The organism is Pseudomonas sp. HLMP, assembly GCF_046365545.1.
Classification (GTDB): domain Bacteria; phylum Pseudomonadota; class Gammaproteobacteria; order Pseudomonadales; family Pseudomonadaceae; genus Aquipseudomonas; species Aquipseudomonas guariconensis_B.
The window spans coordinates 2,578,866-2,635,382 of record NZ_JBDLLR010000001.1; the positions used below are offsets into that span (position 1 = coordinate 2,578,866).

At 66.1% G+C, this 56,517-nt stretch carries 48 protein-coding genes (1 of these 48 cut by a window edge); 20 read left to right on the top strand and 28 right to left on the bottom strand.

Annotated features, from left to right (window positions below):
• The first annotated feature begins 301 nt into the window (after positions 1 to 301).
• From ABFA30_RS12050 to ABFA30_RS12060, 3 genes are read left to right on the top strand one after another with little or no spacing between them, the layout of a single operon-like run.
• A complete protein-coding gene (locus tag ABFA30_RS12050) occupies positions 302 to 1,606 on the top strand; it encodes an MFS transporter (protein WP_225789145.1) in 1,305 nt (434 codons plus the stop codon).
• 30 nt (positions 1,607 to 1,636) lie between these two features.
• Positions 1,637 to 2,878, top strand: coding sequence for a Zn-dependent hydrolase (locus ABFA30_RS12055; RefSeq protein WP_253081741.1), 1,242 nt, complete (start codon positions 1,637 to 1,639; stop codon positions 2,876 to 2,878).
• Positions 2,878 to 3,900 (top strand): histone deacetylase family protein, encoded by a 1,023-nt coding sequence (locus ABFA30_RS12060; protein WP_253081740.1) that lies wholly within the window; start codon positions 2,878 to 2,880, stop codon positions 3,898 to 3,900. Before ABFA30_RS12055 ends, ABFA30_RS12060 begins: the two co-directional genes overlap by 1 nt.
• A gap of 197 nt (positions 3,901 to 4,097) precedes the next feature.
• Here ABFA30_RS12060 and ABFA30_RS12065 read toward each other — a convergent pair whose 3' ends face one another.
• Positions 4,098 to 5,522, bottom strand: coding sequence for a PLP-dependent aminotransferase family protein (locus tag ABFA30_RS12065; protein WP_253081739.1), 1,425 nt, complete (start codon positions 5,520 to 5,522; stop codon positions 4,098 to 4,100).
• Between the two features lie 384 nt (positions 5,523 to 5,906).
• Between ABFA30_RS12065 and ABFA30_RS12070 the strand changes: the two genes are divergently transcribed.
• Together ABFA30_RS12070 and tam are read left to right on the top strand one after the other, a co-directional pair.
• Positions 5,907 to 7,319: an amino acid permease gene (locus ABFA30_RS12070; RefSeq protein ID WP_225789149.1), complete on the top strand. Its 1,413-nt coding sequence runs from the start codon at positions 5,907 to 5,909 to the stop codon at positions 7,317 to 7,319.
• 157 nt (positions 7,320 to 7,476) lie between these two features.
• Positions 7,477 to 8,253: a trans-aconitate 2-methyltransferase gene (tam, locus tag ABFA30_RS12075; protein WP_253081738.1), complete on the top strand. Its 777-nt coding sequence runs from the start codon at positions 7,477 to 7,479 to the stop codon at positions 8,251 to 8,253.
• Here tam and ABFA30_RS12080 read toward each other — a convergent pair.
• The gene (locus tag ABFA30_RS12080; RefSeq protein WP_225789151.1) at positions 8,243 to 8,614 is read right to left on the bottom strand and encodes a DUF2784 domain-containing protein; all 372 of its coding nucleotides are present in this window, start codon (positions 8,612 to 8,614) and stop codon (positions 8,243 to 8,245) included. The two genes, tam and ABFA30_RS12080, sit on opposite strands and share 11 nt — an antisense overlap.
• A 121-nt stretch (positions 8,615 to 8,735) precedes the next feature.
• Positions 8,736 to 9,605, bottom strand: coding sequence for a LysR substrate-binding domain-containing protein (locus ABFA30_RS12085; protein WP_225789152.1), 870 nt, complete (start codon positions 9,603 to 9,605; stop codon positions 8,736 to 8,738).
• Positions 9,606 to 9,864: 259 nt separating this feature from the next.
• Between ABFA30_RS12085 and ABFA30_RS12090 the strand changes: the two genes are divergently transcribed.
• The 5 genes from ABFA30_RS12090 (at position 9,865) to ABFA30_RS12110 (ending at position 16,208) form a co-directional block, all read left to right on the top strand.
• Entirely contained in the window at positions 9,865 to 11,181 is a 1,317-nt protein-coding gene (locus ABFA30_RS12090; RefSeq protein WP_410045485.1) for an MFS transporter, read from the top strand.
• 14 nt (positions 11,182 to 11,195) lie between these two features.
• A complete protein-coding gene (locus ABFA30_RS12095; protein ID WP_225789154.1) occupies positions 11,196 to 12,587 on the top strand; it encodes an FAD-dependent oxidoreductase in 1,392 nt (463 codons plus the stop codon).
• Between the two features lie 163 nt (positions 12,588 to 12,750).
• Entirely contained in the window at positions 12,751 to 13,455 is a 705-nt protein-coding gene (locus ABFA30_RS12100; protein WP_225789155.1) for a YebC/PmpR family DNA-binding transcriptional regulator, read from the top strand.
• Positions 13,456 to 13,677: 222 nt separating this feature from the next.
• Entirely contained in the window at positions 13,678 to 14,622 is a 945-nt protein-coding gene (locus ABFA30_RS12105) for a LysR family transcriptional regulator (protein WP_225789156.1), read from the top strand.
• Between the two features lie 173 nt (positions 14,623 to 14,795).
• A complete protein-coding gene (locus tag ABFA30_RS12110; protein WP_225789157.1) occupies positions 14,796 to 16,208 on the top strand; it encodes a DOPA decarboxylase in 1,413 nt (470 codons plus the stop codon).
• 131 nt (positions 16,209 to 16,339) lie between these two features.
• On the opposite strand, the gene ABFA30_RS12115 is transcribed toward ABFA30_RS12110, so the two are convergent.
• Entirely contained in the window at positions 16,340 to 17,713 is a 1,374-nt protein-coding gene (locus tag ABFA30_RS12115; RefSeq protein WP_225789158.1) for an MFS transporter, read from the bottom strand.
• Positions 17,714 to 18,212: 499 nt separating this feature from the next.
• Here ABFA30_RS12115 and quiC point away from each other — a divergent pair, with 499 nt between their 5' ends.
• Positions 18,213 to 20,120, top strand: coding sequence for a 3-dehydroshikimate dehydratase QuiC (quiC, locus tag ABFA30_RS12120; RefSeq protein WP_410045486.1), 1,908 nt, complete (start codon positions 18,213 to 18,215; stop codon positions 20,118 to 20,120).
• Between the two features lie 189 nt (positions 20,121 to 20,309).
• On the opposite strand, the gene glpT is transcribed toward quiC, so the two are convergent.
• The 8 genes from glpT to ABFA30_RS12160 form a co-directional block, all read right to left on the bottom strand.
• Complete coding sequence (glpT, locus tag ABFA30_RS12125) at positions 20,310 to 21,662, bottom strand: glycerol-3-phosphate transporter (protein WP_410045487.1); 1,353 nt, start codon at positions 21,660 to 21,662, stop codon at positions 20,310 to 20,312.
• Positions 21,663 to 21,907: 245 nt separating this feature from the next.
• Complete coding sequence (locus ABFA30_RS12130) at positions 21,908 to 22,288, bottom strand: DUF2195 family protein (RefSeq protein WP_225789161.1); 381 nt, start codon at positions 22,286 to 22,288, stop codon at positions 21,908 to 21,910.
• Positions 22,289 to 22,489: 201 nt separating this feature from the next.
• Positions 22,490 to 22,873, bottom strand: coding sequence for a RidA family protein (locus ABFA30_RS12135; protein ID WP_225789162.1), 384 nt, complete (start codon positions 22,871 to 22,873; stop codon positions 22,490 to 22,492).
• 33 nt (positions 22,874 to 22,906) lie between these two features.
• Complete coding sequence (locus ABFA30_RS12140; RefSeq protein WP_253168078.1) at positions 22,907 to 23,596, bottom strand: DUF3726 domain-containing protein; 690 nt, start codon at positions 23,594 to 23,596, stop codon at positions 22,907 to 22,909.
• Positions 23,597 to 23,598: 2 nt separating this feature from the next.
• Entirely contained in the window at positions 23,599 to 25,293 is a 1,695-nt protein-coding gene (locus tag ABFA30_RS12145) for a hypothetical protein (protein WP_410045488.1), read from the bottom strand.
• Positions 25,294 to 25,319: 26 nt separating this feature from the next.
• Positions 25,320 to 26,870, bottom strand: a complete 1,551-nt coding sequence (locus tag ABFA30_RS12150) for a BCCT family transporter (protein WP_253091042.1) — start codon at positions 26,868 to 26,870, stop codon at positions 25,320 to 25,322.
• 55 nt (positions 26,871 to 26,925) lie between these two features.
• Complete coding sequence (locus ABFA30_RS12155; protein WP_253081539.1) at positions 26,926 to 27,912, bottom strand: dipeptidase; 987 nt, start codon at positions 27,910 to 27,912, stop codon at positions 26,926 to 26,928.
• 13 nt (positions 27,913 to 27,925) lie between these two features.
• On the bottom strand, positions 27,926 to 29,368 hold the full coding sequence (locus tag ABFA30_RS12160; protein WP_253101544.1) for an aldehyde dehydrogenase family protein: 1,443 nt from the start codon (positions 29,366 to 29,368) through the stop codon (positions 27,926 to 27,928).
• 93 nt (positions 29,369 to 29,461) lie between these two features.
• Between ABFA30_RS12160 and ABFA30_RS12165 the strand changes: the two genes are divergently transcribed.
• The 3 genes from ABFA30_RS12165 to nudC all read left to right on the top strand — a co-directional run bounded on the left by ABFA30_RS12165 (position 29,462) and on the right by nudC (position 32,140).
• Positions 29,462 to 30,355 carry a LysR family transcriptional regulator gene (locus ABFA30_RS12165; protein WP_225789168.1) on the top strand — a complete coding sequence of 298 codons (894 nt, stop codon included), beginning with the start codon at positions 29,462 to 29,464 and terminating at the stop codon, positions 30,353 to 30,355.
• 108 nt (positions 30,356 to 30,463) lie between these two features.
• Positions 30,464 to 31,276: a crotonase/enoyl-CoA hydratase family protein gene (locus ABFA30_RS12170; protein WP_225789169.1), complete on the top strand. Its 813-nt coding sequence runs from the start codon at positions 30,464 to 30,466 to the stop codon at positions 31,274 to 31,276.
• A gap of 33 nt (positions 31,277 to 31,309) precedes the next feature.
• The gene (nudC, locus tag ABFA30_RS12175) at positions 31,310 to 32,140 is read left to right on the top strand and encodes an NAD(+) diphosphatase (RefSeq protein ID WP_368815866.1); all 831 of its coding nucleotides are present in this window, start codon (positions 31,310 to 31,312) and stop codon (positions 32,138 to 32,140) included.
• Positions 32,141 to 32,188: 48 nt separating this feature from the next.
• Here the strand turns inward: nudC and ABFA30_RS12180 are convergent, their stop codons facing one another.
• The 4 genes from ABFA30_RS12180 to ABFA30_RS12195 form a co-directional block, all read right to left on the bottom strand.
• Entirely contained in the window at positions 32,189 to 32,962 is a 774-nt protein-coding gene (locus ABFA30_RS12180; RefSeq protein WP_225789171.1) for a TSUP family transporter, read from the bottom strand.
• A gap of 175 nt (positions 32,963 to 33,137) precedes the next feature.
• Positions 33,138 to 34,490: a glutamine synthetase family protein gene (locus ABFA30_RS12185; protein WP_410045489.1), complete on the bottom strand. Its 1,353-nt coding sequence runs from the start codon at positions 34,488 to 34,490 to the stop codon at positions 33,138 to 33,140.
• Between the two features lie 9 nt (positions 34,491 to 34,499).
• Positions 34,500 to 35,072, bottom strand: a complete 573-nt coding sequence (locus tag ABFA30_RS12190; protein WP_410045490.1) for a helix-turn-helix domain-containing protein — start codon at positions 35,070 to 35,072, stop codon at positions 34,500 to 34,502.
• The gene (locus ABFA30_RS12195; protein ID WP_410045491.1) at positions 35,065 to 36,354 is read right to left on the bottom strand and encodes an NAD(P)/FAD-dependent oxidoreductase; all 1,290 of its coding nucleotides are present in this window, start codon (positions 36,352 to 36,354) and stop codon (positions 35,065 to 35,067) included. The genes ABFA30_RS12190 and ABFA30_RS12195 overlap by 8 nt, the downstream gene beginning before the upstream one ends.
• Before the next feature lie 157 nt (positions 36,355 to 36,511).
• Here ABFA30_RS12195 and ABFA30_RS12200 point away from each other — a divergent pair, with 157 nt between their 5' ends.
• The 3 genes from ABFA30_RS12200 to ABFA30_RS12210 all read left to right on the top strand — a co-directional run bounded on the left by ABFA30_RS12200 (position 36,512) and on the right by ABFA30_RS12210 (position 39,700).
• Entirely contained in the window at positions 36,512 to 37,399 is an 888-nt protein-coding gene (locus tag ABFA30_RS12200; protein ID WP_410045492.1) for a LysR substrate-binding domain-containing protein, read from the top strand.
• Positions 37,400 to 37,493: 94 nt separating this feature from the next.
• A complete protein-coding gene (aguA, locus tag ABFA30_RS12205; RefSeq protein WP_225789175.1) occupies positions 37,494 to 38,606 on the top strand; it encodes an agmatine deiminase in 1,113 nt (370 codons plus the stop codon).
• Complete coding sequence (locus ABFA30_RS12210) at positions 38,603 to 39,700, top strand: extracellular solute-binding protein (RefSeq protein WP_410045493.1); 1,098 nt, start codon at positions 38,603 to 38,605, stop codon at positions 39,698 to 39,700. Before aguA ends, ABFA30_RS12210 begins: the two co-directional genes overlap by 4 nt.
• A gap of 138 nt (positions 39,701 to 39,838) precedes the next feature.
• Here ABFA30_RS12210 and ABFA30_RS12215 read toward each other — a convergent pair whose 3' ends face one another.
• The 8 genes from ABFA30_RS12215 to ABFA30_RS12250 all read right to left on the bottom strand — a co-directional run bounded on the left by ABFA30_RS12215 (position 39,839) and on the right by ABFA30_RS12250 (position 49,875).
• Positions 39,839 to 41,812: a DNA topoisomerase III gene (locus ABFA30_RS12215; protein ID WP_368815863.1), complete on the bottom strand. Its 1,974-nt coding sequence runs from the start codon at positions 41,810 to 41,812 to the stop codon at positions 39,839 to 39,841.
• Positions 41,813 to 42,079: 267 nt separating this feature from the next.
• The gene (locus tag ABFA30_RS12220; RefSeq protein WP_225789178.1) at positions 42,080 to 42,514 is read right to left on the bottom strand and encodes a GNAT family N-acetyltransferase; all 435 of its coding nucleotides are present in this window, start codon (positions 42,512 to 42,514) and stop codon (positions 42,080 to 42,082) included.
• Positions 42,507 to 43,673 carry a cupin domain-containing protein gene (locus ABFA30_RS12225; RefSeq protein WP_225789179.1) on the bottom strand — a complete coding sequence of 389 codons (1,167 nt, stop codon included), beginning with the start codon at positions 43,671 to 43,673 and terminating at the stop codon, positions 42,507 to 42,509. Before ABFA30_RS12225 ends, ABFA30_RS12220 begins: the two co-directional genes overlap by 8 nt.
• 81 nt (positions 43,674 to 43,754) lie before the next feature.
• Positions 43,755 to 45,125 carry an adenylosuccinate lyase gene (purB, locus tag ABFA30_RS12230; protein WP_225789180.1) on the bottom strand — a complete coding sequence of 457 codons (1,371 nt, stop codon included), beginning with the start codon at positions 45,123 to 45,125 and terminating at the stop codon, positions 43,755 to 43,757.
• A 128-nt stretch (positions 45,126 to 45,253) separates the two neighbouring features.
• On the bottom strand, positions 45,254 to 45,874 hold the full coding sequence (gene hflD, locus ABFA30_RS12235) for a high frequency lysogenization protein HflD (protein WP_225789181.1): 621 nt from the start codon (positions 45,872 to 45,874) through the stop codon (positions 45,254 to 45,256).
• The gene (gene mnmA / locus ABFA30_RS12240) at positions 45,871 to 46,995 is read right to left on the bottom strand and encodes a tRNA 2-thiouridine(34) synthase MnmA (RefSeq protein ID WP_225789182.1); all 1,125 of its coding nucleotides are present in this window, start codon (positions 46,993 to 46,995) and stop codon (positions 45,871 to 45,873) included. Before mnmA ends, hflD begins: the two co-directional genes overlap by 4 nt.
• 55 nt (positions 46,996 to 47,050) lie before the next feature.
• Positions 47,051 to 47,491: an NUDIX hydrolase gene (locus ABFA30_RS12245; RefSeq protein ID WP_225789183.1), complete on the bottom strand. Its 441-nt coding sequence runs from the start codon at positions 47,489 to 47,491 to the stop codon at positions 47,051 to 47,053.
• Positions 47,492 to 47,649: 158 nt separating this feature from the next.
• Positions 47,650 to 49,875 (bottom strand): NADP-dependent isocitrate dehydrogenase, encoded by a 2,226-nt coding sequence (locus ABFA30_RS12250; protein ID WP_225789184.1) that lies wholly within the window; start codon positions 49,873 to 49,875, stop codon positions 47,650 to 47,652.
• A gap of 560 nt (positions 49,876 to 50,435) precedes the next feature.
• Between ABFA30_RS12250 and icd the strand changes: the two genes are divergently transcribed.
• Positions 50,436 to 51,692: an NADP-dependent isocitrate dehydrogenase gene (gene icd / locus ABFA30_RS12255; protein WP_225789185.1), complete on the top strand. Its 1,257-nt coding sequence runs from the start codon at positions 50,436 to 50,438 to the stop codon at positions 51,690 to 51,692.
• Between the two features lie 174 nt (positions 51,693 to 51,866).
• Here icd and cspD read toward each other — a convergent pair whose 3' ends face one another.
• Positions 51,867 to 52,124 carry a cold shock domain-containing protein CspD gene (cspD, locus tag ABFA30_RS12260; protein ID WP_317235052.1) on the bottom strand — a complete coding sequence of 86 codons (258 nt, stop codon included), beginning with the start codon at positions 52,122 to 52,124 and terminating at the stop codon, positions 51,867 to 51,869.
• Positions 52,125 to 52,354: 230 nt separating this feature from the next.
• Between cspD and clpS the strand changes: the two genes are divergently transcribed.
• Complete coding sequence (gene clpS / locus ABFA30_RS12265; protein ID WP_225789186.1) at positions 52,355 to 52,717, top strand: ATP-dependent Clp protease adapter ClpS; 363 nt, start codon at positions 52,355 to 52,357, stop codon at positions 52,715 to 52,717.
• 30 nt (positions 52,718 to 52,747) lie between these two features.
• Positions 52,748 to 55,018, top strand: coding sequence for an ATP-dependent Clp protease ATP-binding subunit ClpA (gene clpA / locus ABFA30_RS12270; RefSeq protein ID WP_225789187.1), 2,271 nt, complete (start codon positions 52,748 to 52,750; stop codon positions 55,016 to 55,018).
• Between the two features lie 88 nt (positions 55,019 to 55,106).
• Here clpA and infA read toward each other — a convergent pair whose 3' ends face one another.
• The 3 genes from infA to aat form a co-directional block, all read right to left on the bottom strand.
• Positions 55,107 to 55,325 (bottom strand): translation initiation factor IF-1, encoded by a 219-nt coding sequence (infA, locus tag ABFA30_RS12275; RefSeq protein WP_002553999.1) that lies wholly within the window; start codon positions 55,323 to 55,325, stop codon positions 55,107 to 55,109.
• 103 nt (positions 55,326 to 55,428) lie between these two features.
• On the bottom strand, positions 55,429 to 56,136 hold the full coding sequence (locus ABFA30_RS12280) for an arginyltransferase (protein ID WP_225789188.1): 708 nt from the start codon (positions 56,134 to 56,136) through the stop codon (positions 55,429 to 55,431).
• Between the two features lie 55 nt (positions 56,137 to 56,191).
• A protein-coding gene (aat, locus tag ABFA30_RS12285; protein WP_253080564.1) for a leucyl/phenylalanyl-tRNA--protein transferase crosses the window boundary here: on the bottom strand, positions 56,192 to 56,517 show its 3' portion. Its footprint extends 355 nt past the window's final position; only the last 326 of its 681 coding nucleotides appear in the window; its start codon lies off the right edge, out of view; the stop codon is at positions 56,192 to 56,194.

The window sequence follows — 56,517 nt, forward strand, 5'->3', positions numbered from 1 at the left end:
CCTGAGCCGATAAATCGTAGCCAGGGCAAGGCTGTCGCAGGTTTGCCCTGATGCCAGTCAGTCCAGCCTTGCAAGCGCCCCTTCGCGGGCAAGCCCGCTCCCACAGGGGCCGAGTCGACCACGAAAGGGGCGGTTTGCAGGGGCCTTGTGGGAGCGGGCTTGCCCGCGAAGGGCGGTAAGCACCGCCTGGTTGACCGGCACAGTATTCGAGCACCACCCAACAGCTTGACCAGGCGCCGACAGAGCGCCGCCGTGAGCCCCTAATCACTCCTGCCAGAACAAAAGCAAAGGAGCCAGACCCATGAAGCCTTCCGCTTCGCCCCAGCCGCGCCGCGCCGCCGCCGCCGCGTTCATCGGCACCATGATCGAGTGGTACGACTTCTATATCTACGCCACCGCCGCCGCCCTGGTGTTCGGCGCCTTGTTCTTCCCCTCCGACAACAGCCTGTTCAGCACCATGGCCGCCTTCGGCACCTTCGCCGTGGGTTTCTTCGCCCGCCCCCTGGGAGGCCTGGTTTTCGGCCATGTCGGTGACCGCATCGGGCGCAAGAAGTCTCTGGTCATCACCTTGCTGATGATGGGCGTGGTCACCGTGGGCATCGGCCTGCTGCCGACCTATGCGCAGATCGGCGCCACCGCGCCGGTGCTGCTGGTCCTGCTGCGCATCGTCCAGGGCATCGCCGTGGGCGGTGAGTGGGGTGGGGCGGTGCTGATGGCCGGCGAGCATGCGCCCAAGGGCCGGCGCAACTTCTTCGCCTCGTTCGCCCAGCTTGGCAGCCCGGCCGGCCTGATTCTCTCGCTGCTGGCCTTCGGCGCGGTGACCCGCCTGCCCGAGGAAGAACTGATGAGCTGGGGCTGGCGTGTGCCGTTCCTGGCCAGTGCGCTGTTGCTGCTGGTGGGCCTGGCGATTCGCCTGGGGGTCAATGAGTCGCCGGAGTTCATCGCCAGCCGCGAGCAGGCCGAAAAGACCCGGCGCAAGGAACAGGCGCCAGTGCTGGAGGTGCTGCGCACGGCCTGGCGGCCATTGCTGCTGTGCATCGGTGCCAACACCCTGGGCATCGCCGGGGTCTACTTCACCAACACCTTCATGATCAGCTACACCACCCAGCAACTGCACCTGGAGCGTGCGCTGATCCTCGAGTGCCTGTTCTTCGTGGCGGTCATCCAGTTCTGCGTGCAGCCGCTGGCCGCCTGGGTGTCCGAGAAAGTGGGCGCCACCCGCTTCCTGTGCCTGGTGTCGTTGCTGGCCATGGCCTCGCCGTACCCGATGTTCGTGCTGGTGAGCTCCGGCCAGGGGCCGCTGATCGTGCTCGGCATCGCCCTGGCGGCGGCGTGCATGGCCTCGTTCTACGCGGTGATCGCCGGCTACGTCAGTGGCATGTTCGAAACCCGCGTGCGCTATACCGCGATCTCCATGGCCTACCAGGTCTGCGGCGCCATCGCCGGTGGCCTGACCCCGCTGATCGGCACCTGGCTGGCCCATACCTTCACCGGGCAGTGGTGGCCGATGGCGCTGTTCTACAGCCTGATCGCCACGATTTCCCTGATCTGCGTCCTGGCCCTGGCGCGCCAGTACGCCCGCAGCCAGCACCTCGAGCTGGCCTGATCCACACCGATTCGATTGGAGTACCCGTACATGTTGAAAAGCAATGGCGAGCGCCTTTGGGCGAGCCTGATGGCCATGGCCGAGGTCGGCGCCACCGCACGTGGTGGCAGCTGCCGTCTGGCGCTCAGCGATGAAGACAAGGCCGGCCGCGAGCTGTTCGCGGCCTGGTGCCGGGAGGCCGGGTTGAGCCTGTCGGTGGATGCCATCGGCAACCTGTTCGCCCGCCGCCCAGGCAGCGACCCGGATGCCGCGCCGGTGATGATGGGCAGCCACCTGGACACCCAGCCTGAAGGCGGCCGTTTCGATGGCGTCTACGGGGTGCTGGCAGGCCTGGAGGTGGTGCGTCGTCTCAACGACCTCGGCATCCAGACCCGCAAGCCCCTGGAGATTGCCGTGTGGACCAACGAGGAGGGCGCCCGCTTCACCCCGGCGATGTTCGGCTCGGCGGTGTTCACCGGCACCCTGGCGCTGGACGAGGCCCTGGCCATTCGCGATGCCGAGGGCGTCAGCGTGGCCGAGGCGTTGCAGCGCACCGGCTACGCGGGTTCGCGCCCATTGGGCGGTAAGGTCGATGCCTACTTCGAGGCGCACATCGAGCAGGGTCCGATCCTCGAGGACAACGCCAAGAGCATCGGCGTGGTCAGCGGCGGCCAGGCGATCCGCTGGCTGGACGTGACCGTCGAGGGCATGGCGGCCCACGCCGGCACCACGCCGATGAAGCTGCGCAAGGACGCCCTCTACGGCGCCGCGCGGATGATCCAGACGGTGGAGCAGTTGGCCGCCGACTTCGCCCCCGAGGGCCTGACCACCGTGGGCGAGCTGTCCATCGCCAAGTCCTCGCGCAACACCATCCCGGGGGTGGTGCGCTTCACCGTCGACCTGCGCCATCACCGTGACGAGGCCATCGAGGCCATGGAGCGCGACCTGGGCCGGCACCTGCAGGCCATCGCCGAGACACGCGGCTTGCAGGTGCGTATCGAGCGCCACTGGGTCAGCCCGGCCACGCCGTTCGATCCTGCATGCGTGGCGGCGGTGCAACAAGCGGTGGATGGCCTGGGCTATGCGCAGCAGCCGATCGTCAGCGGCGCCGGCCACGATGCCATCCTGCTGGCGCGCTACTGCCCGACGGCGATGGTGTTCATCCCCTGCGTCGGTGGCCTGAGCCACAACGAAGCTGAGGACGTGCTGCCCGAAGACGCCCGCCAGGGCGCGGATGTACTGCTCAACGCCGTGCTGGCCCGTGCCGGTCGTGTAGAACAAGGAGACGTCTGATGCGTTGCTACTTCCATCCCGAACAGCTGTTGCACCATCCACGCAGCTACTACTCCCGAGGCGCCATGCGCACGCCCCAGGAAGTCCCCGAGCGCGCCCAGCGCCTGCTGCAGGCGGCCAAGGACCTGGGCTTCGACATCCGCCAGCCCGACGATGCCGGCCTCGGCCCGCTCAAGGCAGTGCATGGCGAGGCCTACCTGGCCTTCCTCGAAGAGGCCCATGCACGCTGGAAGGAGGTGCCCGAGGACTGGGGCGACGAGGTCATGTCGAACATCTTCGTGCGCGAGCCCAACGCCCTGCGCGGCATCCTCGCCCAGGCCGGGCGCTACCTGGCCGACGGCAGTTGCCCGGTGGGCGAGCAGACCTGGCGTTCGGCGTACTGGTCGGCGCAGAGCGCGGTGGCGGGCGCCAAGGCCATCCTCGATGGCGAGCCCGCGGCCTATGCCCTGTGCCGCCCGCCAGGGCACCATGCGCGTTTCGATGCCGCCGGTGGCTTCTGCTACATCAACAACGCCGCCGTCGCCGCCCAGGCCCTGCGCAGCCGCTACGGCCGCGTGGCGATCCTCGATACCGACATGCACCACGGCCAGGGTATCCAGGAGATTTTCTACGAGCGCAATGACGTGCTGTATGTGTCGACCCATGGCGACCCGACCAACTTCTACCCGGGTGTCGCTGGGTTCGAGGATGAGCGTGGCAGTGGTGCGGGGGAGGGGTACAACCTCAACCTGCCGATGGCGCACGGGGCCAGTGAAGCCGACTTCATGGGGCAACTGGAGATCGCTCTGGATGCGGTGAAGGACTTCGGTGCCGAGGTGCTGGTGCTGTCGCTGGGCTTCGATATCTACGAGCTGGACCCACAGAGCAAGGTGGCGGTGACGACCGAAGGGTTTGCGGCGTTGGGTGAGCAGATTCGGGCGTTGCGTTTGCCGTGTCTGATCGTGCAGGAAGGGGGGTATCACCTGGAGAGCCTGGAGGCGAATGCGCAGGCGTTCTTTGCGGACAAGGGGGATTGGCGTTAAGCGGGCAAGGGCCGGCAGTTGCGTTGTCGCTGCTGGCCTTTTCGCGGGCAAGCCCGCTCCCACAGGGTGTCGAGTCGGTCACGAATGATGTGGTTTGCAGGGCCTTGTGGGAGGCCTTGGCGGGGCGCCGGACCGGTCGGGCAAGCGCCCCCCAAATGACAAAACGCTATCTTCCGCAAGCCCCTGCAGCACTACCCCTACAGGCCACCCCTACGTACATGCTTGACCAGCACCTTCTCGAGCAACTCCCACATCGCCGGATCGGTACTGAACGCCACATTGAAGCGCATCCACCCAGTCGCCTGGGCATCGACCATGAACAACTGCCCGGGCCCGAGCATGATCCCTTGCTCCAGTGCATCGTCGAGCAGCGCGGCGCTGTCGGGGATCGCGGGGTGCCGGGTCCAGATGTACATCCCTTCGTCCGACTCGGTGAACAACTCGAAGCCCAGCCGATGCAGGTGCCGGCCCACCTCCTGGTGCGCCTCGGCCAGGCGCTGGCGCAGGCGCTTGAGGTGCTTGCGCCAGCGGCCATCGATGATCGCCGCGTACACCACCCGCTCCATCACCTGCGAGGTGGTCAGGCCCGAGCGCATCTTCAGGTGCAGTAACTGCTGCATCAGCTCGGAGTTGGCCACCAGGTAGCCGACCCGCACGTTGGGCGAGATGCTCTTGGAGTAGCTGCCCACGTACACCACCTGCTGCAGGTGGTCGAGGCTGGCCAGGCATGGCTGGGGCTCGGCCACCATGTCGGCGTACAGGTTGTTCTCCACCAGACGAAAGCCATGCCGGGAGGCCAGTTGCAGCAGGCGGTGCAGCTGCGCCAGCGGTGTGCGCGAGCAGGTCGGGCTGTGCAGGTGCGGTTGGGTGAAGAAGGCTGTCGGACGCTGGTGGGCCAGCAGGCGCTCCAGGTGATCCAGGTCGTAGCCGGCCGGGGTGCGTGGCACGCCGACCAGGGTGGCGCCCTGGGTGCGCAGGATGCTCATCAGGTTGGGGTAGCCAGGGTCGTCCACCAGCACCACATCGCCGGGGCGCACCAGGGTGCGCACGGCCAGGTCCAGCGCCTGGCTGGCACCGTGGGTGAGCATCAGTTGCGCCGGGTTGGCGACGATCGACAGTTCCTGCTGCAGGTTCTGCGCGGTCAGCGCGCGCAGCTCCGGCAGGCCCATGGGGTCGCCGTAGCCGGAGAGTTCCAGCGGGCTGCCAGCCACCTGGCGCAGGCCACGGCGCAGGCCGTCCTCGTACATCCAGTCGTTGGGCAGCCAGCCACAGCCAGGTTTGAACGGTAACTGGCGGATCTCGAAGATCTGCTGCAGGTACCACTCGGCGTTGAACGTTGGCCGGGTGGTGTCGGCGTCCTGGTTGTGGTTGTCCAGCAGCTCGCCCACCGCGCGATTGACGAAGAACCCCGCATTGCCCCGGCTGACCAGCAGCCCCTGGGCCACCAGGCGGTCGTAGGCCTCGACCACGGTGAAGGTGCTCACCGAGTACGTCGCGGCGAAGGCGCGGATCGAGGGGACCTTGGCGCCGGGCTTGAGGGTCTGGTTGTCGATCAGCTCGCGCAGCCCGTCGATGATCTGGTTGACCAGCGGGGTAGGGGAGTCTGGATGTAGTTCGAGCATTCGGGTGCCTTCAGGTGTGCGTAACGCCAAGCGCCTGCAGGGTGTCGCGGGTGTATTGCATTGGCGGCCTGTACAGTGCAGTGCGGATTTCATGCCACTGTGCATGGCTCTCTGTGTCCGACATTTTTACATTAGGTGTCAGATATCGCCAGACAAAGCATTTCAGTTCACCCGGGAGGCAACCCCCGGGCACGTCAGCAGGCCGCCATGGAAGGCCTGCGTGTGTTTTCGCACACCTCCTGCCCGTACGGGTGGCCGGCAGGTTGAATTCGAGCAGTCGGGTTCAGCACGCCGGCCGCCGGCGCTGATGTACAGGTGAGACCGATAGCCATCGGGGTTTCACAGTTTTTCCTTGGATAAAAAGAAGCACGGGGTACACAACTGATGGACGCAACATCCCTATCCACCACGGCCGCGAAAGGGGAGCACGAGAGCAAACTCAGTGCTTCGCTCAAGTCGCGCCACCTGACGATGATGTCGATCGCTGGGGTCATCGGCGGCGCCTTGTTCGTCGGTTCCGGCAGCGTGATCCACAGCGCAGGCCCCGCCGCGGTCCTCGCCTATCTCGCCGGCGGCATCCTGGTGGTGTTGATCATGCGCATGCTCGGCGAGATGGCGACCTCCTCGCCGGACACCGGCTCGTTCTCCACCTACGCCGACCGCGCCATCGGCCGCTGGGCCGGTTTCACCATCGGTTGGCTGTACTGGTGGTACTGGGTCATCCTCATGGCCTGGGAAGCCTACGTGGCGGGCAAGATCCTGCATGGCTGGTTCCCTGGTATCAGCGTCAACGTGTTCGTGCTGGCCACCACCTGTGTGCTGATCACGGTCAACTTCTTCAACGTCAAGCACTACGGTGAGTTCGAGTTCTGGTTCGCCTTGATCAAGGTGGTGGCCATCGTCTGCTTCCTGATCGTCTGCACCGCGGCCGTGTTCAACATCTGGCAGTTCGGCGAGGTGCGTGGCATCAGCCACTTGACCAGCGAAGGCTTCATGCCCAACGGCCTCACCACGGTGATCGGTGCGCTGCTCGGGGTGATGTTCGCCTTCCTCGGCGCCGAGATCGTCACCATCGCCGCGTCCGAATCCAAGGACCCGTCCACCCAGATCGTCAAGGCCACCAACTCCGTGGTATGGCGTGTGTGCCTGTTCTACGTGGGCTCGATCTTCCTGATCGTCTGCCTGGTGCCGTGGAACGACCCGCACCTGGGCGAGTCCGGCTATGGCGCCTACCGCCGCACCCTGGAGCTGCTGGGCGTGCCGTATGCCGAGCTGCTGATGAACTTCGTGGTGCTGACCTCGGTGAGCAGTTGCCTGATCTCCGGCCACTACACCGCCTCGCGCATGCTGTTCTCGCTGTCCCAGCGTGGCGACGCGCCGTCGTTCTTCAAGATCACACGTGCCGGTACCGGCGTGCCGGTGTACGCGATCATGGGGTCGTGCGCCGTGGCCATCTTCTGCGCCCTGATCAACTTCAGTGAGACCCTGCGCCCGAAGGACGTGCTGGAGACCCTGATGAACACCACCGGCATGATCGCCCTGCTGGTGTACCTGGTGATCGCTTTCTCGCAGCTGCGCATGCGTCGCAAGCTGGTGGCCGAAGGCAAGGAAGTGCGCCTGAAGATGTGGCTGTTCCCCTGGCTGACCTACCTGGTGATCGCCTTCATCATCGTCTGCCTGGTGGTCATGGCGTTCATGCCTGACTACCAGATCCTGGTGATCTCCACCGGCATCGCCGCAGCCATCGTGGTGGCGATGGGCGTGGTCCACCAACTGCGCACCTCCCGGCAGCACTGAGGTTGCCTTCCCGCATGACCGAGCCCTCGCTGGGCCGGCCATGCGGCTGCAGATGGCTTATGCTGGAGGCCAGTGTGGCGGATGCCTGTGCTCGATTGCGAGTACAGGCATCCGCCACACTGGCCTCCAGACATTCAGCCTGCCGAAGGAACCCGCCATGGCTTGGTCCGCCACCCAGTATTCACTTTTCGAAGACGAACGTACCCGCGCGGTGCGCGACCTGCTGGCGGCGGTACCGCCGCGGCCGGTGCGCCATGCCACGGACCTGGGCTGCGGCCCGGGCAATTCCACCGAAGTGCTGCGCCAGCACCATCCCGATGCCCTGGTCGTCGCTCTGGACAGCGACCCGGACATGATCGACAAGGCTCGCCAGCGGCGGCGCCTGTGCGTGCCCCAGGTGCGCTGCGAGATCGCCGAGATTGCCGGTTGGTCGGCCGCCGAGCCCCAGGACCTGATCCTGGCCAACGCCTCGCTGCAATGGGTCGCAGACCACGGCGCCCTCTATCCGCACCTGGTCCGCCAGTTGAGCGAGGGTGGCAGCCTGGCGGTGCAGACCCCGGACAACCTCGACGAGCCCGCCCACCGGCAGTTGCGCGAAATCGCCAGCCAGGGGCCCTGGGCGGCCAGGTTCGCCGACATCTCGTTGCCGCCCCGGCACAACGCGGCGTTCTACTACGACCTGCTCAGCCCGCTGTGCACCCGCGTGGATGTATGGCGCACCACCTATCACCACCCCTTGGCCGGTGGCGCCGAGGCGGTGGTGGAGTGGTTCAAGGGCTCGGCGCTGCGCCCGTACCTGGCGCGCCTGGACGAGCGGGAGCAGGCGGACTTTCTGCAGCTGTACCTGCAGGCGATGCAGCATGACTATCCGCCGGCCAGCGACGGCAAGGTGCTGTTGCCGTTTCCGCGTTTGTTCGTGGTCGCTACGCGCTAGTACGCCGCCAGCGCCAGAGCACGTAGCCATACACGCCGAGGTTGAGCAGCAACACGAACAGGCCCAGCAGCACCTGGACCTGTGGCGTCAGCCCGGGCGGGTAGATCAGCGGCCAGATGTAGTGCTCGATGAAGCCGCCCTGGTAGCCGGCCACGCCAGCGGCAGCGCGCATATGGTTCTCCCAGTCGGTCAGTGGGCATTCCAGGTGCAGGCACTCCACCGCCAGGCCCCAGGCCAGGGCGGGCAGGTGGATGAGCAGGGCGGGGCGCCACCGGAGCACCCACAGGCCGCCGAACAGCACCAGCAGGATGAAGGCCAGGTGCAGCAGGACCAGGGCGTCGGCGGCCAGGCGGTAGAACATGGCGGACCTTCGCAGGGGGCAGTCATCTGAGCATAGGCGGGTGGGTATGGCTTGGTTGGTTGTTGCGCCTGCCTCCACCACTGTGCGGGTAACTTCCAGCCAATACCTGGCCTGTGTGTTCTCAAAGCCCTTCCTGCACCATCTGCAGGAACGTCGCGACCACCCGCCGTGTGCGCTGTTCGCTCAGGCACACCAGCGTCTCGGTCAAATGCCGCTGGCAATCGACGATCGGCAATGCACAGACGCGCGCATCGGCGCCGAACTCCGCCGCCGACACCACCCCCACGCCGATCCCCACCACCACCGCCTCACGCGCCGCCTCGCGGCCTTCGACCTGGATCGCCGGACGGATACGCAGGCCCGCACGTTGCATCTCTTCCTCGAGGGTCTGGCGCGTCACCGAGCCGGGTTCGCGCAGCACCAGCGGCGTGTCGTCCAGGTCGGCCAGGCTGATCGAGCCACGGCTGGCCCAAGGATGGTCATGGGACACGAAGGCCACCATCGGGTCGCGACGCATGGGCACGCAGTAGAGCCGCTCATCGTCGACATCACGGCCGAGCAGGGCCAGGTCGGCCTGGTAGCTGAACAGCCGGGCCAGGGACTCGTCGGTGTTGCCGGTCTCGATCTTCACCTGGATGCCAGGGTAGCGCTGGCAGAAACGGGCGATCTGCGGCAGCACGTGCACCGGCGCGTCCACCGCCAGCACCAGGCTGCCGGTGTGCAGGGCACGGGAGTCCTGCAGCAGTTCGACAGCCTCGGTTTCGCAGGCGAACAGGCGCTGGGTGATGCCCAGCAGGCGCTCGCCCAGGTCGGTCAGCCGTACCGAGCGTTTGTTGCGGTGGAACAGCAGCACGCCGAAGCGCTCTTCGAGCTTGCGTACCTGGTCGGAAACCGCTGGTTGGGTGAGAAACAGTTTATCGGCGGCGCGGGTGAAGCTGCCGTGTTCGGCGACGGCGTGAAACGCCTTGAGTTGAGCGTGTGAGACCGACATGAGCGCTCCGGTAACAAGTTGGGCTTATGTGTGAAATACGATAAATCGATTTTATTTATCAGTCATCAACTGGTTCCATAACGACCAGCCCGGTGGCCCTTTACAGGCTGCCAGCGGCCATGGCGCCGCCCCGGTCACGCCAGACCCGCGGTGCCATCTGACCAGATGACGGCCCTCCGTCATGCAGTGCGCAACACAACAACAAGACAGGCGTTTCTTCACATTCTGCCGGCACACTTGAGCAAGAGGTCAGAGTCAAATGAATCAATCCCTAGCCGCCATCAAGCGTTGGCGCATCCAGATCTTCGCGATCACCTGGCTGGCGTATGCTGCCTTCTACTTCACCCGCAAGGCGTTTTCCGTCGCCAAGCTGGGCATTGGTGAAGACCCCGATTTCATGCTCGACAAGGCCGCCATGGCCAACCTCGACGCCATCTACCTGGCCGCCTACGCGGTGGGCCAGTTCACCTGGGGGATGCTCGCCGACCGCTTCGGCCCGCGCGTGGTGGTGCTCGGCGGGCTGCTGATCTCGGCGGCGGCGGCCGTGGTGATGGGCAGCTATGCGACCTTCCCGATCTTCGCCACGTGCATGCTGGTCCAGGGGCTGGCGCAGTCCACCGGCTGGGCGGGGTTGTGCAAGAACATCGGCAGTTTCTTCCCGGCCGTCCAGCGTGGCCGGGTGCTGGGCCTGTGGAGCTCGTGCTACGCCTTCGGCGGCCTGGTGGCCTCGCCCTTCGCCGGCTGGTGGGCCTACACCCTGGTGGGTAGCTGGCACGCGGCATTCTTCTCCAGTGCCGCGGTGGTGGCCGGGGTGGCGGTGCTGTTCTTCATCCTGCAGCGCAACAAGCCCGAGGATGTCGGCCTGCCGGCGGTGGAGCCGGAGCCGCAGAGCATGGCGCCGGCGGCGAACCTGTGCAGTGTCTGGGCGCCGCTGCGGGAGATCCTCAGCAACCGCACGGTGCTGACCCTGGGCCTGGCCTATTTCATGCTCAAGCCTGCGCGCTACGCCATCCTGCTCTGGGGCCCGGTGATCGTCTTCGAACAAATGCCCTCGGTGGGCAAGGTCGGCGCGGCCATCATTCCCACCGCCTTCGAGCTGGCCGGGCTGCTCGGGCCGATCATCATCGGCCTGGCCTCGGACAAGCTGTTCGGCGCCCGGCGCATGCCCGCCTGCGTGATCAGCCTGGTGCTGCTGACCGCCACCCTGGCGGCGTTCATGGCGGCGATGCACAGCGGCAGCGTGATCCTGGTGGTGGCCTTGCTGTTCGTCATGGGCCTGACCCTGTACGGCCCGGACTCAATGATCAGCGGCGCTGCGGCGATCGACTTCGGCACGGCCAAGGCCGGCGCCACCGCGGCGGGCTTCGTCAATGGTTGCGGCTCGGTGGGAGCGGTGCTCGGTGGCCTGCTGCCGGGGTATTTCGACAGCGTCACGGTGTTCATCATTTTCTCCGGCACCGCGCTGTTCTCCGCCCTGGTCCTGCTGCCGCACTGGAACAGCCGCCCGGCCAGCGCCGTGCAGGCCAACGACGTGGCACCCAATACCGGCATGGCGATCAAGCCGGCCCGTACCTAAAGGAAAGTGAGCAGATGAGACCCTTTTGGCTGCAACAGGCCCTGGACCAGGAAGACGAGGCGGTATGCCCGCCGCTGGATGCCGACGTGCGCTGCGACGTGTGCATCGTCGGCGGCGGCTACACCGGGCTGTGGACCGCGCTGATGCTCAAGGAGCAGGCGCCGGCGCTGGATGTGCTGTTGATCGAGGCGGACATCTGCGGTGCCGGCGCCAGCGGGCGCAACGGTGGTTGCGCGCTGTCATGGTCGGCCAAGTACTTCACCCTCGAGCGCTTGTTCGGCATGGCGGAGGCCGTGCGCCTGGTGCGCGAGTCGGAGCGCAGCATCGGCGCCATCGGCGAGTTCTGCGCGGCCAACGGCATCCACTGCGACTACCGCATGGACGGCACCCTGTACACCGCCACCAACGCCGCCCAGGTCGGTGGCACCGATGCGGTGATCGCCGCGCTGGAGCAGAGGGGCATCAATTCGTTCCAGCGCCTGGCGCTGGAGCAGGTGCAGCGCCTGGCCGGCTCCGCCCGCCACCTGGAAGGCTGGTACTCGCCGGCCGCCGCCACCGTGCAGCCGGGGCGCCTGGTGCGCGGCCTGCGCCGGGTGGCCTTGCAGCGGGGCGTGCGCATCCACGAGGGCACGGCGATGACGGGCCTGGAGCATGGGGCGCCGGTGCAGGTGCGCACCCGGGGCGGGACCGTCCGTGCCGACCGGGTGGTGCTCGGCCTCAATGCCTGGATGGCGCGGGCCTTTCCCCAGTTCGAGCGCAGCGTGGCGATCGTTTCCAGCGACATGGTGATCACCGAGCCCTGCCCGGAACTGCTGCGCGAGATCGGCCTGGACAGCGGCATCAGCGTCCTCGATTCGCGCATCTTCGTGCATTACTACCACAACACCAGCGACGGTCGGCTGATGCTCGGCAAGGGCGGCAATACCTTCGCTTATGGTGGGCGTATGCTGCCGGTGTTCGACCAGCCGTCGCCGTACCAGCCACTGTTGCGTGAAAGCCTCGGCGAGTTTTTCCCGACCCTGGCGCAGGTGCCGCTGGCGGCCAGCTGGAACGGCCCCTCGGACCGCTCGGTGACCGGCTTGCCGTTCTTTGGCCGGCTGGATGGGCAGGGCAACGTGTTCTATGGCTTCGGCTACTCGGGCAGTGGTGTCGGGCCCTGCCACATGGGTGGGCAGATCCTCTCGTCGCTGGTGCTGGGCCTGGACAACCCCTGGACCCGCTCGCCGCTGGTCAAGGGCCCGCTGGGGCAATTCCCGCCGGAGCCGATCCGCTACCTGGGCTCGCTGATGGTGCGCAACGCCATCCGCCGCAAGGAGCGCGCCGAGGACCGCGGCGTGCGCCCGCGCCGCCTGGATGTGCGCCTGGCACGTTTCGCCGCGGCGGCGGGCAAGGCCGACAAGGCCTGATGGCCGGGAGGGCCGCGCGGCGGCCCTTGCGCGGGTGCAAGGCCATTTCCAGCGGCCGTGCTGCATGAGATTTCTTGTCGATCAGGTGGGCGAGGGCGTATAAACTGCTCCCACTTTTGGCCGGTCGCTTCCTGAACCGGCCGCTGGAACAAAGAGAGTCGACATGGGCGCACAGTGGAAAGCCAAACATAAAGAAGCCGCAGCCAATGCCAAGGGCAAGATCATGGGCAAGCTGGCCAAGGAAATTCAGATCGCCGCCAAGTCCGGCGCCGATCCGGACATGAACCCGCGCCTGCGCCTGGCGATCGAGCAAGCCAAGAAAGCCTCGATGACCCGCGAGACCCTGGAGCGCGCGATCAAGAAGGGCGCCGGCCTGGATGGCGAGTCGGTGCAGTACAACGCGGTCACCTACGAAGGCTACGCCCCGCACCAGGTGCCGCTGATCGTCGAGTGCCTGACCGACAACGTCAACCGCACCGTCGCCGAGATCCGTGTGCTGTTTCGCAAGGGCCAATTGGGCAGCGCCGTGGCCTGGGACTTCAACCACGTCGGCCTGATCGAGGCCACCCCGAACGGCGACGCCGACCCTGAGCTGGCGGCCATCGAAGCCGGCGCCCAGGACTTCGAGGAAGGCGAGGAAGAGGGCTCGACCCTGTTCATCACCGATACCACCGACCTGGATGCGGTGCAGAAGGCCCTGCCGGAGCATGGCTTCACCGTCACCTCGGCGAAGATCGGCTATACCCCGAAGAACCCGGTGAGCGCCGCCAGCCTGAGTGCCGAGGCCCTGGCCGAGGTCGAGGCGTTCCTCGAAGCGATCGACAACCACGATGACGTGCAGAACGTCTATGTCGGCCTGACTGACTGATCTGTGCCATTGGGGGCGCCTTGCGCCCCATTCGCGGGCAAGCCCGCTCCCACAGGGGCCCTGCCAACCGCATCATTTGTGGTCGACTCGGCCCTGTGGGAGCGGACAGTTGGTCCCACATGGCCCTGCGAACCGCATCCTGTGTGGTCAACGCGATCCCTGTGGGAGCGGGCTTGCCCGCGATCGAGGGCGTAGCCCTCGCCAGGGCCCTGGAACCGACCGATGAACCCGACCTTCGCCTCCCTCAGCCTCGCCCATCTGCGCAGCCTCGACTGCCTCCTGCAGTTGAAGAACCTCAGCCACGCCGCCGAGCGCCTGGGCTGTAGCCAGTCAGCCCTGAGCCGCCAACTGGCTCACCTGCGCGAGGCCTTCGACGACCCGTTGCTGGTGCGCCAGGGGCGCGGCTATGTGCTCAGCGAGCATGCCGAAGCCTTGGTCGAGCCCCTGCGCCAGGTCTTGGAGGAGCTACAGGCCCTGCGCCAGCCGGCAGCCTTCGACCCGGCGCGTTGCGAGCGGCGCTTCTGCCTGGCCGCCTCGGACTATGTAGCCGAGCACATGCTGCCGCTGCTGGTGGCAGCGCTGGAACGCGAGGCGCCGGGCGTGTCCCTGGAGTACCGCACCTGGCAGGCCGGCCAGTATGCCCTGCTGGCCAGCGGCGAGATCGACCTGGCCACCACGCTGTTCGACGAGTCGCCACCCAACCTGCATGGTCGCTTGCTCGGCGAGGACCGGGCCGTGTGCCTGATGCGCCACGACCACCCGCTGACCGCCCGTGACGGCTTGAGCCAGGACGACTACCTGGCCTTCAAGCACGTGCGCATCTCTGGCGGCGGCGACAAGGACAGCTTCATCGACCGCCACCTGCGCGCCCAGGGCCTGCAGCGGCGGATCGGCCTGGAAGTGCCGTTCTTCTCCGCCACCGTGCAGGTACTGGGTAACGGCCAGGCCCTGGCCACCGTGCCCGAGCACATCGCCCGCCAGCTCTGCCGCCTGCACCGGCTGGCCTGGCGGCCGCTGCGCTTCATCGAGCATACCCAGCGCTACTGGGTGGTCTGGCACCAGCGCCTGCAAGCGTCGGCCGAGCACCGCTGGCTGCGCAACCGGGTATTCGAGCTGTGGCGCCAGTCGCAGTTCGGCGTGCAGGGTGGGCATGCGCCTTCGCCATAGCAGCTATGCGCGAAGCGGGGTTCTTCGGCGACGGATCGGTCCCTAGACTGGCCAGGTGGCGCGGGTTGTTCGAGAGTAGTGGGGCCGCTTTGCAGCCCATCGCCGGCAAGCCCCAACCCACCGTCCCGAACGACCACCGCCATCCCCCCGACCGCTCGCCAAGGAGACCGCCCGTGACCCCGGAACAATTCCGCCAATATGGCCACCAACTGATCGACCTGATCGCCGACTACCGCCAGGGCGTCGCCGAGCGTCCGGTGATGGCCCAGGTCGAGCCCGGTTACCTCAAGGCCGCCCTGCCGGCCGGTGCGCCGCAGCAGGGCGAGCCGTTCGAGACGATCCTCGCCGACGTGGACACGCTGCTGATGCCGGGCCTGTCCCACTGGCAGCATCCGGATTTCTATGGCTATTTCCCATCCAACGGCACCCTGTCGTCGGTGCTGGGCGATTTCCTCAGCACCGGGCTTGGCGTGTTGGGCCTGTCCTGGCAGTCCAGCCCGGCCCTGAGCGAGCTGGAGGAAACCACCCTCGACTGGCTGCGCCAGTTGCTCGGCCTGTCGGCGCAGTGGAGCGGCGTGATCCAGGACACGGCCTCGACCAGCACGCTGGTGGCGCTGATCTGCGCCCGCGAGCGCGCCAGCGACTACGCCCTGGTCCGTGGCGGCCTACAAGGCCAGGCCAAGCCGCTGGTCGTCTATGTCAGCGCCCATGCCCACAGCTCGGTGGACAAGGCCGCGTTGCTGGCGGGCTTCGGCCGCGACAACATCCGCCTGATCCCCACCGACGAGCGCTTCGCCATGCGCCCCGAGGCGTTGCAGGCCGCCATCGAACAGGACCTGGCCGCCGGCAACCAACCCTGCGCGGTGGTCGCCACCACCGGCACCACCACCACCACGGCCCTCGACCCGCTGGGCCCGATCGGTGCCATCACCCAGGCCCACGGGTTATGGCTGCACGTCGACTCGGCCATGGCCGGCTCGGCGATGATCCTCCCCGAGTGCCGCTGGATGTGGGACGGCATCGAGCAGGCCGACTCGGTGGTGGTCAATGCCCACAAGTGGCTGGGCGTGGCGTTCGACTGCTCGATCTACTACGTGCGCGATCCCCAGCACCTGATCCGGGTGATGAGCACCAACCCCAGCTACCTGCAATCGGCGGTCGATGGCGAGGTCAAGAACCTGCGTGACTGGGGCATCCCCCTGGGCCGCCGCTTCCGTGCCCTGAAGCTGTGGTTCATGCTGCGCAGCGAAGGTGTCGAGGCCCTGCAACAGCGCCTGCGCCGCGACCTGGACAACGCCCGTTGGCTGGCCGAGCAGGTCGAGGCGGCACCGCAGTGGGAGTTGCTGGCACCGGTGCAGTTGCAGACCCTGTGCATCCGCCATCGCCCGGCAGGGCTGGACGGCGAGGCGCTGGATGCCCATACCCGTGCCTGGGCCGACAGGCTCAATGGCTCCGGGCAGGCCTACGTGACCCCGGCGACCCTGGAGGGGCGCTGGATGGTACGGGTATCGGTGGGGGCGCTGCCCACCGAGCGTGAGCATGTGCAGCGGTTGTGGGAGCGGTTGCAGGCTGTCGTCGCTGCTTGACAGCGCCTGGGGCCGCTGCGCGCCCCTTCGCGGGCCAGCCCGCTCCCACACAGACCGCGCCATGCCTGAGAGCGGCGCCAACCAGGGAGCCGGCTTGCCGGCGATGGGCTGCAGCGCAGCCCCGGGGAAACTCAGTGGCTCATCGCCTGAAAGCTGCTCTTGCGGCTGGCCTCGTAGGCTTCCTTCTCCATCGGCTTGGCCTGCGGGTTGCCTAGGTCTTCCATGGCCAGGCGATGGGTCTCCGGCGCGATGTAGGCCGCCAGGGCGCACAGGCAGGTGATGAAGAACGCCAGGCCGCCGACCACCAGCGGGATGTTGCCTGAACCGGGCGGGGCGACGGTGGCGAACAGCGCCGGCAGCATCGCCGTGAGCATGGTGCCGATGTTCTGCGCGATGGCCATGGCCGATACCCGGTAGCGGGTCTGGAACAGCTCCGGATAGAAGCTGGGGAACACGGCGTTGTAGCCCTGGTAGACCATGCCCCACATTAGGATCGAGGTGACGAAGGCCAGGGGCACGCTCTGGATGCTGATGGCGTACAGGTAGACGAACGCCAGCAGGCCCGAGCCCAGGCAGCCGGCGATCATGGTCGGGCGACGGCCGATCCTGTCGGACAGGTTGCCGACGAAGGGGATCACCAGCACCGCGACGATATTGCCCACCACCGGGATCCACAGGTACACGCTCTTGTCGAAGCCCACGCCGTAGGCCGGCTGCACCGCGTAGGCCGCGCCGAAGATGGTGGCGACCACCGGGATCACGTTCATCAGCGACATGAACATCACCAGCACCATGCACTTCCAGCTGTGGCGGAAGGCTTCGCTGATCGGCGACTTGGCCACTTTGTCTTGCTGCTCTTCCTGGACGAAGGCCGGCGTCTCATGGACTTCCCTGCGGATGATGAAACCGGCCACCAGCACCAGCGCACTCAGCAGGAACGGAATACGCCAGCCCCAGTCGTTGAACGCTTCGCTGGGCATGAAGTAAGCCAGCGGCAGGAACACCGCCGCCGCCATCACCTGGCCGGCCTGCACGCCTTGCAGGGTGTAGCTGGCGTAATAGCCACGGCGCCCGAACGGTGCGTGCTCCATGATCATCGAGCTGGCCCCGGAGATCTCGCCGGCCACGGCGAAGCCCTGGACCAGGCGCAATACCACCAACAGGGCCGGGGCGAGGAAGCCGATGTCCTCGTAGGTTGGCAGCAGGCCCACGGCCATGGTCGACAGGCCCATCAGGAACATGCACAGCAGCAGCACGTTCTTGCGGCCGCGGGTGTCGCCCCAGTGGCCGAGCACGAAGGCGCCCAGCGGGCGCGCCAGGTAGCCGACGCCGTAGGTCGCCAGCGAGGCGACGATAGCCATTTTCGGGTCGCTGGACGGGAAGAAGATCTGCGGGAAGATCAGCGCCGCGGCTTGGGCATAGATGAAGAAGTCGTAGTACTCGAGTGCCGAGCCTATCCACCCGCTGGCGGTCGCTTTCTTGGCTTGGGAGCTGGAGTGGGCCATCGTTGTCTCCGTTTGTTCTTGTAGGTCACCGGGCGGGGACGTCGGGCGCCGTTCTACGGGCCGGCGAGCGTCGCTGCACGAGCGATTGCAGGAGTGGGTCAGTGCCGGGTGGCGAACGGTCGCAGGCCAAGCCCGCCTGTACAGGACGAACGAGCAGGGGCGGGGCGCAGGGCGAGGGAAATGTGCATAGGTCGGTACCCGTTTTATTGAACTTATTATGTCGTGACGCTGGGCTTCTCGGCACAGGGCCCGCCGAGCGTGGGGCAGGGGAGGTGGGCCTGTGCTGGAAATCATGGTTGCCCACGGCTTGGCACCGAATCAATTCGTGCAACCCGCTTTTGTTCGATAATCGAACACAAAACTAACTGTTCCGTACAAAATAAATTGCTGGGGTGACTTTACCTGCCAATAATCGATCATGCCAGGAGCCTGCCCAGGTTTTCGGCATTGTCGTCCGCGCAGGCCCAAGGCCGCGCTCCAATAACAAGGAACTTCAGCCATGCAGCGTTCGATCGCCACCGTGTCCTTGAGCGGTACCCTGCCGGAAAAGCTCGAAGCCATTGCCGCCGCCGGTTTCGACGGCGTCGAGATCTTCGAGAACGATCTTTTGTACTACGCCGGCAGCCCCCGTGAGATCCGCCAGATGTGCGCCGATCTTGGCATCGCCATCACCCTGTTCCAGCCGTTTCGCGATTTCGAGGGCTGCCGCCGCGACCGCTTGCAGAAGAACCTCGACCGCGCCGAGCGCAAGTTCGACCTGATGCAGGAGCTGGGCACCGACTTGGTGCTGGTGTGCAGCAACGTCCAGGCCGATGCCTTGGGCGACGAGCAGGTGCTGGTGGATGACCTGCGCCTGCTGGCCGAACGCGCGGGCCAGCGCGGCCTGCGCATCGGCTACGAAGCCCTGGCCTGGGGGCGTCACGTCAATACCTGGCAGCAGGTGTGGCAACTGGTGCGCCTGGCTGACCATCCAGCCCTGGGGGTGATCCTCGACAGCTTCCACACCCTGTCGCTCAACGGCGACCCTGGCGGTATCCGTGATATTCCCGGCGACAAGATCTTCTTCGTGCAGATGGCCGATGCGCCGATCCTGGCGATGGACGTACTGGAGTGGAGCCGGCATTTCCGTTGTTTCCCGGGGCAGGGCGAGATGGACCTGGCGGGCTTTCTCGCGCCGATCCTCGCCAGTGGTTATCGCGGGCCGCTGTCGCTGGAGATCTTCAACGACGGTTTTCGCGCAGCCCCTCCCCGGCAGAATGCCGCCGATGGCCTGCGCTCGCTGCTCTACCTGGAGGAGCAGACCCGCCTGCGGCTTGAACAGGAGGCGAAGGCCGTGGAGCCGGGCGTGCTGTTCAATACGCCGGCGGCCAGTGCCTACGAGGGCGTGGAGTTTCTCGAGTTTGCCGTCGACGAGGCGCTCGGCGCGCGCCTGGGCAGTTGGCTCGAGCGCCTGGGCTTCGCCGTGGCCGGCCAGCATCGTAGCAAGGCGGTGCGCCTGCTACGCCAGGGCGATATCAACATCGTGCTCAACGCCGAGCCCTATTCCTTCGCCCACAACTTCTTCGAGGCCCACGGCCCGTCCCTGTGCGCCACAGCGTTGCGGGTCAAGGATGGGCAAGCGGCCCTGCAGCGTGCCATCGCCTACCGTGGCCAGCCGTTTCGCGGGCTGGTGGGCCCGAACGAGCGGGAGATCCCCGCGGTACGTGCGCCGGACGGCAGCCTGATCTACCTGGTGCAACACGCAGGCACGGGCCAGACCATCTACGACAGCGACTTCCACCTCGCTCCCACGGCGGCTGCCACCGGCGGGCTGCGGCGCATCGACCACATGGCCCTGGCCCTGCCGGCCGAATCGCTGGACAGCTGGGTGCTGTTCTACAAGAGCCTGTTCGGTTTCACCGCCGACGACGAGGTGGTGCTGCCCGACCCCTACGGTTTGGTCAAGAGCCGCGCCTTGCGTAGCCCCTGCGCCAGCCTGCGGCTGCCGCTGAACATCTCGCAGAGCCGTAACACCGCCATTGCCCACGCGCTGTCCAGCTACGGTGGCTCGGGCGTGCACCATATCGCCTTCGCATGCGAGGACATCTTCCGCGAAGTGGCCAGGGCCAAGGAGGCCGGTGTGCCGCTGCTGGAGATCCCGCTGAACTACTACGACGACCTGGCGGCGCGCTTCGACTTCGACGACGAGTTCCTCAGCGAGCTGGCCTACTACAACGTGCTGTACGACCGCGATGCCCAGGGTGGCGAGCTGTTCCACGTGTACACCGAGCCATTCGAGGGGCGTTTCTTCTTCGAGATCCTCCAGCGCAAGGGCGGGTATGCCGGATATGGCGCGGCCAACGTCGCCGTACGCCTGGCAGCGCTGGCCAAGGCCCGCAGCGGCGTGGGGCGCAAGCCGGTGTTGTGATCGGCATGTGCTGTGAGGCGGTTTGTCACTTGGGGCCGCTTCGCGCCCCATCGCCGGCAAGCCGGCTCCCACAGGGTGCGCGTCGGCCACAAAGGATGCGGCTTGCAGGAACGTCCTCTACATGACTCAAGACTCGTGAGCACCGCCGGCGATGGGCTGCAAAGCAGCCCCAGGATCATCATGTTGCCCTCAGGCCAATGCCTCGCGCGTACGGCTGCTCGCCTGGGTATGCCGCAACGTCGGTAGCAGAAAGGCAATGGCCAGCAAGCACGCCGCCACCAGCATCACGAACCCACCGTCCCAACCAAAGTGGTCCACGGTGTAGCCCATCGCCGCACTGGCGGCGACCGAGCCGCCGAGGTAGCCGAACAACCCAGTGAAACCGGCTGCGGTACCAGCAGCTTTTTTCGGTGCCAACTCCAGCGCTTGCAGCCCCACCAGCATGACCGGCCCATAGATCAGGAAGCCAATGGCAAAGAGCGCAGCCATGTCGATGCCCGGGTTGCCCGGCGGATTGAGCCAGTAGACCAGGGTGGCGACGGTGACCAGCGCCATGAACACGATGCCGGTCAGCCCGCGGTTGCCACGGAAGATCCGGTCCGACATCCAGCCGCACAGCAGGGTGCCGGGAATCCCGGCCCACTCGTAGAAGAAATAGGCCCACGACGTGGTGTCGACGCTGAAGTGCTTGGCTTCCTTGAGGTAAGTCGGCGCCCAGTCCAGCACGCCATAGCGCAACAGGTAGACGAAGACGTTGGCCAGGGCGATGTACCACAGCAATTTATTGCGCAGCACGTAGTCGACGAAGATCCGCCTGGCGCTGAATTCCTGTTCATGGCTGGCATCGTAGCCTTCGGGGTAATCGTGCTTGTACTGCTCCACCGGCGGCAGGCCGACCGACTGGGGCGTGTCGCGCATGGCGGCGAAGGCGAATACCGCCACCAGTACCGCCACGGCCGCAGGCACGTAGAACGCAGCGTGCCAGTCGTTGGTCCAGCCCAGGCCCAGCAGGAACAGCGGGCCGATCAGGCCGCCGCCGACGTTGTGCGCCACGTTCCACACCGACACCACGCCGCCGCGCTCCTTGCGCGACCACCAGTGCACCATGGTTCGCCCGCTCGCCGGCCAGCCCATGCCCTGGGCCCAGCCATTGATGAACAGCAACACGAACATGACCGTCACGCTGGACGTGGCCCAATGTGCGAAACCGAACAGGAACATCACCGCTGCCGACAGTAGCAGGCCGAACGGCAGGAAGTAGCGCGGGTTGGAGCGGTCCGAGACCAGGCCCATGAGGAACTTGGACAGGCCGTAGGCAATGGCCACGGCGGAAATGGCCACCCCGAGCTGGCCGCGCGTGTAGCCTTCCTCCTCGATCAGGTAGGGCATGGCCAGGGAGAAGTTCTTGCGCAGCAGGTAGTAGCCAGCATAGCCAATGAAGATGCCGGCGAAGATCTGCCAGCGCAGGCGGCGGTAGGTGGTGTCGACGTGCTCGGCGGGCAGTGGCGCCCGATGCATGGCGGGACGGAAGAGGGCGAACATCCTGTATCTCCGGTTTTATTATTGGTGTGCGAAAACGAATATCATGTTTTCGATATGGAAAACAATATCGTGCTTAGGTCCGGATGTGTTGTATTTCGAATGTTCGGCGGGGGAGGGCGTTGCCGAGGCAGCGGGCGTCTTCGATATTGGCTGTTCTGGGCCGCTACGCGGCCATCGCCGGCAAGCCGGCTCCCATGGCGAGTCGATTACGGGTGCCTCACTCCACCACTGGATTGGGTTCGGGCTCAGTCAGGCGCCCTGCACCCCAGCGTCACTTCGATTTCCCGGCCAGCAGCCAACCGGGCATCCGCCACCAACATCAGCGTGCGGGCGCCTGCATGGCGACTGTCGAGCAGGCCTTCCTGGAGGATGAACGAAGTGGCGCCGGCCCCCGTGGCCAGCAGGCGATAACGGATCAGTGCCGAAGTGCAGCCACACTCGCCGGTGGAGCGTCTGGCTTCCAGGGTGAGCGGCAGTAGTACTTGCCCTTGCGCTGTGCGCGGGGGGGCGAGGTGAGCGGCGAGACAGGTGGAGAGGGTATTGTCGAGGGTCGGCGCGCCAGCCAGGGCGCCAGCGAGCGGGGCGGCCAGGCATAGGCTGCCGAGGCGCAGGGCTCTGGCATCCATGGTGGTGTTCCGGTGTAAGGGGCAGTCCTTCAAGGTGTCCTGAAGTAATGGGCTGTTGGGCTGCTTCGCAGCCCTTTCGCGACACAAGGCCGCTCCCACAGGGGGCGTTGCCCTTTCAGTCCCTGTTCTCTGCGCAAAGCGCCCCCTGAAGTGTAGAGCAGCGCCGGGCTTATGAGCGGCTCCAGCATTGTCGTCAGGGCATCACGCCTGCAACGGCAGGCAGGCGTAGACCACCAGTTCCACCAGCATTTCCTCGCGTGCCAGCCCTGCCACCACGACCGCGGCGCGGTTGGGGAAGGGCGCTTGGAAGTATTGCGCGTACACGGCATTGACCGTTGCCAGGTAACTGCGGTCGGTGACGTAGATCAGTACCTGGGTCACGGCATCCAGCGAGCTGCCCGCAGCCTCGAGGGTATGGCGCAGGTTGTCCAGCGTCTGGCGCGCCTGGGCTTCGATGCCGCCGGCGACCACCTGACCCTGGGCATCGATGGGGATCTGCGCGGTGTAGAGCGTGCCGTTGCCGACGACGGCCCACTCCAGCGGGGCTTTGGACGCGAACAGGTCGGTCTTGATGGCGTATTTCATGAGTGTGTTCCTGGGGGGATGGGAGGGGGCTTGTCAATCGGCGTCGCTGCCGCCTCCAGCACCGTGCCGGCGCGAGGCTTCGGTGCTTTCGACGAGGATGTGCCCGGCCAGTTGCTTGAGCCGCTGCCAGGTGTGCTCGCTGACGCTGAAGCCTTGGTTGAGCGCGGCCTGCGCGCAGGCGACTCGCTGGGAGCAGTTGGCCGGGCGGCTGAAGGTGACGGTGATGCTCTGTTCGATGCACTCGGCTGTCGACGGCAGCTCGTGCAGGTCAGGGTGGCTGTCGAGCGCGGCGAAGGTGGCGATGTGCAACTGACGGGCATCGCTCCAACGGGCCTGGACCTCCAGGCCGAGCTCGGCGGCCCGGCACAGGTAGCCAAGCAACAGCAGGCGGTTGTGGCAGTGGTGGATCCGCAGCACCGCCTGGCCTGTGCGCAGCGCCTTGGCCAGGGCCAGCTCCACCACGGTCGCGGCGCAGCGCAGCACACTCTGGCCACGAGCATCGATCACCAGCAGGGCGCTGTCTTCATAGCTCAGGGCAAAGGGCTGGTCGGCTTCGTTGCGCAGGTAGTCCAAGGCCTTTTCCAGCGTCGCGACGCCATCGAGCCCCTGCAATTGCAGCCAGCCGACCATGTCGGCCGCGTCCTCGCAATCGCCGGCGGCAAAACCCATGCCTTCGAAGGCCTTGCGGCACATCACCTGGATTTCGTTGAGGGATACGCGCATGGTCAGTGATCTCCGTCCGGCATGACCGCAAAGTTCCAGTCGTCTGCGAATGGCTGGCCGATTTCGCTCACCAGCGGCGCCCCCTGGAACAGCGTGATGCGCACCCAGCGGCTCGACTTGGGGTCGAACTTGCCAGCACCGAAGAACGCCAGTTTGCAGCGCAGCAGGTGGATCGGCAGCATGTCGCGGGCCAGCAGGTTGGCGCGGATCTCGCCATAGCTGCGTAGCGCCATGCCCTGCAGGCGGCGTACCGTGCCCTTGAACGCCGGCTGGGCGATCAGAAAGTGCGCAGTCAGCGTATCGGGGTGGGCGTGCAGGTGATCGACCAGTGCGGCGTGGCACTGCTGGATGTTGCGGGCGATGCCCAGTTGCATTTCCTTCTCGGCGCCCGGTTCCTCGACGCGCATGCCCAGGCGGGGCTCTTCCTTGTCTGCGGAGCGGTACCAGAAGAAGTGCTCGGCGTCGGCATCGCTGAAGTCGTAGGCCAGCGCCCAGCCGTAGTGGCTTTCGATCAGCTTGCGCAGGTGCGCCAGGGGCATTTGTGCGTCCAGGCGCCAACCTTCGACCACGCCCATCTGCTCGGCCAGCGGTAGCACCTGCTCGGGGTACAGCTCCAGCAACAGGCTGACCAGCAACTCCTGGCAGCCGACGCTCGCGTGCGCTTCGCTCCAGGCCAGCAGGCGTGCCCAGAGGTCGTTGCCGGTGGGCTGGCGATCGAGCCACTCGGCCAGGGGCGCGAGGTCGGCCAGGGTCTGCTGGTCCCGCGCGTGCTGGCGCAGGTCTTCGGTATGGCTCTGCTGCAGGTGCAGGCGTGCCCGCGCCAGCAGGTCATGCAGACGCTGCATGTGGACCGGGTCGGCTGCTTGCGCGAGCACCCGGGCCAGAGCGGTTTCCCGTGCCCAGACCCACTGGTCGACCAGTTGCGGGTGGTTGAGCAGAAATGGCGCCATGCCCAGCCCGGTGGAGTTGCCGACCCCCAGGTAGCGTTGCAGCGCCGGGGCCAGTCTCACCGCACGCCGTGGGTTGCGTGCCCGCGCCATGTGTTCGATCTGTTCGATGCTGAAGTGCCGCAGCAGGTACACGGTGAACATCTGTGCCGCGAAGGGCTGGCTGAAGTCCTCGTTGCCATGCAGGCAGCCGAAGTCGGCGATGCCGAACTTGCCGTTGCCATAGACGGCGGTGGTGCGATACAGGTAGCCGACTTCGGCCAGTTGCCGCGGGTCGGGCTGCTGGCCTTCGGCCAGGGCCGCGAGGAAGCGGTCGAAGTTGCGCAGGCTGCGGTTGGCGCGCGACAGCACCAGCACACGGGCGTCGAAGCGGCCGGCTTCCTGCAGGGGTACGTTGCGCTGCAGGTCGGCCAGTTGCGCCTCGTCGACGTCCCCGGCCAGCAGCACGAAACTCACGTCCCATTGGTCGGCGATCACCCGGTCGCTGCGTTTTTCCGGCGGCAGGTAGGCCGAGAAGATCACGCAGTGGTAGTGCGCATTCGGCGTGTCGATGCGGTAGATGACGGTGCCGAAACCTTCGCCATCGAGGTCGAAACGGCTGCGCTGGATGCGCCAGCCTTGGTTCATCATCCGGCGCATGCTGCTGCGCACGAAGCTCAAGGGGCTCTGGAAGTGGCTGCCCAGCCGGGCCAGGTCCATGACCTGGCTGGCGGGGCGCAGCGCGTGCGCTGCGAACAGGGTGTTGGACATTGTTAGGGTTCCTGGATGCATCATGTTCAGAGGCCTTGTGCGTGGGCCATGTGCCGGGCGATGCGCACGGCATCCCACAGCGCCGGCAGGATCAGCAGCGACACCGGCACCGCGGTGATGACGATGAAGGACTGCAGGGCCGTCACGCCGCCTGCGCCGATGGTGATCAGCACCACGGCCGCCAGGCCCATGCCGATGGCCCAGAAACCGCGCAGCCATTTCTTCGGCTTGTCGCTGCTGGACATCGCCAGTGCCACGGTGAAGGCCATGGCGTCGCCGTTGGTGGCCACCGAGATGAAACTCAGGAACAGGAACAGCGCACTGACCAGGCCACCCAGGGGCAGGTTCTGCGTCACGCCCAGCAGCAGGTCTTCGGGCTGGCTGCCATGGGCGGTGACGATACCCGGGGTCTGCAGCTCCAGGCCGATGCCGCTGCCGCCGACCACGGTGAACCAGAACATGGTCACCAGCGGGGCAACGATCGACAGCGTCATGATGATCTCGCGAATGGTGCGGCCCCGGGAGATCCGCGCGACGTACAGCGCGACCATGGGGGCATAGCCGATGAACCAGCCCCAGAAGAACACCGTCCACCAATCCAGCCACTTGGGGTCGGCACGGAACAGGGTCATCGGCAGGAAGTGCTCCACGTGCAGGGCCAGGGCCGAGGGGAAGCTGCCGAGGATGAACAGGGTGGGGCCGAACGCCACCATGAACACCGCGAGCCCGAGCATCAGCCAGACGTTGATCTCGCTGACGAAACGGATGCCCTTGAGCCCCACCAGGCACGAGACGGTGTACATCAGCGTCACCAGGACGATGGTGAGCGACTGGGTGAACAGGTCGTTGGGCAGGCCCCACGCCGCGTGCAGGGCGCTGCTGATTTGCAGGCCGAGGAAACCGATCGGGCCGATGGTGCCGGCGACCACGGCGATGATCGAGGTGGCGTCGGCCAGGGTGCCGATCGGGCCCCTGAGGGCGCGCTCGCCGAACAGCGGGTAGAGCAGGGTGCGGGGCGCCAGCGGCAGGCCCTTGTCGTAGTGCAGGTGCATCAGCACGATCGCCAGCAGGCTGCCGAGCACCGCCCAGGCGAGGAAGCCCCAGTGCACGAAGGACTGTGCCAGCGCCGCCGTGGCCGCCGCCTCGCTGTGCGGCTGCACGCCGGCGAACAGGGGGGGCGGGCTGGCGAAGTGCATCAGCGGTTCGGCCGCAGCCCAGAAGGCGCCGCCGCCTGCCAGCAGTGCGCACATGATCACCGCGATCCAGTTGAAGGTGCTGATGTCCGGGCGTTGTTCGACGCCGCCCAGGCGCACGCGCCCATATTTCGAGAAACCGATGCCCAGGCTGACCACGAAGGTCACCAGCATCAGCACCTGCCAGTACAGGCCGAAGGCCTTGGTCGACCAGGCGAACAGGGTATCGACCAGTGCCGATACCGCGTCGATGTCGACCAGCGCCGCGACCAGGAACGCCGCGAGGAAACCGCCGCTGATCAAGAACAGCGGCCAGTCGATATCCCGGGCGAGCGGCAGGCGCATGGCCTGGCCGTCCGCTGGCAGGGTGGTTGGGTTTTTCATGAAGCCTCCGGAACCTGCGTTGTTGTTATTGTTCAAGCTGTCCGTGCGGGGAGATTCAGGCCTGCGCCGTGGTGGCGGTTTCCAGCAGGCGCAACCAGTTCAGGCCCATGATCTGGCGCACCTCGTCCTCGGCGAAGCCTCGGGCGCGCAGGCCTTGGGCGATGTTGGGGAAGTCGCGGCTGTCACGGAACCACTGCAGCGGTGCCGGCCAGTTGGCGTTGTCCTTCGAGCCTTCGCCGTAGTCCTTTTCCTTGCTCCAGCGCCCGTTGCGCATCCATTCGAGCACCGACAGCGGTTGCGCCTGGCACAGGTCGGTGCCGATGCCGATGTGCTCGACCCCCATCAGGTCGGCGGTGCTGGCGATCATGTCGCAGAAGCTTTCCAGGCTGCAGGCCGAGGCGCCCTTGAGGTGGAAGGGGTAGGTGCTGAAGCCCAGCAGGCCACCGGACTCGGCGATACCGCGCAGCACCGCATCGGACTTGTTGCGCTTGGCGGCATGGAAGCTCGACGGGTTGGCGTGGGAGACGATCACCGGCCGGCTCGACAGCTCGATGGCTTCCAGGGTGCTGCGTTCGGCGCTGTGCGACATGTCGATCAGCATGCCGACCCGGTTCATCTCGGCGATGACCTGGCGGCCGAAGCGGCTGATGCCGTTGTCTTCACGCTCGTAGCAACCACTGGCCAGCAGGCTCTGGTTGTTGTAGGTGAGCTGCATGACGAACACCCCCAGCTGGCGGAAGATCTCCACCAGGGCGATGTCGTCCTCGATCGGCGAGCAGTTCTGGAAGCCGAAGAAGATCCCCACCCGGCCTTCTTCGTGGGCCAGGCGGATATCGCTGGCCGTGCGTACCGGGCGGATCAGCTGTGGCCAGGTTTCGAAGCGGCGGTTCCACTCGCCGAGGCGCGAGAGGGTTTCGCGAGCGTTCTCGTGGTAGGCGATGGTGGCGTGCACCGCGCTCAGGCCACCGGCTTGCATCTGCTGGAATATTTCCGGGCTCCAGTTGGAGTACTGCAGGCCGTCGATCATCAGTAGGTCGTGCATGGCGCGTGCTCCTTCAAGGCCGCAGGTAGGTGGTCTTGACCACGGTGTAGAAGTCGCGGGCGTACTGCCCCTGTTCGCGCGGGCCGAAGCTGGAGGCTTTGCGGCCGCCGAAGGGCACGTGGTAGTCGGTGCCGGCGGTGGGCAGGTTGACCATCACGCAGCCGGTCTGGGCGCGGCGGCGGAACTCGGTGGCGTGGCGCAACGACTGGGTGACGATGCCGGCGGTCAGGCCGTACGGGGTGTCGTTGAGCGTGGCCAGGGCGTCCTCGAAATCGCCCACGCGGATCACGCAGGCGATGGGGCCGAACACTTCCTCGCGGTTGATGCGCATGTCATTGCGGCTGTCAACGAATAGCGCCGGGCGCATGTAGTAGCCGTCGGTCTCCAGTTGCAGCCGTTCGCCGCCTTCGATCAGCGTGGCGCCTTCGGCCTGGGCCAGGCGAAGGTAGCCCAGGTTCTGCTCCAACTGGCGGGCGTCGGCCACCGGGCCGATCTGCACGCCGGCCTGCAGGGCGTGGCCGACCTTGAGCTGGCGCATGCGCAGGCGCAGGGCCTCGACGAAGCGGTCGTGGATACCCTCGCAGACGATCAGCCGCGAGGAGGCCGTGCATTTTTGTCCCGTGCCGAAGAACGCACCGTTGAGCGCGCACTCCACCGCCAGGTCGAGGTCGGCGTCGTCCATCACCACCAGGGCATTCTTGCTGCCCATCTCCAGTTGGCAGCGCACCAGGTTGCCGGCGGTGGCGACCGCGACGCGGCGGCCGGTTTCCAGCGAGCCGGTGAAGGTCAGGGCGTCGATCTCCGGCGAGTTCACCAGGGTTTCGCCGACATTGGCGCCGCTGCCCATGATCAGGTTGAAGGTGCCGGCGGGCAGGCCCTGGCGGCTGATGATCTCGGTCAGCGCCCAGGCGCTGGCCGGTACCAGGTTGGCCGGCTTGAACACCACGGCGTTGCCGAAGGCCAGGGCCGGGGCGATCTTCCAGGCGGCGGTGGCCATGGGGAAGTTCCAGGGGGTGATGATGCCCACCACGCCTACCGGTTCGCGGTGCACCTCGATGTCGATACCGGCGCGCACGGAAGCGGCGGTCTCGCCCATCTGGCGCAGCACTTCGGCGGCGTAGTAGTGGAAGAACTGGCCGCTGCGGTTGACCTCGCCAATGCCTTCGGCCAGGGGCTTGCCCTCTTCACGGGAGAGCAGCTCGCCGAGTTCGTCCTTGCGGGCGATCAGTTCGTCGCCGATGGCCATCAGCACCTGCTGGCGGGCTTCGAGGCCGCTGGCGGCCCACTGCGGTTGCGCGGCGCGGGCGGCCTGGATGGCCTGGCGGGCCTGTTCGGCGCTGGCCTGGTGGTATTGGCCGATCAGGTCGCGGGTATCCGAAGGGCTGTGGTTGGCCAGCGTGGACTGGCCTTCGCACCATTGGCCATCGATGTAGTTCTTGTAGGGAGTGAGTGACATTGAGAAGCCTCCGTTTGCCTGGCTCTCATCTTGCGAGCAATATGGCGCAAATAAAAATTAATAAAAAAAATGATTCGATAAGGAACGCTAACCATGTTGCCCGAGCTGAAGATCGCCCAGTTGCGCTATTTCCTGTGGGTCGCGGAGCTCAAGAGCTTCCACGCTGCCGCCCGCCAGGCCTACCGCACCCAGCCGGCGGTATCGCTGGCGGTGCGCGAGCTGGAGCAGAAGCTGGGCCAGGCGCTGGTCGAGAAGGGCGGCGGGCGGGTCGAGCTGACGCCTTTTGGCGAGCATTGCCTGCCGTTGTTCCGTGGCCTGGTCGAGCACCACGACCGCATCGCTCGCGAGGCCACCTTGCTGGCTCGGCACGAGATCGGCCAGGTGAGCATCGCCACCGTGCCTTCGGTGGCCAGCCGGCTGCTGCCGGGGCCCCTGGGGCGCTTCGTGGCCGAGCACCCGAACGTGCAGGTGAGCATCCAGGACGGCAGCGCCGACAGCGTGCAGCAACTGCTGGCCCAGGGGCAGGTGGACTTCGTCATCAGCAGCATGTGGATGGCCGATGAGCAGGTCGAGTTCGTGCCGATCCTCAACGACCAGGTGGGGGTGGTGTGCCGCAGCGACCATCCCCTGGTGCAGGGCGGCGGGACGTTGCACTGGTCGCAGTTGCAGGGGGTGCCGATCATCCGCAACGGCACCTCGCGGCTGCTGGAGGGCACCGAGGCCGAGTGCCTGCTGGCGCACAGCCGGTTGTTCGTCTCCAACATGATTTCGCTGATCGCGATGCTGGAGGAGGGCGTGGGGATCAGCACGCTGCCGTACCTGGCGTTCCCGCTGGAGAACGAAAAGCTCGCCTTCCTGCCGCTGGCCGAGCCGAAGGTGGAGCGCCAGATCGGCATGCTGACGCGCAAGGGGCGCAGCCTGTCGCCTGCGGCCGAGGCGTTGATGACGTTCTTGCGGGCGCAGTTGCCCAAGGCGGGGGATCGGTAGGGGCGGTTCATTCATGGGGGCCAGGAGTCCCGCTTTTGGCACATGTGCAGCCTTGCGGGTGGGTTATAGTCCGGCGATGTGAACCCTTCCCCCGCTGGAGTACCGCCCGTGACCGAATACACCGCGTTCAAGGTCGAACTGACCGACAACATTGCCCATGTGCAGATCAACCGCCCGGAGAAGATCAATGCGATGAACGCGGCCTTCTGGGAGGAGATCGTCGCCATCTTCCAGTGGATCGACGACACCGATGCGGTGCGCGCGGTGGTGCTCAGCGGCGCTGGCAAGCACTTCTCCTCGGGCATCGACCTGATGATGCTGGCCTCGCTGGCGGGCCAGATGGGCAAGGATGTCGGCCGCAACGCCCGCCTGTTGCGCCGTACCATCCTGCGCCTGCAGGCGTCGTTCAATGCCGTGGACAATTGCCGCAAGCCGGTGCTGGCGGCGATCCAGGGCTATTGCATCGGTGGCGCCATCGACCTGGTGTCGGCCTGCGACATGCGCTATTGCAGCGCGGACGCGCAGTTCTCGATCAAGGAGATCGACATGGGCATGGCCGCCGATGTCGGCACCTTGCAGCGTTTGCCGCGCATCATCGGTGACGGCATGCTGCGCGAACTGGCCTTCACCGGACGCACGATCGATGCCCAGGAGGCCCTGCGCATCGGCCTGGTCAATCGGGTCCATGACGACCAGGCGGCGCTGCTCGATGCAGTCTTTGCCATCGCCAGGGAAATTGCAGGAAAATCCCCCATTGCCGTGGCCGGCACCAAGGAGATGCTCAGCTACATGCGCGACCATCGCATCGACGATGGCCTGGAGTACATCGCCACCTGGAATGCCGCCATGCTGCAGTCCGAGGACCTGCGGGTCGCCGTGGCGGCCCACATGAGCAAACAGAAACCGACGTTCGCTGACTGACCTGGCCAGCGGGCGCCAGCAAGGAACCCGAACATGTCAGCACGCTGGACTACCGCAGTACTCGACCCGCAGATCGTCGGAGGCTGGGCCGTGGCCCGCAGCCCGCAGGGGTTCCTGGTGGACGCCAACGGTGCGCTGTTCCCCCGTGACTGGCTGGCGCGCCAGGACTTGGACGTGCTCTGCGAGCATGGCATCGGCCACTTCGATGGCCAGCCGGTGTTCCTCCTCGAGCTGCGCGCCGCCACCGACCTGCCGGGCTGCAGTTGGCGCGGCCTGCGCCAGTTCATGCTGGAGGGCGACGCCGACACCTACAGGGTCCTCGGCTACGCGGCGCAGATCGGTACCTGGGCCCGCGAACACCGCTTCTGTGGCAGTTGCGGCCAGCCCATGGCGCAGATCCGCTGGGAGCGCGCCATGTATTGCCAGGCCTGCGACCTGCGCAGCTACCCGCGCATCTCGCCGAGCATGATCGTGCTGATCACCCGCGGCGACGAAATCCTCCTGGCCCGCTCGCCGCGCTTCGTCACCGGCGTCTACAGCACCCTGGCGGGCTTTGCCGAGCCGGGCGAGTCGGCCGAGCAGTGCCTGGTGCGCGAAGTGCTGGAGGAAGTGGCGGTGCAGGTGAAGAACATCCAGTACGTGGGCAGCCAGTGCTGGCCGTTCCCGCACTCGATGATGCTGGGCTTCCATGCCGAGTACGCCAGTGGCGAGATCGTCATGCAGCCGGACGAGATCGAGGATGCCAAGTGGTTCAGCGTGCATGACTTGCCGCCACTGCCGGCCGGGCGTTCCATCGCCCGCTACCTGATCGACCTCTATGTGGCGCGTCGGTTGGGCCAGCAGGAGCCGGCATTCCCGGCCTAGGTCCGTAGCAAATGCCGCGAAGCACTCCAACGCTCCGCAAACACTGCGCTATCCGACCCAGTGCTGCCATACCAGGCGCACGGTCAGCGCCAGCACCACGGCGATGAACACCGGGCGGATGAACTTGCTGCCCCCGCTGATCGCCGTGCGTGCGCCAAAAAAAGCACCGACCATCACCGACAGGCCCATGGCCAGGCCAACGATATAGTCCACCTGCCCGGACAGGATGAACACCGTCAGCGCCGCGATGTTGCTGACGAAGTTCATGCTGCGCGCCACGCCGCTGGCGCGCACCAAGTCGATGGGGTAGAGCAGCAGCGTGCTCACCGTCCAGAACGCCCCGGTGCCGGGGCCGGCCACGCCGTCGTAGAAGCCCAGGCTCAAGCCCTGGGGGAACTGCCAGGTCTTCTTGATCGGTACATCGGCATCCAGCGGTGCCTTGGGCGTGCCGCCGAACAGCAGGTAGATGCCACAGGCGAACACGATCACCGGGAGCATCTTGTTCAGCCAGTCGGCGGGCATGATGTGCGCGACCACCGCACCGAGCAACGCACCGACCAGGGTCCCCAGCAGCGCCGGGCGCCATTGGGCCGGGTGGAACAACTTGCGTCGGTAGTAGGTGAAGCCGGCCGTGGCCGAGCCGAAGGTGGAACTGAGCTTGTTGGTGCCCAGCACCAGATGGGGCGGCATGCCGGCGGTGAGCAGCGCCGGGGTGGTGAGCAGGCCGCCACCGCCGGCGATGGCGTCGATGAAACCGGCGACGAAGGCGACTGCGGCGAGGATCAGCAGGGTAAGGGGTTCTACGGTGAGTTCGAAGGGCATGGGGCTTTGGCAGGCTGGGAGGCGGGGTGCGGCAAACGGCCGCGCTAGAGGCCGTACATGGTAATCCTCGGGAGGAGGGGTTGCCAGTCATGCCTTTGGGTTATGTGCCGGCGGTGTCCGGCCCTTTCGCGGGCTTGCCGTAACGCCGGACCGCCGCGAAAGGGGCGAGCGGGCATCAGAGGAACCAGCGATACTCCCGCGCACTGACCTCGTGCATGAACGCCAGGTGATCCTGGCGCTTGTTCTCGCAATACACCATCACGAACTCTTCCCCAAGCCCCTCGTTCACCGCCGGATGCCCGCGCATTGCCGCTACCGCGCCGAGCATGTCCCGGGGAAAATCGATCCCGCTGCCGCGATCCTCGTTGAGCGGCGCGATCGGTTCCAGCGCGGCCTGCAGCCCATGCTCCATGCCGCAGAGGATCGCCGCCAGCACCAGGTACGGGTTGGCATCGGCCCCCGCCAGGCGGTGCTCGATGCGCAGGTTGCGCGTATCCGACTCGGGAATGCGGATGCACGCATCGCGGTCTTCGAAGCCCCAGCTGGCGCGGCTGGCGGCATTGACCATGGCGCCGTAGCGGCGAAAAGCATTGTGGTTGGCGGCGAACACCGGCATGCAGTGCGGCAGCAGCGCCAGGCAGCCGGCCACCGCATGGCGCAGCGGGCGCTGCTCGTCGGCGGCCAGCAGGTTGTTGCCGGCGTTGTCGTAGAGGCTGACGTGCACGTGCATGCCGCTGCCGGGCGCGTCCAGGTAGGGCTTGCTCATGAACGAGGCGCGCAGCCCATGCTTGAGCGCCACGCCGCGGGTGCTGCGGCAGAACAGGGCGGCCCAGTCGGCGGCGCGCAGGCCGTCGTCGCAATGGCCGAAGTTGATCTCGAACTGCCCCGGGCCCAGCTCGGCGGTGATCACGTTGGCGTCCACGCCTTGCGCGTTGGCGGTCTCGACCATGTCCCGCAGCACGTCGCAGAAGCGCGAGAGGCGCTCGATATGCATGTTGGGCTGGTCGTCGGCATCGCCGCTGAGCGGGTCGCGAGGGAAGCAGGGTAGGCCCTCCTTGAGCGCGCGGTCGAACAGGTAGAACTCCAGCTCGAACGCCACCACCGGGCGGATACCGCGCCGTTCGAGGCGTTGCAGCACGCGGGCGAGCACTTCCCGTGGCTCGAACTCGATGGGCGCGGCGGTACCGTCGGAGGTGACCAGCATCTGCCCCAGCGGCTCGCGCTCCCAGGTCACCGGCTTGAGCGTACCCGGCACCAGGCGCCGCAGGGCGTCCGGGTCGCCATCATTGAAGCAGTAGTCGCCGATGGGGAACAGCCCGCCCTGGACGCCCAGCAGCACGCAGTTCTGCGGCAGTTTCAGGGGGCTGCCGGCGGCGACCTTCTCGAGCATGTCCACAGGGTAGCGCTTGCCATAGAAGTGCCCGGGGATGTCCAGGCTGATCAGGTCCACATGGCGCACCTGTGGATGGCGGGCGCGGAAGGCGCGAACTTCGCTGAGCAGGTCGGGAAAGCTTGTTGTCGTTGTCATGCTGTGCTCTCAACGGAATACCCAGAGGACGCGGGTCGTCTGGTCGGTCAGGTTGGCGTAGCGGAACTGGCTGTGCGGCGGGAGCTGGAAGCTGTCGTTGGGGCCGAGGGTGACGGGGGCGTCATGCCCTTCGAGCCACAGGGTCAGTTGGCCTTCCAGGATGAAACCGCCTTGTTCGGCGCTGTCGTCCAGATGGCCCTCGCCGCTGCTGGCGCCGGGCGCCAGGTGGCTTTCGAGCATGGCGAAGCTGCCGGTGAGGCTGGGCGAGACCAGGACGTCGGTCACGCCCTGGGCGTAGTACAGCGTGCGTCGTTCGCCGGGGCGCGTCACCCAGCCCAGCGCCCGCGGCTTGCTGGGTTGGTAGAAGTAGGTGGTCGGTACGTGCAGGGCTTCGCTGATGGCCGTGAGGTCGGCCACGGTGGGCCTCGACAGACCACGCTCGACCTGCGAGAGAAACCCCAGCGAACGGTTGACCCGGCCGGCCAGCTCGCCCAAGGTCAGGCCGCGGTGCTTGCGCAGGTCGCGGATCAGCAGCGCCAGGCCCTGGATGTCGTCGTCGGTGTGCAGGGGCGTCTCAGACATGGTCGCGCAACCTGTACCAGGCCTTGGCCGCGGCCTCCAACGGCGCGGCCATCAGGTCGCCGCCGGGGAAACGGCCGTTGTCGATGCCGGCGTACAACGCCAACAGCTCGTCGTCGCCGAGGATCGCGTCGCTGACCGCCCGTGCGCCGGCCAGGGTCGGCAGCACACCATGGCCAGAGAAACCTTGCAGCCAGTAGCGTTGGCCCTGGCGGCCGATGTCCGGCGTGCGGTGCAGGCTGCAGTCGATGTGCCCACCCCAGGCGTAGTCGATGGCCACGCCGGCCAACTGCGGGAACACCCGCTCCAGGTAGGGGCGGGTGGCAGCGGCCACGTCCTTGGGAATGCCGCCCAGGTAGGTGCAGCCACCGCCGAACAGCAGGCGATGGTCTGGAGTCAGGCGGAAGTAGTCGGGGACGAACTGGTTGTCGATCACGCAGCTGTTGCGTGGCAGCAGCGACTGGGCCAGCGCCGCCTCCAGAGGCGCGGTGGCCACTTGGTAGGAGCCCACCGGCAGCAGCCGGCGCGAGAGGGTGCGGTCGAGGCGGTCGATGTAGGCGTTGCAGGCCAGTACCAGTACCTGGCTGCGCACTTCGCCCTGGTCGGTGCGGGCGACGAAGCCGCTGGCGCTCTCGTGGTAGTCGCGCACCTGGCTTTGCTCGAAGATTTGCCCGCCTGCCGCCTCGATCGCGCTGGCCAGGCCCTGGGCCAGTTTCAGCGGGTTGAGGTGGGCGCCGTTGGGGTCGTACAGGGCGGCCTGGTAGCGTGGGCTGTCGACCCATTCGGGCAGCTCGTCGCGGCCGATCAGGCGCAGGCAGTCGTAGCCCCATTTCTCCCGGGCTTCGTGCTGCGCCTGTTCGAGCATCTTCACGCGCCGGGCCAGCACGGCGGTCCACAGGCTGCCGATCCGGTAATCCACCTCGAAGCCGTGACGCTGGGGCAGTTCGCGCATCTCCTCGGCGGCCCAATACATGCTGTCCCACAGCCGGCGCGCCCGCTCCAGGCCCAGGGCCTTCTCCAGGGGCGGCATGTCGCAGGACCAACCCAGCAGTGCCTGGCCACCATTGCGCCCGGACGCCGCCCAGGCCACCCGACTGGCTTCCAGCAAGACCACGCGCTTGCCGGCCAGGGCCAGGCGCAGCGCGGTGTGCAGGCCGCTGAAGCCGGCGCCGACGATCAGCACGTCGGTGTCCAGAGGGCCTTGCAGGGTGGGGCGCAGGGGGATGGTCGTGGGGTAGGTCCGGGCGTAGTAGCTGGCGACGTGTTGGGCGGATTGCTTGAACATGCGGGCCTCGTGAAATTTATTGTTGTTTATTTCATGAAAAAATAGCAGATAAATTTCACAGCGCCAGTGGGGCCGGTGCAGCGGCAAAAGACTTAACGGCTCCTCGAAATAGCCCGATATGATTCGGCTCCGACTGCCATCCAGAAGGGAACCCCTCATGCGCCGCCTGCCTTCCCTGACCGCCCTGCGCACCTTCGAGTGTGCCGCCCGCCACGGCCACTTCGGCCGGGCCGCCGCCGAGCTGTGCGTGACCGACAGCGCCGTCAGCCACCAGATCCGCCAACTGGAGGATCAACTGGGCGTCGCCCTGTTCGAGCGGGTGGGCCGCCAGGTGCGCCCCAGTGCCGAGGCCGAGCGTCTGCTGCACCACCTGCAGCAGGCCTTCGAGCTGATCGGCAAGGCCTGCGACGAGCTGCGCGATCCGGCTTCCCAGGCGGTGTTGCGGGTGGCGGTCACGGCGGAGCTGGCGCAGAAATGGCTGGTGGCCCGGCTGGCCGACTTCAGCAGCCGCTACCCGCACATCACCCTGCACCTGCACGAGCAGCCGATCGACGCCGGCGCCCCGGCGATGGAGGTCGATGTCGCCATCACCTACGGCACCAGCGCCCTGGACGCCAGCACCCACTTCGTCCGGCCCTTGCCGCTGCTGCAGTTCTTCCCGGTGTGCAGCCCGGGGCTGTTCAACCAGGGCGGGCTCAAGCGTCCGCGCGACCTGGTGCGCCACTGTCTGCTGCACGACGACCAGGATGGCCGCACCTGGACCACCTGGCTGGCCACCCACGCCGACGACGCCTTGCCCACCCGCCAGTTGTACTTCCCCCATGCGGCGCTGGCCCTGGAGGCGGCGGCGCTGGGGCAGGGCGTGGCCATGGGCGACAACCTGACCTGCCAGGCCGACCTGCAGAGCGGCCGCCTGGTGCGCCCGTTCAACGCCAGCGTGACGGCCCAGGGGCAGTACGCGCTGGTCTGCGAGCGCTTGCGCCTGGAGCGCGGCGCGGTGGCCGAATTCATCGAATGGTTCATCGAACAGATCACCGAGCCCTGAATTCAATTCAACTATCGCTGAGTTTTCATCGTTGGAAGCCCGGCGCCCGGCGGCGTAGCGTGCAGTCATCACTCACCGATGACGAGGTTGACCCATGGCACGTTCGCTCACCACCACCCCGAAGGCCGATGGTTTCCGCCTGCCTGGCGAATTCGAGCGCAAGGCCGGTTGCTGGCTCGGCTGGCCGGAGCGCCCGGATGTCTGGCGCAACGGCGGCAAGCCGGCGCAGAAGGTCTGGGTCGAGATCGTCACGGCCATCGCCTCCAGCGAGCCGGTGACCGTCTGCGCCTCCGCTGCCCAGTACGCCAATGCCCGGCGCCTGCTGCCGGCCCATGTACGGGTGGTCGAGATGACCTGCAACGACACCTGGTTCCGCGACAGCGGCCCGTGCTTCGTGGTCAACGACGACAGCGGCGAGGTGCGCGGCGTGGACTTCGAGTTCAATGCCTACGGCGGCCTGGACGGTGGTCTCTACTACCCCTGGGACAAGGACGACCAGATCGCCCGCAAGATCCTCGAGATCGAGAACCTGGACCACTACCGCGCGCCGCTGATCGCTGAGCTGGGCGGTATCCAGAGCGATGGCCAGGGCAGCCTGCTGACCACCGAGCAGTGCCTGCTCAACCGCAACCGTAACGCGCACCTGGGCAAGGACGAGGTGACCCGCCGGCTACAGGACTACCTGGGCGCCGAACAGGTGATCTGGCTGCCGCGTGGCTGCAAGTTCGACGAGACCGACGGCCATGTCGACGACCTGGCTTGTTTCGTGCGCCCCGGCGAAGTGGTGCTGCAATGGACCGACGATCGCAACGACCCGCAGTGGGAGATCTACCAGCAAGCCTATGACATCCTGCGCAGCACCCGCGACAGCCGTGGCCGGGCCCTCAAGGTGCATAAGCTGCCGCAGCCGCAGGTGCTGGAATGGACGGCGGAGGAAGCCGCAGGCCTGGACCAGGTCGACGGTACCCACCTGCGCCAGGCGGGTACGCGCATCTGCGCCTCGTACATCAATTACTACGCGGGCAACTCGGCCATCGTCGTGCCGCTGTTCGGCGACCGCAACGACGCCGTGGCCCAGGCTACCCTGGCGGAACTGTTCCCCGACCATCGCATCCTCGGTATCGAGCACTCCCGGGAGATCCTGCTGGGCGGTGGCAACGTCGCCTGTATCACCATGCCGCAATACGCTGGAGGCCGCCGCCCATGAAACTGCGCAACCTGACCCTGGCGCTCGCCCTGGGCTGCACGGTGGCGGTGGCCCAGGCAGCCGACGCACAACAGCCGACCGTCAACCTGTACATCTGGGGCGAGTACCTTGCCCCGGACACCTTGGCCAACTTCGAGAAGCAGACGGGCATCCGCGTGGTCGCCGACCACTTCGACTCCCTGGAGACGGCCGAAACCAAGCTGCTGACCGGCCGTAGCGGCTACGACGTGGTGCTCAGCGCCGGCCAGCACCTGAGCCGGGCGATCGCCAGCGGTGCCCTGCAACCGCTGGACAAGAGCAAGGTGCCGCACCTGGCGGGTATCGGCGAGGAGTTCCGTCAGCACATGGCGGTGTTCGATCCGGGCAATCGCTATGCTGGCACCTATGCCTGGGGCACCACGGGGGTGGGCTTCCAGCAGGAGGCGGTGGCGGCACGCTTGCCGGATGCACCGCGTGACAGCTGGGCGATGCTGTTCGATCCGCAGGTGGTGGCGAAATTCGCCGATTGTGGGGTGAGCCTGCTCAACGACCCCAACGAGGTGTTCGCCGCGGCGATGCGCTACCTGGGGCTGGACATCAACCAGCAGCGCGTGGAGGATCTGCGGGCGGCCGAGGCGCACCTGCGCAAGATCCGCCCCTATATCCGTTATTTCGACAACGATCGCAACATCAACGACCTGGCCAACGGCGAGACGTGCGTGGCGATGTCGTGGAACGGCAACGTGGCCATCGCCCAGACGCAGGCGCAGCAGGCTGGCAAGGCCTTCAGCCTGGACTACCGCATTCCCAGCGAGGGAACGCTGATCTGGCTCGATGCGTTGGTGGTGCCCAAGGATGCGCCGCATCCCGAGGCGGCCTGGCAACTGGTCGATTACCTGATGCGGCCCGAGGTGATCGCGCCGATCACCGACACCATCCACTACGCCAATGCGATCACGGCTGCCGACGAGTTGGTGGACCCTGGGATCCGCAATGCGCCGGGGACCTACCCGCCGGCCGAGGTGCGGGCGCGGTTGTATACCAAGAACGACAATGGCAAGGCCTTCAACCGGGAGTTGACCCGGGCGTTCAGTCGGTTGAAGAGCGGGACCTAGGCTGGGGGAATGACCTGAACTGCCTGGGTGCCTGTACGGGCCCATTCGCGGGCAAGCCCGCTCCCACAGGGGCCTGCAAAACCGCATCACTTGTGATCGACGCGGCCCCAGGATTACCCAGGCCGGCGCATCTGCGGTTCAGGTCGCCGCCTTGCGCCGCCCTGACCTCGGTTTGCCGCTGACGGCCTTGGCCGAACTTCCCGCTGCCTTGCCCTTGCCAGCGCTCCTGCGCTTCTTCTTCCAGGGCGCCCCCTTGCCCCCGGCCGGTACCGCCGGGCCATTGATGGTCAGGCGCATGCCGGAGCAGCGCTGCACCAGCTTGCCCATCCACGCCGATTGCCGGGCGACGAATTCGTCCAGGCTCATCTCACCGCTCTGCACCATGTCCAGGGCTTGTTCCCAGATCGCCGTGGTGCCTGGGTCGGCGATGGCGCGGGGGACGGCGTCGATCAGGCTGAAGGCCGCCGGGGTAGCGCTCAGCGCCTTGCCGTTCTTGACCAGGTAACCGCGCTCGATCAGGCCCTGGATGATGCTGGCGCGGGTGGCCTCGGTGCCGATGCCGGTGGTTTCCTTGAGCTTCTGCTTGAGCAGTGGGTCGTCCACCAGTTTGGCGACGTTCTTCATCGCCTTGATCAGGTCGCCTTCGGTGAACGGCTTGGGGGGCTGGGTCCACAGGTCCTTGAGTTGCAGGCCGTGAACGGCGCAGTCCAGGCCTTCGTGCAGGGGTGGCAGCACCTGGGGCGGTGGCGCCTCGCGGCCTTTGGCGGGTGTCAGGGCCTCGGGCAGGGCGCGGCGCCAACCCGGCTCGACGATCTGCTTGCCCACCGCACGCAAGGCATGGCTGGCGCAGTCGAATTCGGCCTGGGTGCGGTCGTACTCGTGGTTGGGCAGGAACTGCGCCAGGTAGCGAGCACGGACCAGGGTATAGACGGCCCGGTACTTGGGTGGCAGGCGCGCAGGGTCGCTGGCGGCGGCGGTGGGGATGATGCCGTGGTGGGCGCTGACCTTGGCGTCGTTCCAGGCCCGCGAGCGGCGTTGTGGCTCGAGATGGGGCTGCAACGGGGCGAGGCTGGCGTCGGCGCGCTGCAGGGCGGCGAGGATCGCTGGCGCCTCGCCATGCTGGCTGAGCGGCAGGTAGCCGCAGTCGCTGCGCGGGTAGGTGATCAGCTTGTGGGTTTCGTACAGGGCCTGGGCGATGTCGAGGGTTTCCTGGGCACCGAGGCCAAGCTTCTTCGAACACACTTCCTGCAGGGTGCCCAGGTCGAAGGGCAGGGGGGCCGCTTCGCGCACGCGCTCGGTGGCCACCTTGAGCACCCGTGCGCTGCCGGCCGCGTCGATGTCGGCGGCCGCTTGCTGTGCCAGGGCCTGCTTGAGGCAGCGGCCCTGGTCGTCGCAGGCGTCCTCCGGGGCGCGCCATTGGGCGTTGAAGACACTGCCGGCGTGCTCCAACTGCACGTCGATGGCCCAGTAGGGGACTGGCACGAAGTCGGCGATGCTACGGTCGCGGTCCACCACCAGGCGCAGGGTCGGGGTCTGCACCCGTCCTACCGGCAGTACGCCCTGGTAGCCGGACTGGCGGCCGAGCAGGGTGAACAGGCGGCTCATGTTCATGCCGATCAGCCAGTCGGCGCGGGAGCGGCCCAGGGCCGAGTGGTACAGGTTGAAGGTCTGGTGGCCGGGCAGCAGGCGTGCCAGGGCCTTGCGGATCGAGGCGTCGTCCAGCGCCGACAGCCACAGGCGCTGGATCGGCCCACGGTAGCGGCAATGTTCGACCAGTTCGCGGGCGATCATCTCGCCTTCGCGGTCGGCGTCGGTGGCGATCACCAGCTCGCGGGCTTCGCCGAGCAGGCGCTTGACCGCCTTGAACTGGCTGGCGGTCTTGGGCTTGACCAGCATCTTCCACTGCTGCGGGATGATCGGCAGGTCGGCCAGGACCCAGCGCTTGTAGCGCTCGTCGTAGCGGTCCGGTGGTGCGGTCTCGAGCAGGTGGCCGATGCACCAGGTCACGCAGACATCGGTACCGTGCCAGCAGCCGTCGCCCTTGCGGGTGGCGCCGAGGACCTTGGCGATGTCCTTGGCCTGGGAGGGTTTTTCGCAGAGAAAGAGGCGCATGGCCGGAAACACTTCATGGTGACGATGGCGTCAGGATGCGCAAAACGAGGCGGGCAGGCAAGAATTATCTGTATGGGTGTACAGTGTTCTTGCAAGCGGGTTTTTCGAGGGGCGGGAAACTGGGGCCCTTGCAGGGGCCTGTAGGAGCAACTGTCTTGTGTGGGCTGTGCCGGCCCTATCGCCGGCAAGCCGGCTCCCACAGGTTCTCTGCTGGGCCCTGTGGGAGCACTTTGCGTCGCGATGGTCGGCAGGGCCGGCCCTGGGGGATCAGGCCAGTTCGCGGGAATCGCGCACCATGTCGACATGGGGAATGCCGGCCTCGAGGAATTCCTCGCTGACCACCCGGAACCCCAGGCGCTCGTAGAACGGTGTGGCATGCACCTGGGCACTGAGCATCTGCTGCTTGAGGTCGCGGTTCTGCGCCTCGACGATCACCGCGCGCATCAGTGCATCGCCCACCTTCAGGCCACGCCAGTCCTTGAGCACCGAGACCCGGCCGATGGTGCCATCGGGCAGCAGGCGTGCGGTGCCGATCGGGTAGTCGCCTTCCAGGGCCAGGAAGTGCACGGCGCTCGGGTCTTCGGCGTCGAACTCCAGCTCCGGCGGCACGTGTTGCTCGGCGACGAACACCGCGCTGCGGATGCGGTGGATATCGGCGTTGTCTTTGTGCCAGTCGGCGAGGCGAACGCTGATCTTATTCATTGGCAAATCCCAGGCTTCCTTGTTTGACCAGCTGGCATACCAGCGTCAGGCCATCTTCGTCTTCCAGCCACTGTACAAGGTTTTCGATGTGCAGTGCGTCGGCGGCGCAGATCAGTTTCAGCAGCTCGCGCAGGTGGCCCGGGAGCAGGCGGCTCTGGCCGCTGGCGAACAGCAGCAGGTTGTCGTCGACTTCCGACCAGGCCAGGCGCGCGCTGGGGTTGCGGACCAGGATCGCGCCTTGTTCGAGGCTGTCGATCAGCTCTTCCTCGCTCAGTTCTTCGCCGGACACCAGCTCCGGGTAGCGCGGCTCGGTCATGAACTGGCCGAACCAGGTCAGCAGCAGACGTTCATCGCCCATGTGCTCGGCCAGCAGGGTCTTGAGGCGCTCGAGGGCATCGTGCTGGATCTGGTGCGGGTCGCTGGCAGGCTCTGCGTCTGCGTCGCTGTAGCGCTCTTCGTCCGGCAGGAACTGGCTGAGGAAGTCGGTGAAGTGGGTCAGCACTTCGGCCGCGCTCGGCGCGCGGAAGCCCACCGAGTAGGTCAGGCAGTCGTCTTCGGCCACGCCGTAGTGGGCCAGGCGCGGCGGTAGGTAGAGCATGTCGCCGGGTTCCAGGGTCCATTCGTCCTGCTGCTCGAAATCGGCGAGGATGCGCAGGTCGGCGTGGTCCAGCAGCGGGCTGTCGCTGTCGCACATCTGGCCGATCTTCCAGTTGCGCTTGCCGTGGCCCTGGAGCAGGAACACGTCGTAGTTGTCGAAGTGCGGGCCAACGCTGCCGCCGGGAGCGGCGAAGCTGATCATCACATCGTCGATACGCCAGCTGGGCAGGAAGCGGAAGTGCTCCAGCAGCTCGGCCACTTCCGGGACGAACTGGTCGACCGCCTGCACCAGCAGGGTCCAGTCACGCTCCGGCAGGGTGGCGAAGGTGTCCTCGGCGAACGGGCCGCGACGCAACTCCCAGGGGCGTTCGCCGTGCTCGAGCACCAGGCGCGACTCGACTTCTTCTTCCAGGGCCAGGCCGGCCAGCTCGTCGGGGTCGATCGGGCTTTGGAAGTCCGGAAAGGCCTGGCGCACCAACAGGGGCTTCTTCTGCCAGTAGTCGCGCAGGAATTCGCGGGCCGTAAGGCCACCCAGCAGCTGCAGTGGAGTATCAGGATTCATGTTCAACCTATTGAAAAAACGTAATTTTCGTCCGGGAATAAAAACGCCCGGCCAGGCCGGGCGTCGAACGCGGAGGCTGGCTCAGATGCGCTTGGCCTGGGCCGCCGCGTTGCCGATGTAGGTGGCCGGGGTGAGCTGCTTGAGCTCGGCCTTGGCGTCGGTCGGCATGTCCAGGCCATCGATGAACGCCTGCAGGGCTTCGGGGCTGATGCCCTTGCCACGGGTCAGCTCCTTGAGCTTCTCGTAGGGGTTCTCGATGTTGTAGCGGCGCATGACGGTCTGGATCGGCTCGGCCAGGACTTCCCAGCAGGCGTCCAGGTCTTCGGCGATGCGGGCGACGTTCACTTCCAGCTTGCCGATGCCCTTGAGGCTGGCCTCGTAGGCGATGACGCTGTGGGCGAAGCCCACGCCCAGGTTGCGCAGCACGGTGGAGTCGGTCAGGTCGCGCTGCCAGCGGGAGATCGGCAGCTTGCTGGCCAGGTGCTGGAACAGGGCGTTGGCAATCCCCAGGTTACCCTCGGAGTTCTCGAAGTCGATCGGGTTGACCTTGTGCGGCATGGTCGAGGAGCCGATCTCGCCAGCGACGGTCTTCTGCTTGAAGTAGCCCAGGGAGATGTAGCCCCAGACGTCGCGGTCGAAGTCGATGAGAATGGTGTTGAAGCGGGCGATGGCGTCGAACAGCTCGGCGATGTAGTCGTGCGGCTCGATCTGGGTGGTGTAGGGGTTGAACTGCAGGCCCAGCTCTTCCTCGATGAAGGCACGGGCGTTGGCTTCCCAGTCGATCTGCGAGTAGGCCGACAGGTGGGCGTTGTAGTTGCCTACGGCGCCGTTGATCTTGCCCAGCAGCGGCACGGCGGCGACCTGGGCGATCTGGCGCTCCAGGCGGTAGACCACGTTGGCCAGCTCCTTGCCCAGGGTGGTCGGCGAGGCCGGCTGGCCGTGGGTGCGCGAGAGCATCGGCACGTCGGCATGCTGATGGGCCAGGGTGCGGATGGCCTCGGCGATCTGGCGCATCAAGGGCAGCAGCACTTCGTCGCGACCGGCGCGCAGCATCAGGGCGTGGGACAGGTTGTTGATGTCCTCGCTGGTGCAGGCGAAGTGGATGAACTCGCTGACCTTGGCCAACTCGGGCAGTTGGGCGGCCTGCTCCTTGAGCAGGTACTCGATGGCCTTGACGTCATGGTTGGTGGTGCGCTCGATTTCCTTGACGCGCTCGGCGTGCTCGAGCTTGAAGTCGCTGGCCAGGGTGTCGAGCAGGGCGTTGGCCTCGGCCGAGAAGGCGGGCACTTCAGCGATCTGCGGGTGGGCGGCCAGGCGCTGGAGCCAGCGCACCTCGACCAGGGCGCGGAAACGGATCAGGCCGTATTCGCTGAAAATGGGGCGCAGGGCCTGGGTTTTGCCGGCGTAGCGGCCGTCTACAGGGGAAACCGCAGTGAGCGAGGAGAGCTGCATGGCGTGTTCTCGGACAGTCAGGCTTTTGAAGGGGCGCATATCATACATGAAAAAGGGCCGCAGCGAGCCTCGAGCTACGAGCGGCAAGAGAATGCGAACGCTACGCTGCTTCTACTTGCAGCTTGCGCTTACCCCCGCATCATGTCGTACAGCTCGTTGAGCAACTTGCGCCGGCTGAACACCAGTTGCCAGCGGTGCCCGCCCAGTTGGCGCCACAGGCGCGCGGCACGGATACCGGCGAGCAGCAGGGCGCGGATCTTCGACGCATTGCTGGCCTGCTGCAGGAAGCGCATGTCGCCATGCACCTGGATACGCTGGCGCAGGGTGCTCAGGGTGTCCTGGTACAAGGCTCCACTGGAAGCGATGACATTTTCGTGAACCAGGCCGAAATGGTCGGCCTGGGCCTGGATCTGCGGCAGGCGTTGGCCGATGGTGTCGAGCATGTCGCCGCGCTTGGCCAACTGGCGCTCCAGGCCCAGCATCGACAGGGCATAGCGCAGGGGTTCGCGCTGCAGGCTGCTGGGGTCGCGCTCCAGGGCGCCGACCAGGGCACGGTAGCCGTCGCGCAGGTTGAGGTCGTCGCCACCGAACACCTCCAGGGTGTCCTTGGGGTCGCGCACCAGCAGGCTGCCGAGCATGCAGCCGATGTCGGCCTCGCTGGCCTGGCCGGTACGGGCGATGCGGTCGACCAGCACCGCGGCCTGGAACACACCACCGAGGGCGACCAGTTGCTCTTGGGTACCATTCATGCGCGTGGGCTCCAGGGCTCGGCGGTTTCGATCACACCGCCACCCAGGCACACCTCGCCGTCGTAGAACACCACCGACTGGCCCGGGGTCACGGCCCGTTGCGGCTCGTCGAACACGGCCCGGTAGCCGCTCGCGGTGCGCTCGAGCACGCAGGCCTGGTCGCCCTGGCGGTAGCGCACCTTGGCGGCGAGGCGGCGCGGGGCGGACAGGTCGACCGGGTTGACCCAGTAGATCTCCGAGGCCAGCAGGGCGCGGGAGAACAACCAGGGGTGTTCGTTGCCCTGGCCGACGACCAGCACGTTGCGCGACAGGTCCTTCTCCAGCACGTACCACGGCTCGTCGCCGGCGTCCTTCATGCCGCCGATGCCCAGGCCCTGGCGCTGGCCGATGGTGTGGTACATCAGGCCGTGGTGGCGGCCGATCACTTCGCCTTCGGTGGTCTCGATGTTGCCGGGCTGGGCCGGCAGGTACTGCTTGAGGAAGTCGCTGAAGCGGCGCTCGCCGATGAAGCAGATGCCGGTGGAGTCCTTTTTCTTGGCCGTGGCCAGGCCGTGTTTCTCGGCGATGGCGCGTACCTCGGGCTTTTCCAGTTCGCCGACCGGGAACAGGGTGCGAGCGATTTCCTTGCCGCCGACGGCATGCAGGAAGTAGCTCTGGTCCTTGTTCGGGTCCAGGCCCTTGAGCAGTTCGGTGAGCTCGCCGGTGTCGCGGCGACGCACGTAGTGGCCGGTGGCGATCAGGTCGGCGCCGAGCGACAGGGCGTAGTCGAGGAAGGCCTTGAACTTGATCTCGCGGTTGCAGAGGATGTCCGGGTTCGGCGTGCGGCCGGCCTTGTATTCCGCGAGGAAGTGCTCGAACACGTTGTCCCAGTATTCGGCGGCGAAGTTGGCGGTGTGCAGCGTGATGCCGATGCGGTCGCACACGGCCTGGGCATCGGCCAGGTCTTCGCGGGCGGTGCAGTATTCGGTGCCATCGTCCTCTTCCCAGTTCTTCATGAACAGACCTTCCACCTGGTAGCCCTGCTCCATGAGCAGAAGGGCGGAGACGGAAGAGTCCACGCCGCCGGACATGCCGACGATGACGCGGGTCTTGGCGGGGTCTTTGAGTGCTGGGCTGGTCATGGCTACCGGTTGTATCTGGGAAAAAGGCCGATTCTATCAGGCCGGGCCTCGCGCGTCAGTCGCGCAGCAGGTCGAGGCTGTGCAAGGGGCCTGCCAGGTAGTCGTCGATGCAGCGCGGCACCAGTTCGCTGCGCCAGCGCGTGGGGTCGGCCAGCAGCTCGTCGCGGGTCAGCCAGACGGCGCGTACGATGTCGCTGTCCAGGGCCAGCTCCGGGCGTTGGCGCACGGGGCGGGCGGCGAAGCAGATGCGCTGGTAGGTCACGCCGTTGCTCGGCGCGGTGTACAGGTAGATGCCGACCACGCCGGTGAGCTCGACTTCCCAGGCGGTTTCCTCGAGGGTTTCGCGCAGGGCGGCCTGGGGCAGGGTCTCGTTGGCTTCCAGGTGCCCGGCGGGCTGGTTGAAGACGTGCTGGCCGGCCTTGAATTCCTCGACCATGAGGAAGCGGCCCTGGTCTTCGACGATGGTGGCGACGGTGATGTGGGGTTGCCAGGACATGCTCGGTTTTTTCCAAAGTGGCGAGCGTCGAGCTGCAAGCGGCAAGAAAAAGCGGCTCGCAGGCTGCTCTCTCTTGCCGCTTGCAGCTCGAAACTCGAAGCTGAAAAAGCACAAACCCCGGTGCGTGGCCGGGGTTTGCGCTGTTCGTCAAGCGAACCTTACAGTGCGGCGATCGCGCTGTTGAAGGTCTGGCTCGGGCGCATCACCTTGCTGGTCAGCTCGGCATCCGGGGCGTAGTAGCCGCCGATGTCGGCCGGCTTGCCCTGCACGGCGTTGAGCTCGGCGACGATGGTCGCCTCGTTCTCGGCCAGGGCCTTGGCCAGTGGGGCGAAGCGCGCCTGCAGGGCGGCATCGTCGCTCTGCGCGGCCAGGGCTTCGGCCCAGTACAGGGTCAGGTAGAAGTGGCTGCCGCGGTTGTCGATGTTGCCGACCTTGCGTGCTGGCGACTTGTTGCCGTCGAGGAACTTGCCGGTGGCCTGGTCCAGGGTGTTGGCCAGGACCTTGGCGCGTGGGTTGGCGTAGGCGTTGCCCAGGTGCTCCAGGGAAGCGGCCAGGGCCAGGAACTCGCCCAGCGAATCCCAGCGCAGGAAGTTCTCTTCGACCAGCTGCTGCACGTGCTTGGGCGCCGAACCGCCGGCACCGGTCTCGAACAGGCCGCCGCCATTCATCAGCGGAACGATCGACAGCATCTTGGCGCTGGTGCCCAGCTCCATGATCGGGAACAGGTCGGTCAGGTAGTCACGCAGTACGTTGCCGGTCACCGAGATGGTGTCCTTGCCTTCGCGGATGCGCGCCAGGGAGAACTTGATGGCCTCGACCGGTGCCAGGATACGGATGTCCAGGCCGCTGGTGTCGTGGTCCTTCAGGTACTTCTGGACCTTCTCGATCATCACGCCGTCGTGGGCGCGGGCAGGGTCCAGCCAGAACACCGCCGGGGTGTCGCTCAGGCGAGCGCGGTTGACGGCCAGCTTGACCCAGTCCTGGATCGGCGCGTCCTTGGTCTGGCACATGCGGAAGATATCGCCGGCCTCGACGTTCTGCTCCAGCAGCACCTGGCCCTTGCCGTCGACCACGCGCACGACGCCGTCGGCCTTGATCTGGAAGGTCTTGTCGTGGGAGCCGTATTCCTCGGCCTTCTGCGCCATCAGGCCGACGTTCGGCACGCTGCCCATGGTGGTCGGGTCGAAGGCGCCGTTGGCCTTGCAGTCCTCGATCACGGCCTGGTAGATGCCGGCGTAGCAACGGTCAGGGATGACTGCCTTGGTGTCCTGCAGTTCTCCCGCGGCGTTCCACATCTTGCCCGAGTCACGGATCATGGCCGGCATCGAGGCGTCGACGATGACGTCGCTCGGCACGTGCAGGTTGGTGATGCCCTTGTCGGAGTTGACCATGGCCAGGGCCGGACGGACGGCGTACAGGGCCTGGACGTCGGCTTCGATCTCGGCCTGCTTGTCGGCTGGCAGGTCCTTGATGCGGGCGTACAGGTCGCCGATGCCGTTGTTGGCGTTGAAGCCTACCTCGGCCAGGGCGGCGGCGTGCTTGGCCAGCACGTCGTTGTAGAACTCCTCGACGATGACGCCGAACATGATCGGGTCGGAGACCTTCATCATGGTCGCCTTCAGGTGGACCGACAGCAGCACGCCGGAGGCCTTGGCGTCGGCGATCTGCTCGGCGATGAAGGCTTTCAGGGCCTTGCGGCTCATGACGGCGCAGTCGATGACTTCGGCGGCCTTGACCGGGGTCTTTTCCTTCAGGACAGTGGTGGCGCCGTCCTTGCCGACCAGCTCGATGCGCAGGCTGTCATCGGCCTCGATCAGCGCGGCCTTTTCGCTGCCGTAGAAGTCGCCCTGGCTCATGTGCGCCACGTGGGACTTGGAGTCGGCGGCCCAGGCGCCCATCTTGTGCGGGTGCTTGCGGGCGTAGTTCTTGACCGACAGCGGGGCGCGGCGGTCGGAGTTGCCTTCACGCAGGACCGGGTTCACGGCGCTGCCCTTGATGCGGTCGTAGCGCGCGCGGGCTTCCTTCTCGGCCTCGGTGGCCGGCTCGTCGGCGTAGTCGGGGATGTTGTAGCCCTTGCCCTGCAGTTCCTTGATCGCGGCCTTGAGCTGCGGTACCGAGGCGCTGATGTTCGGCAGCTTGATGATGTTGGCTTGCGGGGTGGTGGCCAGCTGGCCCAGTTCCGCCAGGTGATCGCCTACCTGCTTCTCGGCACCGAGCTGCTCGGGGAACGCGGCGAGGATACGGCCAGCGAGGGAGATATCGCGGGTTTCGACGGCGATGTCAGCGCAAGCGGTGAAGGCTTCGATGATTGGCAGCAGTGAGTAGGTGGCGAGGGCGGGAGCTTCGTCGGTGAAGGTGTAGATGATCTTGGAACGGGTGGGCATATGCGGGTTAACTCTCTGTTTTGCTGAGCGTGCTCGAAGTCTCGAGGTGCGCAGGGTAGGCGCTTCGCCCTGGCGGCGCCATGGGCAATTGGTCGAGAGGCTACGAGCGGTGATGGTGGATGCATCAGTCGAGCGTCAAACGGCTGGGTCGCGGTAACGGCCCAGGCTTTTTGGCCGTTGATGGCCGAGGGCGAGCCGCGTTTTTCCAAGGGTTCGCCCCAATGACCCTGCGGTCAGCGCCGGAGTATACCAAACCCTTCGGCCTAATCAGCAAGGCGAAGTGATATCGATTCACTTATAAGACCAAAGGCGTAGGAGCAATGTGGCGTGATGCCGCAGGCTCGAGGGGCTGCAAGCTTCAAGCTGCAAGCGGCAAGAAAACGCGGCTATGCGGTGTGGCTGAGCTTGCGGTCGGCGCGGTTTTGGAGGCGTGCTCGTCATTGAATCCAGCGCCGATCAGCTTGCCGCTTGCAGCTTGAAGCTTGCAGCCCGGAAAAGCTGGTTTAGGCTCAATGGATCGCAGGATGTCCAATCACACTTGGCAAGCGGAGTAGTGCAGCATGGGATACCAGAAAATCAAGGTTCCGGCAGAAGGCACCAAGATCACCGTCAATGCAGACCATTCGCTCAACGTTCCAGACAACCCCATCATCCCCTACATCGAGGGCGACGGCATTGGCATCGATGTCACGCCGGTGATGATCAAGGTGGTGGATGCCGCCGTGCAGAAGGCCTACGGCGGCAAGCGCAAGATCGCCTGGATGGAGGTGTATGCCGGCGAAAAAGCCACCCAGGTCTATGACCAGGACACCTGGCTGCCCCAGGAAACCCTCGACGCGGTGCGCGAGTACGTGGTGTCGATCAAGGGGCCGCTGACCACTCCGGTGGGCGGCGGCATTCGCTCGCTCAACGTGGCCCTGCGCCAGCAACTGGACTTGTATGTCTGCCTGCGTCCGGTGCTGTGGTTCCAGGGCGTGCCCAGCCCAGTGAAGAAGCCTGGCGACGTCGACATGGTGATCTTCCGCGAGAACTCCGAGGACATCTATGCCGGCATCGAGTGGAAGGCCGGCTCGCCCGAGGCGAACAAGGTGATCAAGTTCCTCAAGGAGGAAATGGGCGTCACCAAGATCCGCTTCGACCAGAACTGCGGCATCGGCGTCAAGCCAGTCTCCGAGGAGGGCACCAAGCGCCTGGTGCGCAAGGCGTTGCAGTACGCCGTGGACAACGACCGCGAGTCGGTGACCCTGGTGCACAAGGGCAATATCATGAAGTTCACCGAAGGCGCCTTCAAGGACTGGGGCTACGAGGTGGCGCGCGACGAGTTCAAGGCCGAGTTGCTCGATGGCGGCCCCTGGATGACGTTCAAGAACCCCAGGACTGGCCGCGACATCGTGGTCAAGGACGCCATCGCCGATGCCATGCTCCAGCAGATCCTGCTGCGCCCGGCCGAGTATGACGTGATCGCCACCCTCAACCTCAACGGCGACTACCTCTCCGACGCCCTGGCGGCGGAGGTGGGCGGCATCGGCATCGCGCCGGGGGCCAACCTGTCCGACACCGTGGCCATGTTCGAGGCGACCCATGGCACCGCGCCCAAGTACGCCGGGCAGGACAAGGTCAACCCAGGCTCGGTGATCCTCTCGGCGGAGATGATGTTGCGGCACATGGGCTGGACCGAGGCGGCCGACCTGATCATCAAGGGAACCAATGGCGCCATCGCGGCCAAGACCGTTACCTATGACTTCGAACGCCTGATGGACGGGGCCACGCTGGTCGGCAGCTCGGGCTTCGGTGACGAGATGATCAAGCACATGTGAAGGCGCGGGTCGTTGGGGCTGCGTTGCAGCCCTTTCGCGACACAAGGCCGCTCCCTCAGGGGCGCCCCTAAAAACACTGGGTCAGGTTTCGTTCTAATTTAGGCAACAAATGAAAACCGGCCAGCCCTGCGAGGGCTGGCCGGTTCCCGATGTGCCTGCAGAAGGCTGTGTGGATCAGGCCTGGACGGTATTCGCCACAGGCTGGGCTTCGGCCTTCGCGGCCGTGGCGCCGGCACCGCAGATATTCACCGCGTGCAGGCCCTTGGGGCCCTGGACGATATCGAAGGTCACGGGCTGGCCGGCCTTGAGCGTCTTGTAGCCGTCCATCTGGATATGCGAATAGTGGGCGAACAGGTCTTCGCTCTTGCCCTCCTCATTGACGAATCCATAGCCCTTGGCATTGTTGAACCACTTGACTTTACCGCTCGCCATCCTCATGTCCCTCTGCAAAGGACTCCATCACTGGAGTATCATCCACGTCATCCGCATACGAACCATGCGAAAAAATCTGGTTGACTGCGCGGATCTTTATCGACCACGGTGGGTTCTTATTGGTTGTAACACCGTTTTGCCGATAGTCAAGGTCAGACGGCGCCCGCGCCGGGCGCGGCCTTCGCGGTCAACCCACTACCTTAACCTGTCGATATGATGAAATTCTTTCCATGCATCCACTCAGCCAGATTCGACTAACATTCAATCAGGATCGCCCGCAATCTAACGAGGACGACGGCTCCGGTCTGGCGGTACAGGAAGCCAAGCCGATCCTGCAGGCGCCACCGATGTACAAGGTGGTTTTGTTCAACGATGACTACACACCGATGGATTTCGTCGTCGAAGTGCTCGAGACGTTCTTCAATCTGAACCGCGAGCTGGCGACCAAGATCATGCTGACCGTCCACACCGAAGGGCGGGCAGTGTGCGGATTGTTTACCCGCGACATCGCCGAGACCAAGGCCATGCAGGTCAACCAATACGCCAGGGAAAGCCAGCATCCGCTACTCTGTGAAATCGAGAAGGACGGTTAATCGCCGACCACTTGGGTATGAGGTGAAGCTATGTTAAACCGCGAGCTCGAAGTCACCCTCAATCTGGCCTTCAAGGAGGCCCGTTCGAAGCGTCATGAATTCATGACCGTCGAGCATCTGCTGCTGGCACTCCTTGACAACGAGGCCGCCGCGACCGTTCTGCGCGCCTGTGGCGCCAATCTCGACAAGCTCAAGCACGACCTGCAGGAGTTCATCGACTCCACCACGCCGCTGATCCCCGTGCATGACGAGGACCGCGAGACCCAACCGACCCTGGGCTTCCAGCGTGTACTGCAGCGTGCCGTGTTCCATGTGCAGAGTTCCGGCAAGCGCGAAGTCACTGGCGCCAACGTGCTGGTGGCGATCTTCAGCGAACAGGAAAGCCAGGCCGTGTTCCTGCTCAAGCAGCAGAGCGTGGCCCGCATCGACGTGGTCAACTACATCGCCCATGGCATCTCCAAGGTGCCGGGCCATGGGCCGCACAGCGAAGGCGACCAGGACATGCAGGACGAGGAGGGCGGCGAGGCCGCGTCCTCGGGCAATCCGCTGGACGCCTATGCCAGCAACCTGAACGAACTGGCCCGTCTGGGCCGCATCGACCCACTGGTGGGGCGCGAGCAGGAAGTCGAGCGGGTCGCCCAGATCCTCGCCCGCCGGCGCAAGAACAACCCGCTGCTGGTCGGCGAGGCCGGCGTGGGCAAGACCGCCATCGCCGAAGGCCTGGCCAAGCGCATCGTCGATGGCCAGGTCCCGGACCTGCTGGCCCAGAGCGTGGTGTACTCCCTCGACCTGGGTGCCCTGCTGGCTGGCACCAAGTACCGGGGCGATTTCGAAAAGCGCTTCAAGGCTTTGCTTGGCGAACTGCGCAAGCGCCCGCAGGCGATCCTGTTCATCGACGAAATCCACACCATCATCGGTGCCGGCGCGGCGTCGGGAGGGGTGATGGATGCGTCCAACCTGCTCAAGCCGTTGCTGTCGTCCGGTGACATCCGCTGCATCGGTTCGACCACCTTCCAGGAGTTCCGTGGCATCTTCGAGAAGGACCGTGCCTTGGCGCGGCGTTTCCAGAAGGTCGACGTCACCGAGCCGTCGGTGGAAGACACCGTGGGTATCCTGCGTGGCCTGAAAGGCCGCTTCGAGAGCCACCACAACATCGAGTACAGCGACGAGGCCCTGCGTGCCGCGGCGGAACTGGCCGCACGCTACATCAATGACCGGCACATGCCGGACAAGGCCATCGACGTGATCGACGAGGCCGGCGCCTATCAGCGCCTGCAGCCGGAGGACAGCCGCGTCAAGCGCATCGACGTGCCGCAGGTCGAGGACATCGTCGCCAAGATCGCGCGGATTCCACCGAAGCATGTCACCAGCTCCGACAAGGAGCTGCTGCGCAACCTCGAGCGTGACCTCAAGCTCACGGTGTTCGGCCAGGACGCGGCGATCGACTCGCTGGCCACGGCGATCAAGCTCTCGCGTGCCGGGCTCAAGGCGCCCGACAAGCCGGTCGGTTCGTTCCTCTTCGCCGGCCCTACCGGCGTGGGCAAGACCGAGGTGGCGCGCCAGTTGGCCAAGGCCCTGGGTGTCGAGCTGGTGCGCTTCGACATGTCCGAGTACATGGAGCGGCATACCGTGTCGCGCCTGATCGGTGCGCCGCCCGGCTACGTCGGGTTCGACCAGGGCGGTCTGCTGACCGAGGCGATCACCAAGCAGCCGCATTGCGTGCTGTTGCTCGACGAGATCGAGAAGGCCCACCCGGAAGTCTTCAACCTGCTGCTGCAGGTGATGGACCACGGCACCCTGACCGACAACAACGGGCGCAAGGCGGATTTTCGCAACGTGATCCTGATCATGACCACCAACGCCGGCGCCGAGACCGCCGCGCGGGCCTCGATCGGCTTCACCCAGCAGGACCATACCTCCGACGCCATGGAAGTCATCCGCAAGAGCTTCACGCCGGAGTTCCGCAACCGCCTGGACACCATCATCCAGTTCGGCCGCCTGAGCCACGAGACGATCAAGAGCATCGTCGACAAGTTCCTCATCGAACTGCAGGCGCAGCTGGAAGACAAGCGTGTACTGCTGGAAGTCAGCGACGATGCCCGCGGCTGGCTGGCGACCACCGGTTACGACGTGCAGATGGGCGCGCGGCCGATGGCACGGCTCATCCAGGACAAGATCAAGCGGCCGCTGGCCGAGGAGATCCTGTTCGGCGAGCTGGCCGAGCACGGCGGGGTGGTGCACATCGACCTGCGCGATGGCGAGCTGGTGTTCGACTTCGAGACCACGGCCGAGGTGGCGTGACCGTAGTAACGGGGCCGCTTTGCGGCCCCGGTTTCTCGTAATCCATGAAAAAGCCCGGCACATGGCCGGGCTTTTCATTGGCTTGAGCTTAGCGCGCGCGGTAGGTGATGCGGCCCTTGCTCAGGTCGTACGGCGTCAGTTCGACGCGGACCTTGTCGCCAGTGAGAATGCGGATGTAGTTCTTGCGCATCTTGCCGGAGATGTGCGCGGTTACGACGTGCCCGTTTTCCAACTCCACGCGGAACATGGTGTTGGGCAGGGTGTCGACGACAGTACCTTCCATTTCGAAGCTGTCTTCTTTCGACATGCAGTAAAGCCCTCGGTATCCAGTGACGGCCCGACGCACCACTGCATCGGGCAAAAAAAGTGGCGTGGATTATGCCCGAAAACTGTGTTTCAAGCCAATGCTTTCAATTGAGGGTGACCCAGCGCTGGTTGATCAGCAGTTCGATGGGGCGGTACTGGGTCTTGTAGTTCATTTTCTTGCAGTTCTTGATCCAGTAGCCGAGGTAGACCGCGTCGAGGTTCTGCCGCAGCGCCTCGGTGATCTGCCAGAGGATGGCGTAGCGGCCCAGGCTGCGGCGTTCTTCCTCGGGCTCGTAGAAGGTGTAGACCGCCGACAGGCCGTTGGGCAGCAGGTCGCACACCGCCACTGCCATCAGCCTGCCTTCCAGGCGGAACTCGTAGAACCAGCAGAACGGCAGGTCGCGCACCAGGAAGGTGGAGAACTGGTCGCGGCTTGGCGGGTACATGTCACCGTCGGCATGGCGCTGCTCGATATAGCGCCGGTACAGGTCGAAATACTCTTCCTTGAACGCCGGGCGTGCGGCGCTGACGGTGAGGTCGGCGTTGCGCTTGAGGATACGCCGTTGCTGGCGGTTGGGGATGAAGCGCGCGGCCGGGATGCGCGCTGGCACGCAGGCATTGCAGTGCTGGCAATGGGGGCGATACAGGTGGTCGCCACTGCGGCGAAAGCCCATTTCCGACAGGTCGGCGTACACATGCACGTCCATCGGTTGGCTGGGATCGAGGAACAGGGTAGTGGCCTGCTCGTCCGGGAGGTAGCTGCAGGAGTGGGGCTGAGTGGCATAGAACTTCAACCGCGCCAACTCTGTCATGATCGACCCCTCGGCAAGACTTTGCCTTAAGTGTAAGCCAGCTGGCAGAACTCGCCTAGCGCACCCAGGTGGCGCCGCTGGGTTGGTCCAGGTAGCGCGCCAGGTGGTCGGCGAAGCTGGCGCGGCTGATGGCGCGGGCGCCGAAGCTGTGCAGGTGGTTGGTCGGCATCTGGCAGTCGATCAGCACGAAGCCGGCCTGCCGCAGGTGCTCGACCAGCGTCGCGAAGCCCACCTTGGAGGCATTGTCGGCGCGGCTGAACATCGATTCGCCGAAGAATAGCCGGCCCATGGCCAGGCCATACAGGCCGCCGACCAGCTCGCCCTCCTGGCGTACCTCCACCGAGTGGGCGATGCCGCGCCGATGCAGCTCGCAATAGGCGG

What these genes read in the sequence shown, in the direction of transcription:
- icd (WP_225789185.1), top strand. Translation starts at nt 50,436, where the DNA reads ATGGGATACCAGAAAATCAAGGTTCCGGCAGAAGGCACCAAGATCACC.
- ABFA30_RS12090 (WP_410045485.1), top strand. Translation starts at nt 9,865, where the DNA reads ATGAATCAATCCCTAGCCGCCATCAAGCGTTGGCGCATCCAGATCTTC.
- hflD (WP_225789181.1), bottom strand. Translation starts at nt 45,874, where the DNA reads ATGAATGGTACCCAAGAGCAACTGGTCGCCCTCGGTGGTGTGTTCCAG.
- ABFA30_RS12280 (WP_225789188.1), bottom strand. Translation starts at nt 56,136, where the DNA reads ATGACAGAGTTGGCGCGGTTGAAGTTCTATGCCACTCAGCCCCACTCC.
- ABFA30_RS12095 (WP_225789154.1), top strand. Translation starts at nt 11,196, where the DNA reads ATGAGACCCTTTTGGCTGCAACAGGCCCTGGACCAGGAAGACGAGGCG.
- ABFA30_RS12200 (WP_410045492.1), top strand. Translation starts at nt 36,512, where the DNA reads ATGCGCCGCCTGCCTTCCCTGACCGCCCTGCGCACCTTCGAGTGTGCC.
- ABFA30_RS12145 (WP_410045488.1), bottom strand. Translation starts at nt 25,293, where the DNA reads ATGTCCAACACCCTGTTCGCAGCGCACGCGCTGCGCCCCGCCAGCCAG.
- ABFA30_RS12130 (WP_225789161.1), bottom strand. Translation starts at nt 22,288, where the DNA reads ATGGATGCCAGAGCCCTGCGCCTCGGCAGCCTATGCCTGGCCGCCCCG.
- ABFA30_RS12155 (WP_253081539.1), bottom strand. Translation starts at nt 27,912, where the DNA reads ATGCACGACCTACTGATGATCGACGGCCTGCAGTACTCCAACTGGAGC.
- ABFA30_RS12245 (WP_225789183.1), bottom strand. Translation starts at nt 47,491, where the DNA reads ATGTCCTGGCAACCCCACATCACCGTCGCCACCATCGTCGAAGACCAG.
- ABFA30_RS12080 (WP_225789151.1), bottom strand. Translation starts at nt 8,614, where the DNA reads ATGTTCTACCGCCTGGCCGCCGACGCCCTGGTCCTGCTGCACCTGGCC.
- ABFA30_RS12140 (WP_253168078.1), bottom strand. Translation starts at nt 23,596, where the DNA reads ATGCGCGTATCCCTCAACGAAATCCAGGTGATGTGCCGCAAGGCCTTC.
- ABFA30_RS12185 (WP_410045489.1), bottom strand. Translation starts at nt 34,490, where the DNA reads ATGACAACGACAACAAGCTTTCCCGACCTGCTCAGCGAAGTTCGCGCC.
- ABFA30_RS12195 (WP_410045491.1), bottom strand. Translation starts at nt 36,354, where the DNA reads ATGTTCAAGCAATCCGCCCAACACGTCGCCAGCTACTACGCCCGGACC.
- quiC (WP_410045486.1), top strand. Translation starts at nt 18,213, where the DNA reads ATGCAGCGTTCGATCGCCACCGTGTCCTTGAGCGGTACCCTGCCGGAA.
- ABFA30_RS12100 (WP_225789155.1), top strand. Translation starts at nt 12,751, where the DNA reads ATGGGCGCACAGTGGAAAGCCAAACATAAAGAAGCCGCAGCCAATGCC.
- clpA (WP_225789187.1), top strand. Translation starts at nt 52,748, where the DNA reads ATGTTAAACCGCGAGCTCGAAGTCACCCTCAATCTGGCCTTCAAGGAG.
- ABFA30_RS12055 (WP_253081741.1), top strand. Translation starts at nt 1,637, where the DNA reads ATGTTGAAAAGCAATGGCGAGCGCCTTTGGGCGAGCCTGATGGCCATG.
- ABFA30_RS12105 (WP_225789156.1), top strand. Translation starts at nt 13,678, where the DNA reads ATGAACCCGACCTTCGCCTCCCTCAGCCTCGCCCATCTGCGCAGCCTC.
- purB (WP_225789180.1), bottom strand. Translation starts at nt 45,125, where the DNA reads ATGCAGCTCTCCTCGCTCACTGCGGTTTCCCCTGTAGACGGCCGCTAC.
- ABFA30_RS12215 (WP_368815863.1), bottom strand. Translation starts at nt 41,812, where the DNA reads ATGCGCCTCTTTCTCTGCGAAAAACCCTCCCAGGCCAAGGACATCGCC.
- ABFA30_RS12060 (WP_253081740.1), top strand. Translation starts at nt 2,878, where the DNA reads ATGCGTTGCTACTTCCATCCCGAACAGCTGTTGCACCATCCACGCAGC.
- nudC (WP_368815866.1), top strand. Translation starts at nt 31,310, where the DNA reads ATGTCAGCACGCTGGACTACCGCAGTACTCGACCCGCAGATCGTCGGA.
- ABFA30_RS12190 (WP_410045490.1), bottom strand. Translation starts at nt 35,072, where the DNA reads ATGTCTGAGACGCCCCTGCACACCGACGACGACATCCAGGGCCTGGCG.
- ABFA30_RS12115 (WP_225789158.1), bottom strand. Translation starts at nt 17,713, where the DNA reads ATGGCCCACTCCAGCTCCCAAGCCAAGAAAGCGACCGCCAGCGGGTGG.
- ABFA30_RS12150 (WP_253091042.1), bottom strand. Translation starts at nt 26,870, where the DNA reads ATGAAAAACCCAACCACCCTGCCAGCGGACGGCCAGGCCATGCGCCTG.
- infA (WP_002553999.1), bottom strand. Translation starts at nt 55,325, where the DNA reads ATGTCGAAAGAAGACAGCTTCGAAATGGAAGGTACTGTCGTCGACACC.
- ABFA30_RS12065 (WP_253081739.1), bottom strand. Translation starts at nt 5,522, where the DNA reads ATGCTCGAACTACATCCAGACTCCCCTACCCCGCTGGTCAACCAGATC.
- ABFA30_RS12160 (WP_253101544.1), bottom strand. Translation starts at nt 29,368, where the DNA reads ATGTCACTCACTCCCTACAAGAACTACATCGATGGCCAATGGTGCGAA.
- ABFA30_RS12165 (WP_225789168.1), top strand. Translation starts at nt 29,462, where the DNA reads ATGTTGCCCGAGCTGAAGATCGCCCAGTTGCGCTATTTCCTGTGGGTC.
- ABFA30_RS12070 (WP_225789149.1), top strand. Translation starts at nt 5,907, where the DNA reads ATGGACGCAACATCCCTATCCACCACGGCCGCGAAAGGGGAGCACGAG.
- ABFA30_RS12085 (WP_225789152.1), bottom strand. Translation starts at nt 9,605, where the DNA reads ATGTCGGTCTCACACGCTCAACTCAAGGCGTTTCACGCCGTCGCCGAA.
- ABFA30_RS12220 (WP_225789178.1), bottom strand. Translation starts at nt 42,514, where the DNA reads ATGAATAAGATCAGCGTTCGCCTCGCCGACTGGCACAAAGACAACGCC.
- ABFA30_RS12050 (WP_225789145.1), top strand. Translation starts at nt 302, where the DNA reads ATGAAGCCTTCCGCTTCGCCCCAGCCGCGCCGCGCCGCCGCCGCCGCG.
- clpS (WP_225789186.1), top strand. Translation starts at nt 52,355, where the DNA reads ATGCATCCACTCAGCCAGATTCGACTAACATTCAATCAGGATCGCCCG.
- glpT (WP_410045487.1), bottom strand. Translation starts at nt 21,662, where the DNA reads ATGTTCGCCCTCTTCCGTCCCGCCATGCATCGGGCGCCACTGCCCGCC.
- mnmA (WP_225789182.1), bottom strand. Translation starts at nt 46,995, where the DNA reads ATGACCAGCCCAGCACTCAAAGACCCCGCCAAGACCCGCGTCATCGTC.
- tam (WP_253081738.1), top strand. Translation starts at nt 7,477, where the DNA reads ATGGCTTGGTCCGCCACCCAGTATTCACTTTTCGAAGACGAACGTACC.
- ABFA30_RS12135 (WP_225789162.1), bottom strand. Translation starts at nt 22,873, where the DNA reads ATGAAATACGCCATCAAGACCGACCTGTTCGCGTCCAAAGCCCCGCTG.
- ABFA30_RS12210 (WP_410045493.1), top strand. Translation starts at nt 38,603, where the DNA reads ATGAAACTGCGCAACCTGACCCTGGCGCTCGCCCTGGGCTGCACGGTG.
- aguA (WP_225789175.1), top strand. Translation starts at nt 37,494, where the DNA reads ATGGCACGTTCGCTCACCACCACCCCGAAGGCCGATGGTTTCCGCCTG.
- ABFA30_RS12180 (WP_225789171.1), bottom strand. Translation starts at nt 32,962, where the DNA reads ATGCCCTTCGAACTCACCGTAGAACCCCTTACCCTGCTGATCCTCGCC.
- cspD (WP_317235052.1), bottom strand. Translation starts at nt 52,124, where the DNA reads ATGGCGAGCGGTAAAGTCAAGTGGTTCAACAATGCCAAGGGCTATGGA.
- ABFA30_RS12225 (WP_225789179.1), bottom strand. Translation starts at nt 43,673, where the DNA reads ATGAATCCTGATACTCCACTGCAGCTGCTGGGTGGCCTTACGGCCCGC.
- ABFA30_RS12250 (WP_225789184.1), bottom strand. Translation starts at nt 49,875, where the DNA reads ATGCCCACCCGTTCCAAGATCATCTACACCTTCACCGACGAAGCTCCC.